48 protein-coding genes and 1 tRNA gene are annotated in these 46,699 nt (G+C 35.5%); 39 read left to right on the top strand and 10 right to left on the bottom strand.

Features of this window, described 5'->3' with window-relative positions:
* From ACJROP_RS08675 to ACJROP_RS08610, 14 genes are all read left to right on the top strand, one after another.
* On the top strand, positions 1-846 hold an 846-nt coding region (locus tag ACJROP_RS08675; RefSeq protein WP_406535074.1), incomplete at its 5' end, for a hypothetical protein.
* A gap of 17 nt (positions 847-863) precedes the next feature.
* Entirely contained in the window at positions 864-2,963 is a 2,100-nt protein-coding gene (locus ACJROP_RS08670) for a hypothetical protein (RefSeq protein ID WP_406535073.1), read from the top strand.
* 52 nt (positions 2,964-3,015) lie between these two features.
* A complete protein-coding gene (locus tag ACJROP_RS08665; RefSeq protein WP_406535072.1) occupies positions 3,016-5,001 on the top strand; it encodes a right-handed parallel beta-helix repeat-containing protein in 1,986 nt (661 codons plus the stop codon).
* Between the two features lie 111 nt (positions 5,002-5,112).
* Positions 5,113-6,027, top strand: a complete 915-nt coding sequence (locus ACJROP_RS08660; RefSeq protein WP_406535071.1) for a toll/interleukin-1 receptor domain-containing protein — start codon at positions 5,113-5,115, stop codon at positions 6,025-6,027.
* Between the two features lie 15 nt (positions 6,028-6,042).
* Complete coding sequence (locus ACJROP_RS08655; protein WP_406535070.1) at positions 6,043-6,918, top strand: toll/interleukin-1 receptor domain-containing protein; 876 nt, start codon at positions 6,043-6,045, stop codon at positions 6,916-6,918.
* A gap of 16 nt (positions 6,919-6,934) precedes the next feature.
* Complete coding sequence (locus tag ACJROP_RS08650) at positions 6,935-7,657, top strand: hypothetical protein (RefSeq protein WP_406535069.1); 723 nt, start codon at positions 6,935-6,937, stop codon at positions 7,655-7,657.
* A 225-nt stretch (positions 7,658-7,882) separates the two neighbouring features.
* The gene (locus tag ACJROP_RS08645; protein ID WP_067042653.1) at positions 7,883-8,029 is read left to right on the top strand and encodes a 50S ribosomal protein L40e; all 147 of its coding nucleotides are present in this window, start codon (positions 7,883-7,885) and stop codon (positions 8,027-8,029) included.
* 79 nt (positions 8,030-8,108) lie between these two features.
* The gene (locus ACJROP_RS08640; RefSeq protein WP_406535068.1) at positions 8,109-8,861 is read left to right on the top strand and encodes a geranylgeranylglyceryl/heptaprenylglyceryl phosphate synthase; all 753 of its coding nucleotides are present in this window, start codon (positions 8,109-8,111) and stop codon (positions 8,859-8,861) included.
* A 54-nt stretch (positions 8,862-8,915) separates the two neighbouring features.
* Positions 8,916-9,989, top strand: coding sequence for a DNA double-strand break repair nuclease NurA (locus tag ACJROP_RS08635; protein ID WP_406535067.1), 1,074 nt, complete (start codon positions 8,916-8,918; stop codon positions 9,987-9,989).
* Positions 9,983-11,497 (top strand): helicase HerA-like domain-containing protein, encoded by a 1,515-nt coding sequence (locus tag ACJROP_RS08630; protein WP_406535066.1) that lies wholly within the window; start codon positions 9,983-9,985, stop codon positions 11,495-11,497. The genes ACJROP_RS08635 and ACJROP_RS08630 overlap by 7 nt, the downstream gene beginning before the upstream one ends.
* A gap of 200 nt (positions 11,498-11,697) precedes the next feature.
* Entirely contained in the window at positions 11,698-12,093 is a 396-nt protein-coding gene (locus ACJROP_RS08625) for a hypothetical protein (protein WP_406535065.1), read from the top strand.
* Positions 12,094-12,101: 8 nt separating this feature from the next.
* Entirely contained in the window at positions 12,102-12,509 is a 408-nt protein-coding gene (locus tag ACJROP_RS08620) for a hypothetical protein (RefSeq protein WP_406535064.1), read from the top strand.
* 177 nt (positions 12,510-12,686) lie between these two features.
* Complete coding sequence (locus tag ACJROP_RS08615; RefSeq protein ID WP_406535063.1) at positions 12,687-13,928, top strand: exonuclease SbcCD subunit D; 1,242 nt, start codon at positions 12,687-12,689, stop codon at positions 13,926-13,928.
* Positions 13,925-16,672 carry an AAA family ATPase gene (locus ACJROP_RS08610; RefSeq protein ID WP_406535062.1) on the top strand — a complete coding sequence of 916 codons (2,748 nt, stop codon included), beginning with the start codon at positions 13,925-13,927 and terminating at the stop codon, positions 16,670-16,672. The genes ACJROP_RS08615 and ACJROP_RS08610 overlap by 4 nt, the downstream gene beginning before the upstream one ends.
* Positions 16,673-16,701: 29 nt before the next feature.
* On the opposite strand, the gene ACJROP_RS08605 is transcribed toward ACJROP_RS08610, so the two are convergent.
* Positions 16,702-17,097: a nuclease gene (locus ACJROP_RS08605; protein WP_406535061.1), complete on the bottom strand. Its 396-nt coding sequence runs from the start codon at positions 17,095-17,097 to the stop codon at positions 16,702-16,704.
* Positions 17,098-17,214: 117 nt separating this feature from the next.
* Between ACJROP_RS08605 and ACJROP_RS08600 the strand changes: the two genes are divergently transcribed.
* The 3 genes from ACJROP_RS08600 to ACJROP_RS08590 all read left to right on the top strand — a co-directional run bounded on the left by ACJROP_RS08600 (position 17,215) and on the right by ACJROP_RS08590 (position 20,434).
* On the top strand, positions 17,215-18,495 hold the full coding sequence (locus ACJROP_RS08600) for a Mur ligase family protein (RefSeq protein ID WP_406535060.1): 1,281 nt from the start codon (positions 17,215-17,217) through the stop codon (positions 18,493-18,495).
* Positions 18,496-18,566: 71 nt separating this feature from the next.
* Positions 18,567-19,757, top strand: coding sequence for a hypothetical protein (locus ACJROP_RS08595; RefSeq protein ID WP_406535059.1), 1,191 nt, complete (start codon positions 18,567-18,569; stop codon positions 19,755-19,757).
* Positions 19,758-19,780: 23 nt separating this feature from the next.
* Positions 19,781-20,434, top strand: coding sequence for an NTP transferase domain-containing protein (locus ACJROP_RS08590; protein WP_406535058.1), 654 nt, complete (start codon positions 19,781-19,783; stop codon positions 20,432-20,434).
* On the opposite strand, the gene ACJROP_RS08585 is transcribed toward ACJROP_RS08590, so the two are convergent.
* The 3 genes from ACJROP_RS08585 to ACJROP_RS08575 are packed head-to-tail and all read right to left on the bottom strand — an operon-like array spanning position 20,426 to position 24,816.
* On the bottom strand, positions 20,426-21,100 hold the full coding sequence (locus ACJROP_RS08585) for a DUF169 domain-containing protein (protein WP_406535057.1): 675 nt from the start codon (positions 21,098-21,100) through the stop codon (positions 20,426-20,428). The genes ACJROP_RS08590 and ACJROP_RS08585 overlap by 9 nt on opposite strands.
* 24 nt (positions 21,101-21,124) lie before the next feature.
* Complete coding sequence (locus ACJROP_RS08580; RefSeq protein ID WP_406535056.1) at positions 21,125-22,360, bottom strand: hypothetical protein; 1,236 nt, start codon at positions 22,358-22,360, stop codon at positions 21,125-21,127.
* An 11-nt stretch (positions 22,361-22,371) separates the two neighbouring features.
* Positions 22,372-24,816, bottom strand: coding sequence for a UvrD-helicase domain-containing protein (locus ACJROP_RS08575; RefSeq protein WP_406535055.1), 2,445 nt, complete (start codon positions 24,814-24,816; stop codon positions 22,372-22,374).
* Between the two features lie 296 nt (positions 24,817-25,112).
* On the opposite strand from ACJROP_RS08575, the gene ACJROP_RS08570 reads away from it, so the two are divergent.
* On the top strand, positions 25,113-27,962 hold the full coding sequence (locus tag ACJROP_RS08570; protein ID WP_406535054.1) for a DEAD/DEAH box helicase: 2,850 nt from the start codon (positions 25,113-25,115) through the stop codon (positions 27,960-27,962).
* Between the two features lie 5 nt (positions 27,963-27,967).
* On the opposite strand, the gene ACJROP_RS08565 is transcribed toward ACJROP_RS08570, so the two are convergent.
* Positions 27,968-29,107, bottom strand: coding sequence for an aldo/keto reductase (locus tag ACJROP_RS08565; protein ID WP_406535053.1), 1,140 nt, complete (start codon positions 29,105-29,107; stop codon positions 27,968-27,970).
* A 179-nt stretch (positions 29,108-29,286) separates the two neighbouring features.
* Between ACJROP_RS08565 and hypA the strand changes: the two genes are divergently transcribed.
* The 11 genes from hypA to ACJROP_RS08510 all read left to right on the top strand — a co-directional run bounded on the left by hypA (position 29,287) and on the right by ACJROP_RS08510 (position 36,093).
* Complete coding sequence (gene hypA, locus ACJROP_RS08560) at positions 29,287-29,664, top strand: hydrogenase maturation nickel metallochaperone HypA (protein ID WP_406535052.1); 378 nt, start codon at positions 29,287-29,289, stop codon at positions 29,662-29,664.
* 18 nt (positions 29,665-29,682) lie between these two features.
* Positions 29,683-30,336 carry a hydrogenase nickel incorporation protein HypB gene (hypB, locus tag ACJROP_RS08555; protein ID WP_406535051.1) on the top strand — a complete coding sequence of 218 codons (654 nt, stop codon included), beginning with the start codon at positions 29,683-29,685 and terminating at the stop codon, positions 30,334-30,336.
* 20 nt (positions 30,337-30,356) lie between these two features.
* A complete protein-coding gene (locus ACJROP_RS08550; protein ID WP_406535050.1) occupies positions 30,357-31,388 on the top strand; it encodes a DUF354 domain-containing protein in 1,032 nt (343 codons plus the stop codon).
* A gap of 50 nt (positions 31,389-31,438) precedes the next feature.
* Positions 31,439-31,511, top strand: a tRNA-Ala gene (locus ACJROP_RS08545).
* Positions 31,512-31,552: 41 nt separating this feature from the next.
* Complete coding sequence (locus ACJROP_RS08540) at positions 31,553-32,635, top strand: hypothetical protein (protein WP_406535049.1); 1,083 nt, start codon at positions 31,553-31,555, stop codon at positions 32,633-32,635.
* A gap of 11 nt (positions 32,636-32,646) precedes the next feature.
* Positions 32,647-33,105 carry a DUF1890 family protein gene (locus ACJROP_RS08535; protein ID WP_406535048.1) on the top strand — a complete coding sequence of 153 codons (459 nt, stop codon included), beginning with the start codon at positions 32,647-32,649 and terminating at the stop codon, positions 33,103-33,105.
* A gap of 1 nt (position 33,106) precedes the next feature.
* Positions 33,107-33,421 carry a DUF1894 domain-containing protein gene (locus tag ACJROP_RS08530; RefSeq protein ID WP_406535047.1) on the top strand — a complete coding sequence of 105 codons (315 nt, stop codon included), beginning with the start codon at positions 33,107-33,109 and terminating at the stop codon, positions 33,419-33,421.
* A complete protein-coding gene (locus ACJROP_RS08525) occupies positions 33,418-34,362 on the top strand; it encodes a methionine synthase (protein WP_406535046.1) in 945 nt (314 codons plus the stop codon). The genes ACJROP_RS08530 and ACJROP_RS08525 overlap by 4 nt, the downstream gene beginning before the upstream one ends.
* A gap of 6 nt (positions 34,363-34,368) precedes the next feature.
* Entirely contained in the window at positions 34,369-34,809 is a 441-nt protein-coding gene (locus tag ACJROP_RS08520; RefSeq protein WP_406535045.1) for a hypothetical protein, read from the top strand.
* A 163-nt stretch (positions 34,810-34,972) separates the two neighbouring features.
* Positions 34,973-35,755 (top strand): class I SAM-dependent methyltransferase, encoded by a 783-nt coding sequence (locus ACJROP_RS08515; RefSeq protein ID WP_406535044.1) that lies wholly within the window; start codon positions 34,973-34,975, stop codon positions 35,753-35,755.
* A 74-nt stretch (positions 35,756-35,829) separates the two neighbouring features.
* Positions 35,830-36,093 carry a zinc ribbon domain-containing protein gene (locus ACJROP_RS08510; RefSeq protein ID WP_406535043.1) on the top strand — a complete coding sequence of 88 codons (264 nt, stop codon included), beginning with the start codon at positions 35,830-35,832 and terminating at the stop codon, positions 36,091-36,093.
* A gap of 28 nt (positions 36,094-36,121) precedes the next feature.
* Here ACJROP_RS08510 and cobM read toward each other — a convergent pair whose 3' ends face one another.
* Complete coding sequence (gene cobM / locus ACJROP_RS08505; RefSeq protein ID WP_406535042.1) at positions 36,122-36,874, bottom strand: precorrin-4 C(11)-methyltransferase; 753 nt, start codon at positions 36,872-36,874, stop codon at positions 36,122-36,124.
* Positions 36,875-36,972: 98 nt separating this feature from the next.
* Between cobM and ACJROP_RS08500 the strand changes: the two genes are divergently transcribed.
* Genes ACJROP_RS08500 through ACJROP_RS08480 form a run of 5 tightly spaced genes read left to right on the top strand, consistent with a single transcriptional unit; the run spans position 36,973 to position 38,947 of the window.
* On the top strand, positions 36,973-37,368 hold the full coding sequence (locus tag ACJROP_RS08500; RefSeq protein ID WP_406535041.1) for a hypothetical protein: 396 nt from the start codon (positions 36,973-36,975) through the stop codon (positions 37,366-37,368).
* Entirely contained in the window at positions 37,365-37,862 is a 498-nt protein-coding gene (locus tag ACJROP_RS08495) for a hypothetical protein (RefSeq protein ID WP_406535040.1), read from the top strand. Before ACJROP_RS08500 ends, ACJROP_RS08495 begins: the two co-directional genes overlap by 4 nt.
* Positions 37,863-37,878: 16 nt before the next feature.
* On the top strand, positions 37,879-38,262 hold the full coding sequence (locus tag ACJROP_RS08490; protein WP_406535039.1) for a carboxymuconolactone decarboxylase family protein: 384 nt from the start codon (positions 37,879-37,881) through the stop codon (positions 38,260-38,262).
* A 31-nt stretch (positions 38,263-38,293) separates the two neighbouring features.
* Complete coding sequence (locus tag ACJROP_RS08485) at positions 38,294-38,578, top strand: hypothetical protein (RefSeq protein ID WP_406535038.1); 285 nt, start codon at positions 38,294-38,296, stop codon at positions 38,576-38,578.
* Positions 38,579-38,947, top strand: a complete 369-nt coding sequence (locus tag ACJROP_RS08480; RefSeq protein ID WP_406535037.1) for a hypothetical protein — start codon at positions 38,579-38,581, stop codon at positions 38,945-38,947.
* Here ACJROP_RS08480 and ACJROP_RS08475 read toward each other — a convergent pair.
* The 4 genes from ACJROP_RS08475 to ACJROP_RS08460 form a co-directional block, all read right to left on the bottom strand.
* Entirely contained in the window at positions 38,944-39,705 is a 762-nt protein-coding gene (locus ACJROP_RS08475) for a TatD family hydrolase (protein ID WP_406535036.1), read from the bottom strand. The genes ACJROP_RS08480 and ACJROP_RS08475 overlap by 4 nt on opposite strands.
* The gene (uppS, locus tag ACJROP_RS08470) at positions 39,706-40,470 is read right to left on the bottom strand and encodes a polyprenyl diphosphate synthase (protein ID WP_406535035.1); all 765 of its coding nucleotides are present in this window, start codon (positions 40,468-40,470) and stop codon (positions 39,706-39,708) included.
* Between the two features lie 11 nt (positions 40,471-40,481).
* Positions 40,482-41,201 carry a methanogenesis marker protein Mmp4/MtxX gene (gene mtxX / locus ACJROP_RS08465; protein ID WP_406535034.1) on the bottom strand — a complete coding sequence of 240 codons (720 nt, stop codon included), beginning with the start codon at positions 41,199-41,201 and terminating at the stop codon, positions 40,482-40,484.
* Between the two features lie 64 nt (positions 41,202-41,265).
* Positions 41,266-42,642 (bottom strand): 2,3-diphosphoglycerate synthetase, encoded by a 1,377-nt coding sequence (locus ACJROP_RS08460; RefSeq protein ID WP_406535033.1) that lies wholly within the window; start codon positions 42,640-42,642, stop codon positions 41,266-41,268.
* A 36-nt stretch (positions 42,643-42,678) separates the two neighbouring features.
* Here ACJROP_RS08460 and ACJROP_RS08455 point away from each other — a divergent pair, with 36 nt between their 5' ends.
* From ACJROP_RS08455 to hdrC, 5 genes are all read left to right on the top strand, one after another.
* Positions 42,679-43,401, top strand: a complete 723-nt coding sequence (locus ACJROP_RS08455) for a UPF0280 family protein (RefSeq protein ID WP_406535032.1) — start codon at positions 42,679-42,681, stop codon at positions 43,399-43,401.
* 331 nt (positions 43,402-43,732) lie between these two features.
* On the top strand, positions 43,733-44,020 hold the full coding sequence (locus ACJROP_RS08450) for a UPF0058 family protein (protein WP_406535031.1): 288 nt from the start codon (positions 43,733-43,735) through the stop codon (positions 44,018-44,020).
* A gap of 139 nt (positions 44,021-44,159) precedes the next feature.
* On the top strand, positions 44,160-44,930 hold the full coding sequence (gene comA / locus ACJROP_RS08445) for a phosphosulfolactate synthase (RefSeq protein WP_406535030.1): 771 nt from the start codon (positions 44,160-44,162) through the stop codon (positions 44,928-44,930).
* Between the two features lie 12 nt (positions 44,931-44,942).
* A complete protein-coding gene (locus tag ACJROP_RS08440) occupies positions 44,943-46,196 on the top strand; it encodes a methanogenesis marker 16 metalloprotein (protein WP_406535029.1) in 1,254 nt (417 codons plus the stop codon).
* A gap of 8 nt (positions 46,197-46,204) precedes the next feature.
* Positions 46,205-46,699, top strand: a 495-nt coding sequence (gene hdrC, locus ACJROP_RS08435) for a ferredoxin:CoB-CoM heterodisulfide reductase subunit HdrC (RefSeq protein WP_406535028.1), incomplete at its 3' end; no start/stop codon positions are given.

The following is a 46,699-nucleotide window of genomic DNA, read 5'->3' as shown; positions in this document are numbered from 1 at the left end:
GGTAAAACTCCTGTGAAATATGCTTTGAATATCTTGCCTAAGGAAACCACTTCTAATGCTCAGTCTGATGACGATAATTATTTGGTGGTATATATCTATGATGATGAAGGAAATATTGCCTACGATGCTCATGGTAGCATAACATTCTTTATTGATGGTGTTAAAGGGCCTGTTATTGATATTGTCAATGGTATTGCGAGATTAGACTTATCTCAATTTAAGAATGGAGCATATCTGATTTCTTGGACTTACTCTGGAGATGCAAAATATGGTTCATCTTCCAATAGGTTGGCTTTAACCATTAATCATAAGACTGCCAGAATCAGTGCAAGTGATCTGACTGTTTTGTATAGTGCAGGCAAGAAGTATTCCGTTACTGTTTATAAGGCGGACGGCAGTCCTGCAAGCGGTGAAAAAGTAAGCTTCTCATTAAACAACAAGGCATATGCTACTGCAACTACTAACTCTAAAGGTGTTGCAAGCATTGTGATAAAAAGCGTTCCGGGAACTTATAAAATCACATCAAGTGCATTGGGCGTAAGCATTACCAAGAATTTGAAAGTAAAACATGTGGTTTCACTTAAGAAGGTTAAAGTTAAAAAATCAGCCAAAAAATTGGTATTGACTGCAACCCTCAAGAAAGTCAACGGCAAATACCTTAAAAAGAAAAAAGTCACATTCAAGTTCAACGGCAAAAAATACAAAGCCAAAACCAATAAGAAAGGTGTGGCAAAAGTTACCATCAAATCAAGCGTACTCAAAAAGCTTAAGGTAGGTAAAAAGGTCAAATATCAAGTAACATACTTAAAAGACACAGTCAAAAGAACTGTTAAAGTTAAAAAATAGGGATTTAGGGAGATAACATGAATAAAAAAATAATATTGTTTTTACTTATTATAATAGGTATTTGTGCAATATCGCATGTAAGTGCAGTAGATGATGTTTCATTTGATAATTCAACAGATACTCAAATTTTAGGTGAAAGTGATGATGCAGAATATTCTGCAATATCTTTGGATGAGCAGGATTGTCAGGTTAGCGAGTCTGATAGTGACAAGCTTGAATCCGTAAATTCGGATTATAGAAATATTCAAGATCAAATTGACAATGCAGAAGAAGGAAGCACAATTAATCTTACTAATAAATCATATGTTTGTGATTATTTAATTACTGTAGATAAATCGGTTAATATTGTTGGTCCTGATGAGGGCGTTGTTATAGAATACAATGGTTCTAATGGATATTTTACTCCGTTTTTCAATATTAATGCTCCCAATGTCTCTTTAAAAAATATAAAATTCGTTGGAGCTACATTCTTATGGGCAGGTGCTGTTTGGTGGTCTGGTGATAATGGTAATTTAGTCAATTGCGAATTCACTGATAATTATGCTAGAGGTAACGCTTCTATTGGTGGTGCTTTAGTAATTAATGGTGATAACTGTAATGTAACTAATTGTATTTTTAGCAATAATTATGCAGATTTAGATGCTGGTGCTGTCCTTTGTTATGGTGATGGAAGTTTAATAAGAAATTGCGAATTTAGTGATAATTATGCCCTTGGTGAAAAAAACGAGAATCCTGAGGGTCTATCTGGTGTTGGTGGCGCATTGCTATTATATGGAAATAATTACACTGTCGAAAATTGTAACTTCACAAAAAATTATTGTGCTAATAATGGAGGTGCAATATTTTCATATGGGGACCATACAACCATTATTAACTGTGGATTTTATGGCAATTATGTTTTAAACGGTCCTAATGCTTATGAAGGTGGAGGTGCAATTTGCAGCGCTGGTGATGCTTTAATTATAGATAATTGTACTTTCATTGGAAATCATGCCGCTAATGGATTTGGTGGTGCTCTAAGTTTATGTGAAAATGACACAGTTAAAAATTCTTTCTTTAATGCTAATGATGCCGATACAGGAAATGATATCTTTCGTGGAAGCAATATAATTTCAAACATATTTGTTCTTGATTATGGCGAAAGTGAAAAAGACGCTATTGTTCCGGAGATTACTGTAAATCCTGATGATTTGATATTAAATAATATATTTAACAGAACTAAAATTAATTCTACTGTGGAATTTAGTGCAGGTATGATTTTTGAGTATGGTTCTTCAGGTTCTATTCATGTAACTGTAGAGGGCGGAACAATTGAAATTGAAAACATTACAGTTTTAAACCATCCTGAGGCAAAAATTTCTTTTTCCAATAATGTATTGGGTGTTTCTAATTTAGCTGTTGGAAAATATACATTAATAGTAATTACAACTCCGGATGAAAATCACACTTCTGTTGAGAGCAATTTAAGTATTACTGTTAATAAGGCAACTGCTGTTATTAAGGCTTCTAAAATAACCGTTGCTTTAAAAAAGAGCACTAAATGGACAATAACCATTGTTGACTCAAGAACAGGCAAAGGCATTGCTAATATGAAAATTACTTTGAAGGTTTATACAGGATCAAAATATAAAACTGTATATGTCACTACTAACTCTAAAGGTGTGGCATCTTATCAGACTAAAGGATTGACAAAAGGAACCCATAAGATTGTTGCAAGCGCAACCCATGCAGGTTATAATTTTAACACTTTAACATCTTCAATTAAGGTCATTAAACAAACAACTTTGAAAATTAAAGTTAAAAAGAAAACTATGGCCAATGGGGCATCATTATCCATTACAGTTACAAATAAAAAGACTAAAAAACCTGTAAATGGTGTTAAATTAACTTTATTAATCTACACTGGCAAAACCTACAAGAAGATTACTTTAAAGACAATGAAAAAAGGCAAATTTAAAGGTGTTTGTGGTTATGCTACAAATAAGTTTAGTGTAGGAACCCATAAGGTTAAAATCACACCTACGGATATTAAGTATGCAGGTTCTGCAGCTTCCAGCATGAAAATTACTAAAAAAGCTAAAAAGGTTCCTTCATGGGAGACTAAAGATACAAAATAGGGAAATAAAACTCATTATTTAATTCTCTATTTTTTTTAAGATGAGGGGTAAAATGAAAAAAAAGATTATATTCTTATTGGTTATCTTAGTGAGCATTTGTGCAATGTCTCATGCAAGTGCTGCAGATGCATTTGACAATGTGACAGATACCCAAATTATAGCCGAAAGTGATATTATTGATGAATCTACATTAAATTTGGAAGGGGATAGTGACGAAGTTACAATCTTGGCTGATGCAAATAGCATTACTTATATTAATCCTGGAGATGATGTTCAACAGAAAATCGATTCAGCAAATGAGGGAGATAAAATTGTATTTAATGGGTCGTTTAGTTTAGAAAATACAATTACCCTTAATAAAAAGATGGATATTGATGGAATAAATGATGCTACAATTAAGTATGGTGGTCCTGAATATATCACAAAAAGATGTTTTGTTATTGATTCTTCAGCGTCCAGTGTTACTTTAAGTAATTTAAAAATAACCCATTGGACATGTAATGATGATGGTGGCGTTATTCTCTGGAAAGGAGAAGGAGGAACTATAAGTAATTGTGAATTTGACAATAATATGAATCAAGGAGGGTCTTGTGGTGCTATAATGATTAGTGCAGATAATTGTAAAATAATTAACTGTACTTTTAAAGATAATATAGTAAGGAAGCAGAGTGGAGGAGCTGTTGCGTTAGAAGGAAATAACTGCATTGTAACAAATTGTACTTTTAATAACAATTATGCATCGATTAATGGTGGTGCAATTGTTGTAAATGGTAAAAATAATAAAATTTGCAACTCTACATTTAATGGCAATTATCTTAAATCATCAGATAATTCTTCTACAAGTTCTGGTGGAGCAATTTACAGTAATGGTGAAAGTTTAAAAATCGATAATTGTACTTTTAATGATAATCATGTTTATAATGGACATGGTGGTGCTATTACTTTAAACAAGCCTAATACTATTGTGAATTCATCTTTTAATGGTAACACTGCTTTGACAGGTAATGATATTTATGCAAATGAATATTCATCTATACTAGATAGTTATTTTGTAATTGATGAAAATAAAACTAAATCAAATGCAATTTATGGTGTTGATCAAAGAATTTTAGATATGTTTAATATTTTCAATGTAATTAAGGTAAATTCAAAAGTAACATTCAGTGCGGGCATGATTTTTACATATGGATTATCCGGTTCCATTTATATGACTGTCAACGGGGGTAATGTTACTCGGGAGAATATTAAAGTCTTAAACCATCCTGAAGCCAAAATCACTTACTCAAAAAATATTGTAACAGTTTCCAATTTGGCTGTCGGAACTTATACGTTAAGGGTTACTACAACTCCAGATGAATACCACTATTCCACTGATGCCGATTTGAGTATTACCGTCAAAAAGGCAACCGCTACCATCAAGGCTTCAAAAGTCACTGTCGCTTTAAAAAAGAGCGCCAAATGGACAATAACAGTCATTGATTCAGGAACTAAAAAGGGTATAGCTAACATGAAACTTACTCTTAAAGTTTATACAGGTTCCAAATATAAGACTGCATATGCCACCACCAATTCCAAGGGTGTTGCATCCTATCAAACTAAAGGATTGTCAAAAGGAGCCCATAAGATTGTTGTCAGTGCAAAGTCTGCAAGTTATACATTCAAAACCTTTACATCTTCCATTAAGGTTGTCAAGCAGTCTCCTTTAAAATTCAAGGTTACCAAGGCAACAGGTAAGGATGGAGCAACAGTATCCATAACCGTTAAGAATAAGAAGACCAATAAGGCACTTAATGGCGTTAAGGTTAAGGTATTGATTTATACAGGCAAAAAGTATACTGTTGTAACATTGAAGACTAAAACAATCGGCAAGTTTAAAGGCATTTGCGGTTACGGTACCAATAAGTTAAGTGTGGGAACACATAAGGTCAAGGTCATGCCGGCGAATATTAAATATAGTGGATATGCGTATTCCAGCATGAAAATTACCAAATCTGCTAAAAAAATCCCTGGTTGGGAGACAAAAGATACCGCAAAATAGGGATAAACTCAAACATTTTATTCCTTTTTTCCTTTTTTAAATATTAATCATTCAATTTATATATTAAAAAGGCACAACATTTAATTATAAACATGTTTAAATGGTGAAGTCATGGCGCATGATGTTTTTATTAGCTATTCAACAAAAAATATGGATTATGCCGATGCGGTTTGCGAAAACCTGGAAAGCAATGGCGTTGAATGTTGGATAGCTCCTAGAAATATTAAAACTGGAACTAATTATGCAAAAGAAATCATGGACGGTTTGGAAGCCGCCAAAATCGTTGTTTTGGTATTTTCCAAAGACGCTCAGGAATCCGAATATGTTAACAATGAAATAGACACTGCCTTTTCTTCCGGCAAACACATAGTTTCCTTAAAGGCTGATGATTCATTTCCTGAAAAGAAAATGGAATTCTTTTTGAAAAATACCCAATGGCTGGATGCATCCCCTACTGCCCTTAAAGAGCAGAATAAAACACTTGATGACTGTTATGCGCAGTTGGTAGAGGATGTCAAACGTGTTCTCAGTGAGATTGAATCTACCGGGCGAGTCGTCACAACTCCTGCTCCTGACGTAGTGATTGCCAAAAAGCAAAAGGGCTTTTTTGACAAATACAAATTGCCGATTATTGCGGCACTGCTTGTTTTGATTGCTGTGGCAGGATTTGCCTTTTATAGTTCAATGGGTTCAGATTCAAGCACTGTCGAATCAAACGAAACCGGAATCAGCATAGGATATATCGGTTTGGAGGACTATGGCGATGGCAGTTATGCATATTACGTATTTGGAACAATCGCCGACGATTTAAGCAATTCTTCCGATGATGTGGTTCACATTGACTATCTTGATGATGCAGGCAATGTTGTGGATTCAAGCGATTCGAAAATCGGCGAGATTGAGGGCAATATCTTAGGTTCCATTGATGTGTCCAAAAAGGACGTTTCTAAAGTTTCAGTTGAGCTGCAGGATAAGAAAGGCAATGTTTTAGATAAAATAGAAAGTGACAATATTATAGAACAATAAGTTGGTGGGTTATTAATGGCTCATGATGTGTATATCTGTTATGATGAAAGGGATTTGGAAACGGCAAAAGATGTCTGTGAAGTTTTGGAAAACAGCGGATTGGAATGCTGGCTGAAAAATCGTGACGCTGGTGTCAAGCACATGGTTGATGAAATCATGAATGCGATTAAAAAATCCAAAGTAATGGTTTTGCTTTATTCAAAAAACTCAAAGGATTCCAATTTCGTTAACAATGAAGTCGATGTCGCTTTTGGTGATAAAAGGTCTATTTTGGTTTTCCAGATTGATGATTCAAAATTGGAGGGAGGTTTGCAATTCTTCTTAAGAAACAAGCCTTGGCTCAAGGCCTACCCTAATCCCGAAGATGAATTCGATACTTTGGTTAATGACACCTCAAGATTGGTGAAGGAACAAAAGGCAAAGGACAGAAATATCTCTAATGTTATTAAACAGCATAAGATTCCGGTGATTGTCGGCATAGCTGCATTATTGCTTATCGTCGGCGCTTTGGGGTACATGATGTTTAATGAGGGAAGTGATGCTTCAGGTTCATCACAGATCAAAGCGGGTGATGTAAAGATTAAGATTACTGATTTTCATGTTGATGACGTCAGAAAGGAAAATACAGACTGGAATTATTCATACTTTGTAGGAGGGACAATCTCTCCAACACCGGACAATCCGGAAGGTTGCACTATTGTTGTAGATTTCTATGATAAGACAGGCAGTTTGGTCGATTCAGTTGAAACTCCTCTTAAAGATGCTCAAAAGGTCAGTTCCGGATTTTTACTTGGTTCCACAGTTTCAGATAAGAATACAATTAAACTGGCGGATGTTCAATTAATCAATTCTGATGACATTATCATCGCTCAGGATGATTCTCAGATTTAGTTAGCGGGGAATGATTATGGATAAAAAATATATTTTAATGCTGATTGTAATAATTGCAGCGATTGCAGCTGTTGCTGGTTATTTCCTATTGGCGGATAATCAATTGGATACAATATCTGAACATAAGACAATCGTTTTAAGCAAGTCAGCTTATATGGAGGTTCCTGAAAATCCTAACGCTACGGATAAAGTGGATAAGAAAGGAATTTTCTATTATAAAGATAAGGATGATGACATAAACATAACAAGTTGTTCTAATCTGTCCACTTCATCAAGTGCTAAGGAATTGAAAAAGCTTAAGAATTCGGTTGCAACAGGCTCCAAAAAATTAAAAGAGGGTAATGTTGTAATATATGAGAAAGATGGAATATATTCTGTTTTCGTTAAGAATACTCAATATAATGATACCTTATTGATACAATCCTCAAATAAGGATTTGCTCTTGCAATGTTGGAATACCGTTAAGTATCACGATCCGACTCAGAAAATCAAATTTGATAATGATACAAGTTCATCCAGTTCCGGATCTGTAATCAATGCTGCTGAAAAAACAGAAACAGTCGTTAAGGCATCTGCTCCTTCAACTAGTTCATCCAGCTCATCTAGTTCATCTGACTCTAGCTGGGGTTATGAATGGAGATCAAGCAGTTCCAGCGGCTATAGCGGTTCAAGCGGTTCCCGCAGTTCCGGAAGTGTAGGCGGTTCAGCAAGCAGTTCCGATCTTTTCGACTATGGTTAAATATTAAAGAAGGGATTTAAATCAATTTCAAATCCCTTATATTTTAATTTTTTTAGGCATGCTGATTTATCCGAACGATATTTTTTTAACAATCCAATTTTTCTTTATTATACCTTAAATTACTAAACATTTAAATACTATTAAATTAAAATACTTAATTAATAGTTATGTATTCATAACAAATTTATTTTAATTAATTTTTCATGATTATAGGAGGAGTTATTAATGGCAAGATTCGAAGAAGCAGAAAACAGAATGTTTAATGTAAAAATCTGCTTAAAATGTAACGCTCGTAACCCTGCTGGAGCTACAACTTGTAGGAAATGCGGTTACAAAGGTTTAAGATACAAAGCAAAAGAACCAAGAGGATAGATTTATTCTCTTAACTTTTTTTATTTATTTTTTTATAGAACAATTAATTTAATATATCATTTTTTACAAATCTTATTTTATGAAAGACGTTGAAAAATACATTCGCGATATATTGGAAGAGAGAAAGATTCATTTTACTTTAATTGATCCTGATGAACAGACACCTGAAGAAGCATTGGAAATTGCTACTGCAGCTATTGAAGGTGGAACTGATGGAATCATGATTGGCGGGTCTACCGTTAACGGTGATGATGTTGACAACACCTGTAAAATATTGTCTGAAAACATCGCAGTTCCGATTATCATTTTCCCGGGAAATACAAGCAGCGTAAGCAAATATGCCGATGCAATCTTTTACATGAGTTATGTCAATTCAAGAAATCCTCACTGGATTAACGGAGCTCAAGCTATTGCAGCACCTGCCGTAAAGGCATCAGGTATGGAAATTTTACCAATGCATTATATGGTAGTTGCTCCTGGAGGAACCGTCGGTTGGGTAGGGGACGCCAATTTGGTGCCTAGAAACAAGCCAAAGATACCTGCCGTTTATGCAATGTCAGCAGAATTGTTCGGAATCAAATTCTTCTATCTTGAAGCAGGTTCCGGTGCTGAAGAACCGATTCCAGTGGAAATGGTAGCTTACTCAAAAAGGGCTGCTCCTAAAAACATTTTAGTCGTTGGAGGAGGAATCCGTGACGGCAAGGCAGCTTATATGGCTGCAAAAGCTGGTGGGGACATTATCGTAACCGGTACTGTTGTTGAAGAGGTTGATGATGTTAAAGCTAAAATTCAAGAATTGACTGGAGCTATCCTAAAAGCTTCCATGGAGTAGTTTTCAACTGCTCTCACCATACTTTTTTAATAATCTATTAACATAGGAAATATTATGTTAAATTCACTATATGAAAAGGCCATCGCTAAAAGAGGATTCATCCATGATATAGATTCGGACAGCAATGTCGAATCCCAATTGGAGTACAACTGGTTTGACCGGCACATTGATGAAAGCTCTGATGATTTTGTTATTGCCGCAGGAGACGGAAGCTTCAACAAGAAGAAGTTTCTGACAAGCAATTTCTGTGCGGTAGGTGCCGAATCCATAATTTACGATGGTGAAATCAAAAAAATCGATGACTCAGACATTTTCGAAATAGCGAATGTTTCTTTTTTGGATGAACTTCTGGGAAATTACATGGCCATCTATGAGCTGAAATGCGCTTTAAGGGCCATCAGGGAATATGACGTTGACTATTATATGTTTGACGGATCCATTTTGGGAGATTTGCAGAATGCATTTCCAAGAGGTTCCAAACTGCCTTCCAAATTGAGGGACAATCTGGATGACAGCGTCTTGAATGAATTTGAAAGAAGACTGGAAATAAGGAATTTTGGTCTGGTGTTTCCGGAAATCAGAGATTCTTTGAAGTTAGTGGAATTGCCTAAAAAAGAAAATTTAAATAAAATTGAAGAGTATAACCTTCATTTGGCTTCAATAGAAAAGATTATTCTTTTAAAGGAGATTTTAGAGTACCGGAAAAAGATTATTTCAATTTCAAAAACTTCATCCGACAATGACCTGTTCCATTGGAACATACCGGATATTGCATTTCTGGACAAGTTCACCAAAAAGCAGGGGATGTCCATTATCAAATATAGGCAGGTTCACCCTAAAGCGGCTTTTCCATATTTCAACGACTTCTTTAAGAAATTGACATTTACGGTGTTCTATTTGCGATTGCAGGACAACAAAAATGTACTGAAAGTTGAATTGCCTTATAAAGCTTCTAAGGAAGAAGTGTTTGAGATTATCAAAAAGATAAATGTATTGTCAGTTCAGGGTTATCCTTATCTTTTGAATAGGGCACATAACGATGTGGTGATTACTGATAGAAACATTAAGGAATTATTGAAGATAGCCAAGATTTATGAAACAACAAACAGGGAAGTGATGTCATGGTAGTTGGAATTTGCGTTGGAGAAACAAGCTTGTCTGAAGTCACATTCATTTCTGATAAGATGCCAAAAGTTGGCGAATACGTTACAATAGAATATGACGGGAAAAAGGTTTTGGGAATGATTGAAAATCTGATTCGAGGAAATGATGCTTTAAATGTAGATATTAATGACTTTAAAGCCATTCAAAAGATTTCCAAAATCGGTGTTGAAGATAATTATATCAGAGGCAAAGTAAAAATCTTAGGTGATGTTAACGACAATTTAAAGTTGCCAAGAACACCAGTGCTTCCCGGAACTGAAATCCATCTTGCCGATAAGGATGTTCTGGAAGAGATATTCAAGGTCAGAAATCCTATAAAGCTAGGAACATTGGTAAATCAAAGCGATGTTGATGTCAATGTGGAAGCAAACCCAATTCTTTCAAGGCATTTGGCGATTCTGGCTATGACAGGTGCAGGTAAATCAAATACTGTTTCCGTATTGATAGATCAGTTGCTTTCCTATAGTGTTCCAATATTCGTATTTGACATGCATGGAGAATATGTGGGGGCGGAATTCCCGAATGGTGATGTTAATGTAATCAAACCTAAAATCAATCCAAAATATATGGAATTCTATGAAATCAAGAAATTGATGAATATTCCAAGCAATGCAGTTATCCAGGAAAGGCACTTCAGGGAAGCCTTCAATTATGCAACTGATGAGCTCAGCAGCGGAACTGAAAGAACAGTTGATTTCTTAGACTTGATGCATGATTACTTGAAAGCCAAATCAGGGCTGGATGATGAGGAGTCAAAAATCGACAAGGCCGTTGTGGATGTGATGAACAAAATAAATGATGCTAAGCTAAAATATGCTAAACTTTTCTTCCCATCCGCTCCAAATATCATATCCAATATCAAACATTCACATGTTAATGTCTTGGATTTGAGTCAGGTTGATGAATATGTTGCAAGCGTATTGGTAAGTCATATTTTAAGAAATTCACTTCAAAGAAGTAAAGAAGCAGCACGCAGTGGCAATAAAGAGGATTTACTTAAAAATTCAGTATTCTTCATTCTTGAAGAGGCCCATATCCTTGCTCCTAAAAAACGCGATTCAGATTCAAAGCGTTGGATTCAAAGGGTTGCAAGGGAAGGCCGTAAATTTGGTTTAGGTTTATGTTTGGTAAGCCAATCACCAAAAACCGTTGACCATGATGCATTGTCTCAAATGAACAACATGATTATTTTAAGACTTGTTGAACCGGAAGATCAAAGGCATGTCCAATCAGCTAGTGAAAGCCTGTCACAGGATTTGGTTAATCAACTTCCTTCTTTAAACGTTGGTGAAGCGGTTGTTTTGGGTTTAATGAGTAAAGTGCCTACTCTTGTTAAAATCGATGAGTTTAAGGGTCGCAGTCATGGTGATGACATGGACATTGCTTCTTATTTTGCAAGCATCAAACAAAAGGAAGCCGAAGAATTGGAACGCATGGAACAAGAAACTTTAGATATGGGATATGATTATTAATCCCATTTTTTTTACTTATTTTTCTAATTCAACATTGATTTTTCATTAAAATATTGTATAGGGTTATATAGTAACTTATTTATACTTGATAACTCATAATATTATTTAAAATTTGAATTGAAGAATTTTACTTTGCTTTTAATACAATTTTACAAAGTGAAATCAATTTTTCAATATAATAACAATTATGAGGTAAAAGAATGTTTCAATGGGAAGATTTTCGTGATGTTGCGGAGGAGTTATTGGCTCATTCTGGTGAAGCTTATACGCGGTGTGCTATAAGTAGGCAGTATTATTCTCTTTTTGGTTCAATTAGAGAATATTTAATAAATGTTATGCATAAATATCAATTTAAAGAACGCAATGATATTCATGAAAGGATTTATAAAGAGCTGATTGCTTCTAATAATTCTAATGAATATGAAATAGGTGAAATTATTGGGTTTTTGAGAAAAATGAGAAATCATGCAGATTATGATTCTGATTTAGAATGCCAAATGTATTTTGAAGAAAATTTGGATAAAATGTTGGAAGATTTAGAAATAGCTTTTAATTCACTTAATTTTTTAAAGGAAAATCCTCCATATAATTTGTAGGTGTGAATATGGATTATTTAAATTATGTTAAACAATTAGAGGATGATGATAATTTGTTTGATAAGAAATTCAATGAGTTGCAGAGTTATTATGAAATAAAATCAGAAAATGAGGTTTATAATTTCATATCTGCTCATCGCGGATTAATTGTCTTGTTAAATGAACTGAAACCATATTTAAGTCAAAACTTTCCAAATGGTGAATTTTCTTTAAGGTATAGTATTGACCCGGAATTTGATTCCTTGTCAAATATAATTTTAAATGTTAAAGTTGATCGTTATACATTCGATAATGGTATCATGAAGTCTTTAAGAAATATATTTTTTGAATTAAGGCCTTTAAGGAAAGAATTGGATTTGTTGGTTGAATTAATGTTAATGCCTGCATTACTAGATAGTGAAAAATTGAATAAATAATTCATTCTTATTTTTTTTTAAAAATTTCTATTTTAACATATTAAAAACAATTTTGATTAGTTTTCAAATGCTCTCTGGGAAAACTATTAAATATGCAATATAATATAATATTATTCAGTTAAATACTGTTATAGTGTTTAAATTGGTTATATACAAAAAATTTAAAAAGGTAATATAATGAAATTTGCACATTTAGCAGATACTCATTTAGGTTATCGCCAATTCGGTTTAATTGAGCGAGAAAAAGACTTTTATGAAGTATTTGAAAAGGTTATAGACAAGATAATTGAAGAAAATGTAGATTTTGTAATACATAGTGGAGACTTGTTTGAAACAGCAAGGCCGTCTCCGAATGCACTTTTGGTATTTCAAAAAGGATTGTTAAAACTAAAAGGTGCAGGTATTCCTATGTATGCAATAGCCGGAAACCATGATATGGTTATGCACAAGGGAGCTATTCCGCCTCAAGTCATATTTAAAAAATTAGGCTTGAAGGTAATTAGTCCCATCAACACTAATTATACCCATGGTGATGTCTTTATTGCAGGGTTACCTTATTATCCATCATCACAAAGCAAAGTTTTAAAATCCAAATTGGCAGAAATATCCAAAAAGGCAGCCAATTATGATAAAGCCATTCTGGTCTTGCACCAAGGAATTGACAAATACTTTGGCTATAAATATGAGCTGGAGATTGGGGAAATTCCGGATAATTTTGATTATTATGCATTAGGCCATATCCACAATTATGTTAATGATTCTTTTGGAAGGGGCAGACTAGTCTATCCTGGGTCTGGTGAAATCTGGAAAACTAATGAATTGCAGGACTATAATCAAAATGGAAAAGGATTTGTTGTAGTTGATTTTGATGGTCAAAAGCCACTTGTCAAAAGAGTTAAAGTAGATTTGCCTCGCGAATTCATTAAAAGGTCTCTTGATTACAAAAATTTGGAAAGCGGTATTGCAGGCATAAAGGAAATAATTAAGAACTTTGACAAGAAGCCTATTTTGGATTTAACTGTTAATGATGTTGAAAATGATACCGGTGTCGTTTATGAGATTATCAAAGAGGAATTAGGTGAATTGTCTTTAATGATTAGGCCAAAATTCAATATGGCCGGTGAACTGCCTGTCGATGACCTGCGTGATAAGGATAATGCTTTAGGACCTAAAGAACTTCTTTTGGAACAGCTTACAAAGTATTATGACAGTGATGATGTCAATCAATTGGCTGTTGATTTATATGATTATCTCTCAAAGGACAAGTTAGAAGAATCAAGAGCCTTAGTCGATCAGTTCTTCGATGATTTTTATGATACTGTTAAGGGTGATGCAGAAAGCAGTGAAGTTGAAGATGAGAATATGTTTCAAGATGAATCCGAGGATGTTCAGGTAACATTTAAGGAGGTTTTAAAATGATCTTCAGAAAATTAAGGTTACATAATTTCAAATCTCATGAGAATACAGTTATCAGATTTGAAAATGGCATTAGCGTAATCGTTGGAGAAAACGGTGCTGGAAAATCAACAATACTCGAGGCCATTAGCTTTGCCCTATTCAAACAGCACACAGGTAAGAAAATTGATGATTTGGTCAGAAATACTGCTAATTCAATGTCAGTTGAATTGGAGTTTGAATCTAAGGGAAGACACTATAAGGTAATTCGCGAAAAGAAATCCAACCTTAAATCTTCCATATACAAGAAAACCTCTTCAGATGGAGATTATGTCCATATCTGTACTGGAGATAAAGAAGTAGCCAATGAAATCAAGCAAATCCTGGACATCGATTCCGATTTGTTCTTGAATGCAATCTATATCAGGCAAGGAGAAATCGCACAGCTTGTCGATAAGACTCCTGCTGAGAAAAAACTGTTAATAGCCAAGTTATTGGGCATCGATTCACTTGAAAAGTCATGGAAAAACCTATTGCCGATAATCAATGATTATGAAAATGAACTTGCAGTGCTTAAAGGGAAACTATACAATTCCGATGAAATGGTTGAAGACCTTGATAAAAAACTGAACGAACTGAATTCCTTAAAGGACAGGGGTCATGAACTTGAAAAGCAAATCGATGAGGTAAACGAGTTGCGTGATGAGATTGCCGAAAACAAAAGGAACATGGAGAGGGAAAAAGAGATTTATGAAACTAATGTCAATAATTTAAATGCTGAAGAAAAAACCTTGTCCAAACTGGAAAATGACAAACATGTAATCCAAGACAATCTGGACAAAATCAGAGAGGCTGAAGATAAGATTTCAAGATTGGAGAAGTTCATATCCAAATTGGATGTTTATCTTGAATTTGAAAAGGCCATGAACAGCATTCTAAGTTTAAAAGAGAAAGAATCTGAAATCAATGATAAATTAGATTCAATCGCTCAACAAAAGGAAATCGTTGAAGAAAATAAGGAAGGCTACAATAGCTTTTTGGCTTCAGATGAGGAGATTTCCAAGTTGAACGCCAAAAAGGTTGATTTTGAAAAGGAATTGGCTGCTTTGGCCAAACTTGAAAAGGATAAAAAAGAGCTATTAAAGCAAATTGAATCTGAAAGAAACGATATTGAAAACTTTTTCTCAAGAGCAAAAGACAAATTGGATGATGAGGGTCTCGACCAGGATATCTTGGCGAAGGTTGATGACATTGACCATATTGAAGAGGCCACAGGCAACTTCCTTGATGAGGTTTCAGCAAAAATCAAGGATTTGGCCAATGAAATCATATCCAAAAATGAGGATATTGTTGTATTCAAACAGAACATCAAGTCTAATGAGAAGCCTCTTGAGGAATTATACGACGTGGATAACAAATGTCCGATTTGTCAGTCAGATATTGATGAAAAACAAAAGGCTCATTTAATCAGACAATACACTGATGAAATCAATGAGAACAATCAATTAATCTCAGATTATGAAGAGGATGTTCGTTTGCTTACCAAAAATAAGGAAAGCTTTGAAGAGAAACATGAAAGGCTGCTTGACCTTTCCAAGAACATCATCGAGTATAAGCAAAAGTTCTATCATTTGCAAAGCGAACTGATTAAACTGAACAAGATTGATGAAGGCCTTGAATCTAAAGAGTACATCAGCAATAAACTGGGCGAGATTATTCTAGTCATCGCAAATAAGAGAACAGAGCGTGAATCTTACAAGGAATCTTATGACAAATATAACCAAGCAAAAGGCGCTTTGGATGTTTTAGGCAGTGAAACTGAAGCTCAATATAAATTAAAACAAATTAAAAACGAAATCGATGTTCAGGTGGCTAACATCAAACTGGCCATTGAACAGGATCCTCATTTGAGCAGCGACATTAATAATGTTGAACTGCAAAATCGTATTTCTGATTTGAAACAGAAAAATGAGGAATATAACCAACTCAAAGGGTTTGTTCAAAACAAAAACTCTTACTTATCCCAGCTTGACAGCATTAAGGAGGATATCGGCATGTCAATCAATCAGATTGACATTACTAAAAATAAGATTGAAGCTTCCATTTATGATAAGGAAAAATATGAACAAATCATTTATCGTTCAGAGCTTTATGAAAGAAGGTTCACCACTTTTAACACCGAACTTTCCGAAATTAAGGGCAGGGCACGTGAGGCAATTGTCCAAGTTAAAGAATTGAGGGGAAAAATCGAAACTGCAAACATATTCCAACAGCAATATAACGATATTTCAGATTATATTAATCTCTTAAACCATATCAGAAGCTTATATAGCAAGAACGGTATTCAAAGAGATTTGAGGAATATTTCAAGACCTTTAATTCAAAAATATACTAAGGAATTCTTCAACGAGTTCAACTTCGACTACTCTGATTTGACTCTTGATGACGAATACGACGTGACCGTTTATGGTCCTGAAGGCGAATCATCAATGAGCATGGTCAGTGGTGGTGAAAAAATAGCCATTGCATTAGCCTTAAGACTTGGTATTACTCAAGCCATGGCCAATGGAGAATTGGATACAATCTTATTGGATGAGCCTACAATTCATTTGGACACTTCAAGGAAACATGAACTGATCAATTTATTGAAGGACATGTCTCTATTGCCGCAAATGATTATTGTAACTCACGAAGCGCAGCTTGAAAACGCTGCGGATAATCTGATAAAAGTAGAAAAGGAAAATGGTATTTCAAAAGTAATAATGTAGAATACATTATTATCTTTTTACTTTTTTTTTCACATGGTTTCTGGTGCATCTTTAATTGAATCGATTATGCAGTTGGCATTCCAGCCGACAATGGTGGCGGCCTTTTCTTCCAATATTTCCGGAACTTCTTCAAGTCCCATAGGCCTTACCAAAACAATTGGAATTTCATATTCTTCTGCAGCTTTTAACAGATCTTCGAATAATTCTTTATTGTCATTATAAAGGCCGGCGAGAAAGATGATTCTGTCTACCTTTTGATAAAATGCTTCTCCGGCATTAGCATATGAACCGGATATGGATTCTTTCCATAAAAATTCAACTTTTGAAAATAATTTTTCAATAAATTGCCTATATTCATTATTTTTATCGATTCCATTAGTAATAATCAGGTTATAAATTTTGTCATCTCGTTCATCTTCAAACATTTTCTCACCTTGCTTTTATTTTAAATATTATCATATTAAAATTATTTGTTTACAAAATATTTATTAATTTTAAAGAAGTAACTTTAATATAGTGATTATTTTAAGGAATTATTTTTTATGAAGGCAGCAGTAATTGGATTAGGTGTGGAAGGAAAAAAAGCAGTAAACTCTCTTTTAAGACATGGATGGGAAGTTTATGCCACTGATTTGAACATTAATGTTGATTTGTCTGGTTTGGACTTGCCAATGTTATCCATGAACATGATGGATGAAAAGCAGACCATTTCGATTGTAGGTGAAGATATTACTGTTGATTTGGGTTTTACTAATCCTTATGCTATTGAACAGTGTGATGCAATTGCCATCAGCCCCAGCATGTATGGGGGAGCCTTTGCAACAAGGTTATTGGAAGATGGGCAATTGTTAAGTGATGTCGTATCCAAACATAAAGACATTTTTACAATTGGGATCACAGGAACCAATGGAAAAACCACTACCGTGCACATGATAAAGGAAATCTTGGAGAATGCCGGCAAAAAGGTTTTAGTCGGTGGCAACGGTGGCGGAGGATTTTCTGGTTATTATGATTTGATTCTTGAAGCGGATGGCGGGGATTATGATATCTTGCTTGTTGAAGTATGTGACATGACTTTAGATTTCTGTAGGTATTGCTTTGATTTTGATATGATTGGCCTTACCAATATAGGAAATGACCACATGGATGTTCACAAAACCATAGCCAATTATAAGGATTCTTTAGTCAGGTTTTTTGCAGATAAAACAATATTCACTGCATTCAATCAAGATTTCAATGCTGATTTTAAGGAATCTGCAGCTAAAACAATTCCTTACTTTGAATATCAGGATGAGCTGAAATTGTTCGGTAAATTCAATTTGCTTAATGCAGGTTTGGCTACAGCCATTACAAGAGAGCTTAAGGTGCCTAAGGATATCATTCGCTCAACACTCAGTGAGTTCAATGCTGTTCAAGGCCGTCTGGATGTCTATAAGATTAATGATGCTTTGGTCTATGTGGGAAAAACAGATAATTCTGATGCATTAGCTTCTGTTTTATCTGAAAGGGATTTTTATGCAATATTTATAGGAACTCCACGTCATAATGAGATACACAGGCTGGATATTCTGGATGTTGCAGTCAAATACAATCCTGAGGTCATTGTGTTATTCCCTGGATTGGATGACACATTAGATATTGCAATTTATAGGCTGAATTCCTTAGGGTATATGGGAAATATTATAACCGTAAACACTCTTGACCAAATAATTGAACTGGTTGCAGAGTATTCTCATGAAGAGGCTATTTTAATTGGTGGTAACGGTCAAGATGTTATTATTGATATTCAAGAGCGAATTAAATTAATTTCAAAAAATTTGTAATGTTATAACAATGTTTTTATAGTATTATTACATATTTATATATGATTATTGTATTTAATTGGGTGTATTACATGAGTAAAAGTTGGAGAAAAATTTCTATTACAATATTTTTGGCTTTAATATTTTTATGCATATTATTTGCAGTATTTGGCTCAGTTAATAGTGCTCCATACACAGCTCAATCTGTTACTGAGGATTATGACCTTCCAATTGGCCAGTCCATGTTTGAAAATCAATCAATTTTGGGACAAAGGGATCCAATTGAAGTTCCATTAATGTCTGATTTAGGGTTTTTACCGCATCAATTATTGGCATTGGATCTTCATGGAATTTTAATGTCTATCTCTACAGGTGTTGTTCCTTTTGATTTTACAACTATTTCAAGTGAAGGTATCGATTCATATGGTAATGTTGTTGATGTGGATGGACCGGGTTATTTAACTTTTGAGGGGGACAAATTAGCTGTTAAGGAACCGGATAACTATGTATGGGGATACAGCGCTCCATATAAATGGTTAGTGAAAACAGAAAATGGTGTTGATGTTGTTGAAAATGGCACTGTAGTTAAGTCTGTACCTGTTGACGAAATTAAAGACTTGCCATACAGTAATGATTATTATAATAATGCAACAATCAGAAGTTGGTATAATTATGATGCTGCTATTGGGTCTACATTTACTTTAGAGAAAGGTATGGTTGGGTTTTCTGATGGAAGGAATAATATTAGTTCATCTGATGTGCCTGTAATATTTGGTCAGGATGTTGTTGACTATGCTGCTGAATATCCAACTGGTTCTCCGATTCTTTTATACTCTGGAAACTATACTGAAGAAAATGGTGAAGTTTATGGAACTTCTTTAGGTTCTCACCCTGAATATGGTGATTCAATCAGAGAAGTAAATGCAAGACAATTCGTTGAAGCATGGAACGGAACTATTATCCCGCCTAATTCAACCAGTAGTGGTAAAGATTATGTTTACTTCGAATCAGCAAATGATGCATCAGCTCCTGGTGGAAGTGCAGCTCATGGTGTGTGCCCATCCGCTAGAGCTTTAAGAGCAGCTGTTACTTCAGAAGGATTTTCCCTGCCTACAGGTATGACTTGGGATGAAAACGCTGTGTTATTTGGATTTAACCCTGCACAGGATATTACCGTAACAAATACCCATGACTATCCGGTAAGGATTAATATGTGGACTGAAGGTTCAGGTACCGGAATGGGTGTCTATGCTCAAGTAACAAGATATATTCCTAACGAGTGAATATATCATTTCTTTCTTTTTTTATGTCAATTTCAACTATTATTACTGCAGCTGGAAAGAATTCCAGAATGAGAAAGGATCAAATTTCTCGAAATATGGAATTGAAGAATAAGCTCATTTTACCATTTAAAGATAAGACAGTTATAGAGACAACTATTGACAATGCATTATCTGCGAATGTAGATGAATGTATTGTGGTACTTGGTCATTATGCTAGTGAAATAATGGATGCTATATTTGATAATTACAATGATTCTGTTAAATTTGTCATTAATGATCCAGTTGATGTAGGTTTATCAGTATCACTTTACAATGGTCTTTCAAATATTGAATCTGATTTCGCACTGTGCATCACGGCAGACCAGCCAACGGTGTCAACCGAAACCTTCAATAATATGATTGATGTTATTGAAAATGCTGATGACCCCTACAGAACAATATCGATTTTAAGAAGAAGAAAAACAGGTCTATTGGATACTGCTGAAGGATTGGGAATGCCTTTTGTAGCACCCCGCGAAAACTTGATGAAGTATTTGGAAAACGAGAACGATAATTTAAATCCGATTTTAAGAAAAATTTTCGCTGATGGATATACTTTTTATGGTGTAAAAGAAAAAAATGAAAAAGAGTTATTAAATATCAATCATTATGATGATTATCTACAACTCTTAGATTGATTCTAAACCTGAAATGACTTCTTCTATTTTGGCTTTGCTGATACCGACTGTCATTTCGTTGTCTTTAATGTCAGCTGCTTTTCTAGAACCGTCACAGCCTAAAGTAAAGTTAACGCCCTCTGAGAGGTATGGGTTTGCGAATGCATCTCCGCATAATGATTGAATACCTGCAAAGGATGGTGTAATCTTTTCTCCAGTTTTGTAAACGATACTTTGAGCAAGTTTCATTCCGCCAACTGGTTCTGTGATGATTTGAATAACATCGGCTTCGAAATCAGCTTCGTCTAATGGAGCATAGATAATTCCCCAGCTAATGTCTTTAATGATGGAAAGTTTAGCTGTAAGATTTTTAGCGGTTTCCAAATCTTGGAATCTTCCAAGTGAGAAGTATTTTTCACCATTTGCTAATTTTTCAGGCATATCTCTAAGTCCAATAGCTCCTGCTCCACCTAAGCACATTTGTTCTTCAATGGTGGAGTAGAATTTGCTGCCTAAAGATGCTTTTCTAACCATTTCGCAATGTCTGATTTTTTCTTCAATTAAATCATAACCTTCAGGAAGGTCATCTTCAGTTTTGATTAATTTCATTGCAACAGGTTTTGCATCAAGTTTGATTTTACTTTCGATTACTTCACAGTATTTTTTGTTTGTTTCTAAATTAGTCATACAATCCCCTGATAATATATTGTTTTACGGAATTTTAAAGTCTTTTGTTTTAACACTGTTATTTTTACAAAAAGTCCTAAAGTCGCAAGCACTGCAAGTTCTTTCATCTGAATCTGCTTTCCAGGCATCCTGAATTTTACACCCTTTCATCTCCTTGATGAGAGAGTCTTCAATATTGGCAACAACGCTGTCGAACTTTAAAAGTGCATTGACCTGTTCTTCTTCATCAACATTGATGATTCTAATTGACCTGTCAATTTTAAACTCATTGCTAAGCTCAGGGGCCTTGTCTTCCTCTTCCCAGTTATTGATTAAGTCAATGTCATCTTGATATTTCTGGCCGACATCGGTCAAATCATTGTTAATCTCATCCTTTATCAAAACCAAGTCCTCTTTTGAAGGAACCAGTTCATTTAGATAAAAGATGATGCCTGCAACAATTGGTTTTGCATCTTCCTGTTTGGACCTGAGCCAGGAATAGGTCAGGATTTGCTGTTTATGGTTTTCCCATTTGTCTTCGGCTTTTGAATCAATCATTTTAACTGGAGGTCTTTTCATGCCCTTATAATCGATGATGATTTCATAATCATCCCCTTCGCTGTAGTTTGATATTCTTTCTTGAAAATCAGGGTCTTTTTTAAGGAATTCAATAATCATATTGTTGTAGTTATCCAAAGTGCTCTGCTCAAGGTTTTTGTTAATCTTCATTGATGTCAACACATCGACGACACCATTAATCCCATAATAGTTGGATCTACTTATGTTTTCATCATAATTGGGCATTTGGCGAACACCTTTGATTAGAAGTTCGGATGAATCAATTAGAGGAAACAGGTATTTTCCCCAAATATTGATTGCCTTTTCAGCCCTTGCGCTGGCCAATTTCTTATGGTCATGCTCATTTAGGTCATCAATTGTCAAATTGCTGTCCGGTTGATTTAAAATGCTGAAGAACAAGTCTTCATCGTGTGGATAAAGGCCCCTCACCTGAAGCCTTAAGTCAATCAGCTCTTCGATTGGCCTGATGTCCTCTTTCCAGTCCCATGGGAATTGTGTGTTTTCCTGTTTCCATTGGATATAGGCTTCTTCAAGAACGCCGTGAATAAACTCTCCAAACCATCTTTGGACAGGTTTTGAAGGGGGCAGCGTTCCCTTGTTTTGATATCTATATTGCAAATTGCATGTTAAAAATGACAGCAAATCTCCAGTTAAGCTGTATTCCGGAATCATGTATGATTTTGATCTTGAGGGTAATTTCACATTAACACTTCCTAAATTAGATATATCTCATTGAATCCAACATATTTCTCATCCCTGCTCCATCCAAGCGCAACGTTTGGAATGTCAAAGTGGTCATTTTTCTTATTGTAACCTTCAATAGCTGAGTTAAGGCCAATTAAGAGCAAAACGCTTTCGGCTCTTGAAAATGCAACAAAGTAAAGCCTAGTCAAATCGTCAAACGACCGGTCTTTTTCACTCCTGTCACTTTTTCCAAGGCAGCTGTATTGCCTTACGCTATCTTCAATGGTGATTTTGTCATCGAGAGCTTTTGGAAATCTCAATCTTTGGGTTCTAATGTCATTTGTTTTGAATCTGGAACCAACATCAACAATGACAAGCGGAAATTCCAATCCTTTTGACTGGTGAATCGACAAGACATTCACCCTGTTGTCAGGCAGTGTTTCAAGCAGTGTTTCATCAATGCTCACCCCTCCTGTTGATAGAGGTATGAAAATATTCCAAATCGCTTCAAGAACAGATGCCCTTTCCTGTTTCGGATCAATAAATGAAATGTTTGAATGATAGTCATTGAAAAATCCGGTTTGAGTAATTGATTTGGTAATGGCTTCCAGATATACGATTCCCTCAACGTCATCCTGCAGCTTTTCAATCCAAGTTGTTATCTTATATGCGAGTTCCATTAGGCTTGCTGTTTTAGGCCATTCCTCATAACCAAGCGGCCTTCTGAGTTGCCAGTGAGTTACGAATTGGGATAATGTAATCGGCTCATGAGGTTCGGGGTTTAGCTTGATGTATTCCTTGGCATTGATCCTCCAACGCATCATATTTCTTTTTGCAAGATTAGGAATTGTCTTATCGGATTTTTGAAAGCTGGCTTCGGGGTCAATGCATTCAAGAATCAAACCGCAAAATATTCCGACAACATCAATTTCCTGAAGATCAAGCCCTCTTGGATTAAATACTTCAATCGGATTTTTAAGTCCTTTGAGATGCTTTCTTAAGAAATATAAAAATGAACGTTTTCCATGTCTGATTTCTTTTGGCGAATATGAAAGAAGTGCAATGTCTGATGCTGAGCCATAATCGCTGTCTAACTTCAGTGTTATCTTATCAATTTCCTTTCCAGCTTTCAGATTTTCGCTTTTTATCTGCTGCAGTCTTGCAATGTCAATTGCCCCATTGACCTTTTCGTAATATTCCTTATCCAAAACCTGCAGGACTTTCAATTCGCATTCCCCTTTATTGATTAGCTTGTTTATTAATAGGGACAAGTCTCTTGCAAGCATTTCGGGATTGTTTCTGAACATGCCCAATATTGGCATCTTGTCCTTTTCAAAGTCAGGTGCGATGATTTTAGGCTTGTTTTCAACACGGGCATTCTGGTATTCCTTGTCCAACTCTGCAAATTGGTTGCAGTGCTGGATGATGTTTTCTGTTGAACGATAGTTGGTTCTTAAATTGATTTCTTCAACATCAATACCAAGCCTTTCCTTGATGCGTTTTTGATAATTGGTAAACAAATCCACTGTTGCTCCCCTAAAACGATATAGGGACTGGTCGTCATCTCCGACGACGGTAATGTTTCCGTCATTTTCAAGTGCAGATTCGGCTATTGTAAAGTAGATGTCTTCCTGGATTAAGTTAGTGTCTTGGTATTCATCGATTAAGACGATTTTGATTTCATCTAAAAAGGAGTCCAGTTCTCCGCTTTTTAATTTATTCAGGAATTGAGATTCAAGCATTGCAAAATCAATCGTATTCCTGTTTTTAAGTGTCTCTTCATATTCCTTAATGCAATCAAGGGCAAGGCGGACTCCGCTTCCCTTTTGGGTTTTATCATACAATTCCCTGAAGTTTACTTGATCATAATAGATTCTGTTTTTGATTTCAATCAGGATCTCACTCATTTTTGAAGGCTCTTCGAGTTTAGCCCTTCCGCTTAACTCCTTAAGGTATTCCACTAGTTCCTTATTGAGATACTTTTCATCTTCGATAATGATTTTTATCATTGCAGAGTTTGCAACAAAATCTTCAATAACAATGGCTTGGTTTTCTCCAGGTTTTTTGTAATCTCTAAGCAGCTCTTCAGCAATGCTGTCGGTTGTTCCGATTTTAATTTGGTTAAAGTCTACTCTGTCGATTTTCAATATGTTGTCGAAGTTATCATCGTCAATGTTGTCAAGCAGATGGTTTTTGATTTCATCTCCCCAACCCAATATTCTTGAGTATAGCTCGTCGGCTGCTTTTCTTGTAAATGTTGTAGCGAGTATTTCTCCAGGCTCTATATCATCGACAAAAATGTATTTGAGGATTTTTAGAACCATTACGGTTGTTTTTCCGGAGCCTGGTCCGGCTACGATAAAAAGGGATTTGTCACTTGGAGACAGTATGGCATTCTTTTGGTCTTTATTTGAAGAGATATCTCTGTTAAGTATATTCACTACGATGTCTTCAAATTCTTCATATGAAATCATTTTTTCCCCTCAAATATAATTTATGTATATAAGTTATTTATAAAGTGATTGAGAGAGCATTTGTAAAGTATTCTTTAATCCATTTAGTTTGATTATTTTTAAAGATTTTTAGGTATACCAAAACTTTTTAATTGATTGGAGTTAAAATATTCTCTATGGAAGAACATTCTTCCATAATATGCATAAAATAAGTTAGGGACATTATTGTTTCTAACTTACTCTTTTTAGAAACTGCGAATAATTTAAATATTATTTAACCCAAAGTATAATTATTAATTTTAATTTTAGCTGATATTATGTCTGATGTGAACAATATTGATATGTTTAAAAATGATGTGAGATTTAGGGAAAACATCGCCCATATTGAAACAATACCAGCTAAAAAGGCAAGCTTTAAAAAAGTCGATAACTTGAATGATAGGATTATTGACTATTTGGATTCAAAGAATGTAAAGCTATACAAACATCAGGCAGATACATATGAAGCCATCAAGAATGGTGAAAATGTAATCATCACGACCCCTACGGCATCAGGAAAGACTTTGGCATTTAACCTGCCGATTATGGAGACAATGATTGAAGATAAGGATGCAACAGCCCTTTACATTTATCCGGCAAAGGCATTGTCAAATGATCAGTTGCACGTTTTGGAAAACCTTGAAGAGCAGCTTGGCATTTCTATAAGCCCCAAAACCTATGATGGAGACACTCCAAGAGGGGATAAAAAGGGAATTCGTGAAAATTCAAGGATTGTCTTAACAAACCCTTATCAGCTGCATTTAATATTGTCATGGCATCATCAATGGGAAAGGTTTTACAAGAACCTGCGATATATTGTCATTGATGAGGCGCATTACTATAAGGGAGTATTCGGATCAAATGTGTCTTTTTTGATTAAAAGGCTTAAGAGGATAGCTAATTTTTATGGTTCATATCCTCAGTTCATCTTGTCCTCGGCAACACTGGCAAATCCTCTTGAATTAGCCAACAGGCTAACTGGTGAAGATTTTGTTTTGGTTGATGATGACACATCCCCTAGCGGAGAAAAGGACTTTATTCTATATAACCCCTTTCAAAATTATGTAAGGAACAATCCATATGCCCAAAATTCACCATCTGTGCATATGGAAACAGAAAATATTTTCATGTACATGATGCTTAAGGGAATTCAAACTTTATGCTTCACTGTTTCAAGAAAAACCACGGAACTTATTGCAATGTGGGCTAAAAAGGACATGACCCAGGTCAAGGGAAAATTGGCCCATAGGATTGCAGCATATAGGGCTGGTTATCAGCCCCAAGAGAGGCGTGAAATAGAAAACGGACTTAAAAGTGGCAAATATCTTGGAGTTACCTGTACAAATGCACTTGAGCTCGGAATCAACATAGGCTCTCTTGATGCGGTCATCATTTCAGGTTATCCCGGAACAATGATATCAACTTGGCAGCAATCCGGAAGGGCTGGAAGGAGCAATCAAAAATCCTTAGCTATTTTAATCGCTTTTGAAAACCAGCTGGACCAGTATTTCATGAACAACCCAAAGTTTTTCTTTGACAAGCCTCATGAAAATGCAATCATTGATTTGTCAAATCCTATTCTGCAGGAAGCTCACTTGTTGTGCGCTGCAAAGGAACTCCCCTTAAAAAGAGGTGAAGCGGAAAAATACTTCGGCATTTCACAAAACTTCGTAGATGAGCTAGTTTCCAAAAAGGATTTGTTCGAAAATCATCGAGGAGACTTTATGTATCCATATGATGACAATCCTGCAATGGACCATTCCTTGGATCAGATTTCATCAGAAGAGTTCAAGGTAATGAATAATGGAATGCTCCTGGAGACCATGGAGCGCTCACAGGTATATAGGGAAGCTCATGAAGGTGCAATCCTGATTAACAAGGGAGACACTTATGTAGTCAATAGCGTTAATCTGGCTCGCGGATATGTCAATGTTTCCCAGAAAACCGTGGATTACCACACAATGGTCTTGAATAAAACAGAAATCAACATCAAAAAGAAATTGTCCAAAACGAAATATGGTGATTTGACAATTCATTTTGGAGAACTGACAGTAACCGAGGATTATTTCAAATATAAGAAAATGCACTTTTCAAAGCCGATTGGAACATATCCTCTGGATTTGCCTCCCCTTAAATTCAATACAAAAGGATTGTGGTTTACAATTCCGATGGATGTAAAAGACACTTTGGAAGAAATGTTTCCGAATGAAGAGGAAGTCTTTGCCGGAGGTCTTCATGGTGCAGAACATGCATTGATTGGACTGTTCCCACTCCATACGATGTGTGATAGATTTGATATTGGTGGAGTGTCAACAAACTATCATGAAGACACTCAGGAAGCCACAATATTTATTTATGATGGTTATGAGGGTGGAATTGGAATCTGTGAAAAGGCAGTGGACGTATTTGTCGATCTGCTGGATTCCACTATTGACCTGTTAAACAATTGCCAATGCAAGGACGGTTGTCCTGCTTGCATTTACTCACCGAAATGTGGTAATGATAACAAACCGCTTCACAAAGGAGCTACAAAGTATATTTTGGAATATATGAAAAGATCAATTTCCAATGATGCCACAAGCGATAAAGAAGAGATAATCGTTGAAGTGGTCGAAAGGGATGAATTTGATGAAGCTTTGGAATTGTATGAACAGGGTGATTTTTCAGCGTCTAAGGATATCCTGAATTCTATTTTAGCAAATGACAAAAAGCATGTTGGAGCTCTTGCCTTAATGGCCCAAATATTATATAATCAAGATCAAAAGGATATTTCATTATTGTTTGTCAAAAAGGCGCTGGCGATAGATAAATCAAATAAGATTGCAAATGAACTGGAAGTTTTGTTGACAAATAAACCTCAAGAAGAAGAGTTTGATGCCATTGGTGATGTTGAAGCGTTGTATGAAGAGGCTTATGATTTGTATGAGCAGGGTGATTTGGATACCTCTTCTGAAATTTTAGAAAAGATTCTGGATTTTGATGATAAGCATGCAGAAGCATTAGCATTGATGGGATTAATTTATTATCACTCAGGACTTTTCCCGAAAGCGGTCATATATTACAAAAAAGCCAGTAAAATAAATAAGAATGGTGAGATGGTCAGGCAGTTGAAGATGAGAATTTCTTAGGGAGTTCATCCATAAGGACTGAAGCCTTCCTCAAAATGCTCGCAGACTTTTTCAAGTTCTTCAGGAATATCTATTTTTTGTGTACAATAGTCTAGACAAGTTCCACAGTATGTACATTCGCTAGCTGGAACTTTTTCATCGGCCAATTTGTCAAAGTATAATCTGTAAATATTTGATTCCGGCTGATTTTTGCTTGTATTATACAAATTGAAGTATTCCGGAATTGGAATCATTTCAGGGCATGCATCGACACAGTATCCGCATTCGCTGCAAGGCACTGCAAGATTTTCTGCAAGCTTTAATGCCATATTCTCTAAAAATTCACGTTCTTCAGTGCTCAAGACTTCAAAATTCTCATATGTATTGCAGTTATCAATCAAATTGTCCATGTTGCTCATTCCACTTAAGACAATTTTAACATGTTCAAGGGATGCGCAAAATCTTATTGCCAAACTAGCTATTGATTTATCTGGATTGAACTCTTTGAATTCATTTTTAAGGTCATCTGATAAATTCACGATAACTCCGCCTTTGAGTGGCTCCATCACATAGACGTCAAGGCCATGTTCTACGCATAAGTCATAGCATTTGTGTGCTTCGATTGACGGATCTTCCCAATCGAGAAAGTTAAGTTCCAGTAGGGCAACATCAAAGATTTCTCCATATTCATCAAGAACTTCTTTTAATAAATCCGCTTTTTCATGGAAGCTTATTCCTATTTTCCGCGCAATACCATTTTCTTTCATTTTTTTGACATATTCAAATGTATTGGCATTTTTTGCATTTTTAAGCCAGGGGCCATTGACATTATGGACTAAAAACACATCAAAATAATCGATTCCAAGCCTTTCAAGCATTTCGTTCACGAATTTATCGTTGTCTTCTTCAGAGGTTAATGCCCATGTAGGCATTTTATCGCATATTTTGTATGATTCGCGAGGATACCTTTCAACTACGGCTTTTCTAATGGCAATTTCACTGGTACCTTGGTGATAGGCATAGGAAGTATCAAAGTAGTTGAAACCTTTTTCCATATAGATGTCAACCATTCTGTTAAATAGGTTCTGGTCGATTGATGTAGGGTCATTCGCGTCAGTTTGTGGAAGTCTCATGCATCCAAAACCGAATTTTGATTTGTAAGTCATAATACTATCTCCTATGAATATTTTTAGAAAATAGCCTATTTAAATGTTGTTGATTGCAACATTATTTTTCCAAAAACAAAAATTGCAAGTATTACTTAATTTTATTCAATTATTAAATACTTTTATTAATAAACAAATCTAAATTTAAAATATTAAATATTTATATAAGGAGTCCAAAAATGCATGAATTATCAATGGCTCAGGGTATTATTAATGCAGTATTAGATACTGCCGAAGCAAATAATGCAACTGAGGTTACTGAGGTTACTGTCGAAGTGGGTAGGCTTGCCATGATAAATCCAGAACAGTTACAATTCATTTTAGGCGTTTTGATTGAAAATACCATAATGGAAGATGCAAAAATTAATTTTGAGGAGATACCTGCAGAAATCAAATGCTATGATTGTAATTTTCAGGGTAATGCCATACTCGATGATAGTGATCATTATGCACCACTCGTTAAATGTCCAAAATGCGACAGTTTGAGTGTAGAAACCTTAGATGGAAAGGATATTGTTGTTAAAAACATTGTTATCGAAAAACCAGATAATATTTAAGTAGACGGAGGAAGAAATATGCACCAAGTTGCTGATGTAGAAGTAGCAAAAAACATTATGGATGCTAATAAGAAATTAGCTCATAAAAATTTACATAAACTAGAAGATAATGGAATCTTTTGTGTTGATTTTGTCGGAGCGATTGGTTCTGGTAAAACAACTTTAGTTGAAGAAATCATTGACAACACTGATTACAAAATTGGTGTTTTGGCAGGAGATGTAATCTCAAAATTCGATGCAGGACGTATTGAAAAGCATAATGTTCCTGTTGTGGGATTGAATACTGGTAAGGAATGTCATTTGGATGCACACTTAGTGGGCCATGGTCTTGAAGATTTACCATTGGATGACCTTGATATGGTAATCATTGAAAATGTAGGTAACCTGATTTGCCCAGTTGACTTCGAACTAGGTTCTCACTTAAGAATCGTAGTTGTAAGCGTGACTGAAGGTGACGACACTGTTGAAAAACATCCAATTATTTTCCAGACTTCAGATGTTGTTGTAATCAATAAAGTAGACTTAGCAGATGCTGTCGGTGCTGATGCTGATAAGATGGTCGCTGATGCTCAAAAATTAAACCCTAATGTTAAAGTTATTAAATCCAGTTTAAAACAAGGTTGCGGTTTAGATGAAATTATTGCTGCAATTGAAGAAGCAATGAATAAATAAATTCGCGATTCGGTGATTTCATGAAGGTATGGATAGACATTTCAAATGCACCTCATGTGAGGTTTTTTAAAGATGTAATTAAGTATTTAGAAGCCGAAGGTGAGGATGTAATTGTCACAGCAAGACAATTTGGTGATATCCATAAACTATTGGAAATGTATGAGATTGACTTCATATCAGTTGGAAAGCATGGTGTAAGTCTATATGATAAGTTGAGGGAAAGCACATCGAGAGTTTATAATCTTGTAGATGTGATACATGATGAAAAGGTGGATGTTGCCCTTAGCAAGCATTCTATCGAACTTCCTAGAATCAGTTTTGGTTTAGGAATTCCGAGTTTGTACGTTTTAGACAACGAACACGCACTTGCTGCTAACAAATTGACCCTTCCTTTATGTGATAGGATTATTACACCAAAAATCATTGACATGTGGAAATTAATGAAATTTGGAGCGGATCCTAACACAATCATATCTTATGACGGAACCTCTGAATTGATGCATTTTAAAAGCTTTGTATATAATGATAATGTTTTCGATGACTTAAATCTAGAGTTAAATCATCCAAAAACAATCTTAATGAGGCCTGAACCTTCACTCGCATCCTATCTTGATGCGGATTGCAGGAAATCAGTCTTATCTCCGATTGTTGATGAGTTAAAAAATGTTGCCAACATTTTAATTCTTCCAAGATTTAAGGAACAAGCAGAGATATTTGAAGGCATTGATAATGTTTCAATCTTAAAACCGCCTGTTGACACATCCAGTCTAATTAAAAAATGTGATCTTGTAATAGGCGCTGGCGGAACAATGAACAGGGAAGCCGCAATCTTGCAGACTCCTGTAATTTCATGTTATCCCGGTGAAACATTATCTGTTGATCAGTACTACATCAATCATGGATTAATGTATAGGTCCCATGACAATGATGAAATTATCCATAAGGCTTTGGAGTTGATTGTTAATCCTCCTCAAAAGATTGATGTCAAAACTGATGATTTATTCCAGGTCATTATTGATAATTTATATGACCTTGCAAAAAATGGTAAATAGTTTTTTATAGTATTAATTTTAAATAATTAATATAACATTTAATTTTTTTTGGGCTGGTAGCTCAGATGGTAGATCGTCGCCTTGGCATGGCGGAGGCCCCGGGTTCAAATCCCGGTCAGTCCATTTTATATTTTTTTAAAATAAATGAAATTTGTGATTGAAATATGTTGTTGATTGCTCAAAACCATTTACAATTAATCGTTGAAGTAGGAGTAATGCTATTTGTTACATTAGTATTTTGTCTTAACTTGATTCCATTGTCCCTTAGTGTAGTGACCTTTTTGTCTTTGTTTTTAATGGGAGGTTTTACTCTTCTCTTCGGAGCAGATATTGCACTTCTTGTATTGTCTTCAAGTCAAGCGGAATTTACTCACCCATTCGGGCCGCTGGCATTGCTTGGAGCTGTAACTGCTCTTGCTGCCCTGAAGGTGATGAAGGAATCGGGAGTCGATATAAGGCCGCTTAGAAGATTTGTCATTTTGTTCTTGATTGGTATCACAGTCTTCGGTGGTTTAATGCACAGGTCCTTCTTATTGTTATGGTTATTAGGATTGTTCTTAGGTTATTTGATAATCTCAAAATCTTTCAGAGAAAAATCCATATTCACAATGAGAAGAATCATGATGTTTTTAGGAGCTGCTGCTGTTGGTTTTGTTCTTCTTGAAGCCATCTCTCGTATAAGTGGCATGACAATTTTTTCCCCGCTTTTAAGATTTGGTAGGATTGAGCAATACTCATTATCAAGTATTAAGACAGTATTAAACAATATTCAGCTAATTGGGCATAATGCTAACGCTTCCTATTGGGGTGCTGAAGGAACGGCATTTGCTGAAGGTTACATTACTCTTCCAATGCAGTTTATACTCTTCTTTGGTTTACCATTCCCAATGTTTTTCGGAGTATTGGTTAATCAAAAGGACACAATCGATTATATGCTTCCAGGTATCTTCGGTTGGGGATTCGACTTTGGTATTTTAGGTTTAGTTGGATTAATGGTATTTGTGCTTGGAACAGTCCTGATAGGATTGAAAATATTAAACATCTACAGAGAAAAAAGAGAGAAAAACAACAAGAAATACCTTGGAAGAGAAGTTTTATTAACCGGTGCTTTGGCAGCATTCAGCGCTCAGGCAATAATTGGAATGTTCTTATTTAACAGGTCCATCAACGGTATGGCGTTATTGACGTTCATCTTTGTAGGTGCATTGATTTTGGCTAATGTAGTTACACTCAAATCAAGATCATAAGAGGTAGTCATATGAAAGCTTTAGTATTACTGGGATGTCCCGAAACCCCGTCACAAACTCCGATGGCAGTTTATGTATTCAATAAATTGACTAAAATGGGTTATGATACTACAATTGCAGCTAATCCTGCCGCATCAAAATTAGTAAGAATATCAGACCCTGAAGGATATTACAATCTTAATTTAGTCGATTTGGAAAGAACCTTAGGTGAAATCAATCCAGGCGATTATGATTTGCTCATCGGTTTTGTTCACAAGGATGCGGCAGCATCATTTTTCGTAACATTCGATTCAATATTGCAATGCAAATCTCTGGCATTAGTATTTTCAAGGGATGCGGATGAAATAGAAGAATTTGTCAATATGATTGAAGAAAGCGGAAGCAACGCTAAAATTACAGCAGTTAGGGCTTTCCATAATCCTTCACCGATTAAAGTTAAATTTGACAAAGCAATTAAGGAGTTTGAATAAAATGTCATTCTGTTTGGACACTTACCTTCAACAATCAGATAATTATGAGATTCATGCTTCAAGAGCAGGATTTAAAGATTGTGCAATGATTATCAGATATAAGGCTGATGATATTGTCTATATTAAACCCGGTGATGAAGTTTTAGGCGTTAGAGTTATTGGAATTCCGCCAATCCCAATCGGATTTGACCATAAAAAAGGAACTGTTTTTCTTCCATACACTAAACCTTGTCATGGAACCGCTGTTGTGGAATTGCCGATAACTGAAGAAGAAATAGAAAAAATCAGAAAATTGGATACTGGTAATAAAAAATGAGGTCAACTGTTGTAGGTAGCTTTCCAGCATCAGAAAGCTCTCCATCTAATTTTAAAGATAAATTGCTTAATAGTTTCGGTGCTTATGACTCATTTAAGGAAGCTATTAAAAGCAGCGTCATAGCTCAGCTTGATGCTGGAGTAGACATAATCTCCGATGGTCAAGTTAGGGGAGATATGGTTTCTATTTTTACAAAATATATTCCTGGAATGAAAATTGAGGATGGAAATACGTTCATAGTCGGCAAGATTAGAAATCCAACTCAAGAAATTTCAATCAAGGATTTGATTTATGCAAAAAAGGTCATGAGCGATTATTATGGCGGCAAGATTCCGGAAGGCAAAGGGATTAAGGGAATAATAACAGGTCCAAATACTATCGTTCACTCTTCCAGAATAACTTCATTCTACAAAAACAAAGAGGATGCCATAATCGATTTGGCACACAGTCTGAAGTTTGAAGCTGATGCAATCGCTCGCAAAGTCGAACCCGTTTATATCCAATTGGATGAACCGTTCCTATCAACAGGCATGGTTGATATGAAAACCGCTCGTGAAGCCATTGGAATCATTAAGGACGGTTTGGAGGTTCCTTTAGGAATGCACGTATGCGGCATTCTAAAAGATGCATTTAAGGATATTGCCAAATTTGATGTTGACATACTTGACTTTGAATTTGCAGGAAACAATGTTAATCTTCGCGTTCTGGAGGATAATGCAAGTCTTTTGGAAGGTAAAAAACTGGGATTCGGTTGCGTAGACTCATCAGTCAATACTGTAGACAATATTGAAGATATTGATGAGCTTGTAAGCAAAGCAATTGAGATAGTAGGTAAAGATAATCTGTTGCTTGATCCAGATTGTGGTCTTAGAAGGGCTCCAAAGGATGTTGCTTTTGAAAAACTAAAATTGATGAATGAAATTAAGGACAAATACTCATAGATTACAATGAATTTTGAATTTTCTTTTGTAGGATTAGTCTTTTTAGTCATGTTGTTTGTTCCGAATATAATTTGGAGTAAATATCAACCTATTGATTATTCTTCTAGAACTGAAAATAGGATTTTAGTTATTTTTGAAAGAATCGGGCAAGTTTTGGTTGTTGTTTTTTCATTGTTTTGTGGAAATGATTTTTCTTGGCTTTTATGGATTGCAGTTATTTTGATGGTTTTGTATGAGATTTATTGGGTCAGATATTTCAAAAGTGGAAGAACTCTAAAGGATATGTATGGCAATTTTGGTTTTATTCCACTTCCAGGCGCCACACTTCCTGTTGTCGCTTTTTTCTTTTTAGGAATCGCTTCAAAAAATCTGTTTTTAATTGTATCTTCCGTAATTTTAGGAATTGGCCATATCGGTATTCATTTGAATCATAAAAAAGAAATTTAATCAATATTTTTTGGTCTATTCTACTTTTTTTATAAGTTTCCTATCAAATGTTGAATATTCGGCAATTATTTTTCATAGATAAAAAATTTAGGCATACCTAAAAATTTATATAATGCTTTCTCCAATTTTAATATATAACTAAATAACTAATGGAGGATAAGTTATGAATTTAGAAGGTGTAGAAAAAACAATGCTTTTAACATTGTATGCAAAAGCACAGCACTCTCAAGAAAAAAATCCAAAATTTTACGATAAAAAAGCAGTAGAGGTAATATCTAAAATAGACTATGATTTTACACTAGCTGATGAAGATTTATTGATGAAAACAGGCACAATTGCAAGAACAATCGTGCTTGATGAAATGGTTTCAGATTACATTAAAAAACATCCGCACTCAACAATTGTAAATATAGCATCCGGAATGGATACAAGATTTGACAGGCTGGATAACGGTCTAATCAGGTGGTATAATGTTGATTTGGAAAACTCTGCAAACTTCAGACTAAGATACCTTGAAGATGGCGAAAGGGTGACTACCCTTGCATACTCAGCAATGAATCCTGAATGGACTCAAGAGATTAAAATAAGCGGCGGAAATTTATTGTTCATTATTGAAGGATTAACAATGTATCTGAACGAAAAGGACGTTTCAGACATCTTAAAGGTAATTGATGACAATTTCAAACATTGCACACTCTTCGTTGAAATAATGCCTCCGGTTTCCGTAAAGAACACCAAGGAAAAATCTATTGAGGATACAGACGCCAAATTCATTTGGGGCCTTAAGAAAGGCAGCGAGCTATTGAGAATCAATCCAAACTTCAGATGGATTCGTGATGTTAACCTATTTAAGGGGGTGGACGTTTATAAGCCGATTGTCAGGTTATTCTCATGGATTCCGCTAATCCGAAACAGAATGGATTATATTGCTGTGCTTGAAAAATAATGTTTTTTTTCTTTTCAGATGCTCTCGGAAAAAGTATATTATAGCATACATTCAATATAATCTTAGGTGTAAAAATGAATTTTGAAGATATGAAATTTTGCCAATCATGTGCAATGCCGATGAATGATGACGATTTCGGAACCGAAAAGGATGGATCTAAAAGTGAAGACTACTGCAAATACTGCTACCAAGATGGCGAATTTACAAGTGATATCACCATGGAGGAAATGATTGACTTTTGTGTTCCAAAAACAGCTGAAGCCACTGGCATGAGCGAAGAAGAAGCAAGAAAACTGTCTGAAGAAATGTTTCCAAAATTGAAAAGATGGATGAAATAATCATCCAAACTACTTTTTTTTTAAAAAATTATCTATATTCGTGTTTAAAGTTTTTGTCATATAGCTTAGATGCATTAAAGTCGCCTGGGTCTAGGACATCTCCCACGACAATCATTGCAGTCTTTGTAATATTGGCATCTTTGACTTTTTGTGCAATATCCGCAAGGGTTCCTCTAATTATTTGCTGGTCTGGCCAAGTTGCCTTTTTGACAACTGCAACTGGGGTAGTTTCTTCGTAACCCTCAAGCAATTCATCAACCACTTTATCAATCATGCTGATTCCCAAAAAGATGCACATTGTTGCATGGTGTTTGGAAAAGCTGGCTATGCTTTCACCGCGAGGTTTAGGAGTCCTGCCCTCAGGACGTGTAATGATAACGCTCTGTGAGATTTCAGGCAATGTCAATTCGGCTTCAAGAACACTTGCAGTACCGAATAGGGAGCTTACCCCTGGAATGATTTCATATTCGATGTCATGTTTTTTAAGTTCACGAATCTGTTCAGCGATTGCACCATAGATTGAAGGATCTCCGGTATGTACACGGGCAACCAATTTGCCTTCATTGACTGCTTCGGTAATTATTGCATCGGTTTCATCCAAATTCAAGTATGCGCTATTGTGAATTTCACATCCTTCCTTTGCAGGGCATAAAACATTTTTGTTGACAAGTGAACCGGCATAAATGATTACATCAGCATTTTCGATAACTTTTCTTCCTTTGACTGTTATTAAATCAGGGTCTCCAGGACCTGCACCAACGAATATAACTTTTCCTTTCATGATTGTATTTTTTATGTCAAGTCATATTTAATAATTATGTATCAAAATTGACCTTTAAAATGAGAAAACTTTATTAATTTTAAAGATAATTAAGAAATATGGATAATAAAGGTTTAATTTCAGTTGAATACATATTTTCATTATTTATAGTTATAATTATTGCTTCAGGAATGTTATTTTATAGTGAATCAATAATTAATTCAAGTTTCAATATTGAGGATGGCATATCCCATCGCCTGATTTTGGATTATGTTGGGGGCCAAATCAGTCAAGTAAATTCAAATGGTGTTGGATATTCAAAGCATATCAAGCTGCCTTCCGATAAGGGTTATTTTGAAATAACTGTTGAAAAGTCAAAATTGACGATAGAGTATGATGGCAAAAAGGGAGAGAGCATGCTTCCGCTTTTAAACATTGATGGAAGATACAAACTGATTAGTGGGAGAAGCTATTGCATTACAAAAGCAGATGACAGAAAAATCGTGATAACATGATGGACAATAAGGGTCAGATGAGCTCAGAGCTATTGTTTTTGTTTGGAACACTAATAATCGTCCTGATGATTGCAGTTGTCTTTATTGCAGGCGAAAGCGAGCTGAACATGGCGATGAGTGCCGCCAGAAGCGGTGCAATCGAAGGACTTGCAACTTCCTCAAGCGGAATTTATTCAACTGACACTTATTGGGATTATTCCAATTCAAAAGCAGGATTATTGTATCCATATTCAGTTGAAATAGTAAACATAAGCTATTCTGAACAGGGTCATGACATTAACTATGATAAGAAACGAATCCAATTCAAGGTATATGCGAAGACATCCTCCAGATTCAACAATAAGGAACTGGTCTCAATAGGCGACAGGATTAATTATAATCTGAGAAAATCCATTGCGATTACCTTTAACTCAACATCATCAACAAACAAATTATACAATCCGGTGTTTTCACCCCATTATGTCTACACAACAGCTAATGTTAAATGGGTTTAGCCATATAAGTATAATCATGACAAGGTATGAAAAAGGAAAGGAAGTAATTGAAGGCATTCAGGAGAGATCTCTGGATGAGATATTTGGAGCAATCGATGACATCGCACCGGATATGGCAAGGTTTGTTGTTGAATTTCCATACTCAGAAATATACACACGTCCTGAAGTTGACTTGAAGACACGTGAACTGTGCACCGTAGCGGCACTGACAGTTTTGGGAACAATACCTCAACTCAAAGACCATATCGGCGCAGCATTGAATGTCGGAAACAGCCCAACTGAAATAGTTGAAATAATAATGCAGATGAGCGCTTATGCAGGCTTTCCAAAAGCAATTAATGGGATAGTGGCTGCAAAAGAAGTGTTTAATGAAAAAGGATTGCTTCCAGTGAGGGATTGAAATTTCTCAAGAGACTTTTGATTCAATAGCTTTGAAATTGCAGGATGAGTTAGCAGACATCATCAAAAACAATGTTGAGGTCAATGACTATCAGCTGATAATGTACAAATACATTTTCACCAGTGAGCTTAAAATACCTCTGCTTGATGATTTGGGCGTTGAAATTACTGAAAATTCATTTATACTTTATATCATTCCAGATGATTTGGAGTTAAATGTTTTAAGAAAATTGGATGATGTTTTTGATAGATTTAAAGCTAGTTTCATGCCGAATCCGTATAATTTGATTAAACTAAGATTTTCCTTGTGTGATTAGATGTATAGTGATGAAGAAAAGCAGCAGCTTATGGATGATTTAGTGGAAATGGAAACCTTCAAAGCCGATGTTGGCGATGAGGGAAAAATCCTGCAGGAAGACTTGAAGGAGTATTTCATCAATGGTAAAGGAGATAAGGAAGACTTAATTTTCAGATTGGAACTCTATTTTTATGCCTTTAAATTGTTCTGTAGAAAAGATATTGAAATTAATAGAAATCAATTTACATTATTTTTAAACGATTCGCTTTTGGATTGGCATTTAATTAACTTAGTTATGCAGGATCTAACTGATTTCGAATTGGAAATAGAAGCAGTTAAAGAGAATAGGGATGTATTGATCAATTTGAATTTCACTCTTCATTTCTAGATCTTAAAGATTTTACGTGCATTGTTGGTGGTAACTTCATCAACTGTGCTGATGTCAATGTCCTTTATCTTAGCTATTTTATAAACTGCATTGACAACATTGGCAGGCTCATTTCTTTCTTCTTTGGTGATAGCCAGATATGGGCTGTCAGTTTCTGTCAAAATGTAGTCCAAATCTATTTTTTTAATTAAATCCTGATGTTGTTGGGAATAGCATAGCATTGTGGAAAAGCTCATATATGCATTTCCCATGTTCATGATTCTTTTTGCGGTTTTCAAGCTTCCCCCATAACAGTGGAAAACAAAATAGGGAATATCTTCATAGTCTTGGATGATATTGACGGCTTTTTTTTCACAGTCCCTCACATGCATTACAATTGGAGCCTTATATTCATCTGCAAGATTTAAAAAACTGGTAAATATCTCTTGCTGTCTTTCACGCAATGCCTTATCGGTAACATAAAAGTAATCCATTCCAACCTCACCAACGGCAACAATGTTGGAAAGATTATCTATCAAATGCTTTTGAGCATCCTTAAGCTCTTCATCAGTTGAATTTTGGGAGCTTACCGGGTGAAAACCAAAAGTAGGATAAATGAAACCTTCATATTCTTTTGAAAGTTCCAAAACGTTTTGATTGCTGGTTTTGTCAAAACCGGATGCAACAATATAGTCAAGCTTGTCCTTTGCTCTTTTGATAACTTCCTCACGGTCACTATCAAAATCCTTAAAATCAATATGGCAATGTGTATCTATCATTTAAGTCCCGAACCTTCTGTCTCTTGCTTGATATGATCTGATTGCCCTTATAAAATCAACTTTTCTGAGTTCGGGCCATAATGTTTCGCAGAAGTACAATTCAGAGTAGGAAGATTGCCAAAGCAAGAATCCGCTTAAACGTTCTTCTCCGCTTGTTCTGATGATTAGATTCGGGTCGTCAAGCCCTCCGGTATAAAGATTTTTGCTTACAAGTTCTTCATCTACATCATCGATTGTGATTTTGCCGTCTTGCACATCTTGAATAATCTTTTTAAATGAATCAATAATCTCTAAACGCCCGTCATATCCGATAGCCAAGTTTAAAAATCTTTTATTGTAATGGGCAGTTGCATCTTCTGCTTCTTTAATAGCTTCCCTAACGTTATCAGGGAGCAATTCTGTTCTTCCAACAACTTGCACTTTAACTTCGTTTTTATGAATCTTTTCATTGTCTACAAGTTTTTTGAAGTTAATGACGAATAGTTTCATCAATCCTTCCACTTCATGTTTTGGCCTATTGAAGTTTTCTGTAGAAAAAGCGTATGCGGTAATAATCTCAATGCCCAGTTCAATACTCCAATCTAAAACTTTTTCTAAGGTGTCCACTCCCATTTCATGACCTTTTAAAACATCAGCGTTTCCTTGGAGTTTGGAATATCTTCTGTTTCCATCCATAATTATGGCTACATGTTTTGGCATTTTTTCAGGTACCAATCCTCTTGTGATATACCATTCATAAATTCTATAAAGTATGTTTTCTGCCATTAAAATCACTTTTAAAGTTGATCTAAGTCATTAGCTAGGGTTAGGCTTCTAACATAACCTTCGATACTTTGGTCTCGGCTGGTATCAATGTATATTTTATTATCCATACCAAAGGTTACTGCACCATAACTTGGCCAGGAATTAAGTAAAACTAAAGTTCTAAAAATAATGTTTCCAACTCTTCCATTTGGTGCGATTATAATGTTACAGTTGTCATTCATTGCTTTTTCAACTAAAATATAATAATTTTTGACTTCTTCAGAGGTTTTTTCTTCAATAAGTTTAGTTAATTTTTCACTTTCAGTTATTGATTTGGAAACTTCATCACCTCTTCCAAAATCGTCTTTACGTCCTTCTGCAAGTATTGCTATTTTTGGTTTTTTTCCGAGTCTTTTTAAAAAGTCTATGCAGTGTTCGACGATTTCAAATCTGTCTTCAACAGTTTCACCTTCATCAATACCGACTGGGGTTAATAAAAACTCATATTTTTCTCCATTGACGTAGGTTGCTCTTGATATATTGGGATAGTTTTCTTTTAGTTCCCTCATGATATTTGAAGCTGGAAGGGAACCACGAACGACACCATTGATTTTATCATCTAATACTGCCTTGACTAAGTCTTCATCGCGATATATAAGTTTTAAATTTGTTTTTGGGTGTTTTTCTTTAAAAATATGACAAGCTTGTATAATATTTTCGTTTTCACCAACACCAATAGCTATTGTCTTCATTAGATTATACTTTGTATTTTCATATATAAATTAATTTTTGTATTTGATTGTTAATTCTAAAATCCTATTTCTGATTAAAGTTGTCAATTGCTGAGTCAACCAATTTTATTACGGAGTCTGCTAAATCAGGATATGTGTCATTGATTGCAACGGGGATGTTGTCGCAGTAGACCACTTCCAGGCCTGCAGCTATTGCATCCTTTGTTGCAACGTCAACCGCTGCCGCTTTAAGTTCTGTCAGCATAACGTCGGCCTTATCCAGGTATTTTTTCATGTCTTCACGTAAAAGTGGCCTGTTGGATAGATGGGCTGTTGTTCCAATGACCTTGCATTTGAAGTTGCTTTCAAGATAATCAACCAGTTTGTCTTTCACATCTTCAGGTGCGGTTGTTGCAAACAGTACGTTTTTGCCGGAAATGTCATCCAATGGCTTTGGTCTGAATACTGTTGATATGACGGTTGCATCAGGATTTACTTCAGCTACAAACTCTTCGATTTGAGCAATCTTTTCATCTGAACACATTGGCTCTTCGCACATTGTCAGGATAACAAGGTCGCCAAGTCCAACCCTATATGGTCCGAAGTAGGTAGTCAGGTTTTCGATTGGCTGGTTTGCTCCGATAAGTGTTATTTTTTTATCTGTTTTGATTGGAGGTATTGCAGCTCCGCTGCCTTCAAATATGGCAAATTTGGAATCTACTTCATTAGCCAATCTTGCTCCTTTCTTCATGTTTGTCAGGAATACTTCGCCGGCCATTCCCCCGCCGCAGCGTCTGCAGCCGATGGTCAGAATTCTGCTCATTAATGCATCTTCCCAGTGATCGCTGGCGGCATGAACTCCCTTCTCGGACTGTTCAAGCAAGAATTCAGCATTGATTTCAAGCTCTTCTCCATGAACTATTTCAGGTTCTTCGGGTCCTCCTCTGCCCATAGCTATTACGCATGGCTCATAACCGTTTTTATCAATTAATCGTGATACGAAACCGGAAACTGCAGTTTTTCCAATACGTTTTCCTGTTCCAAGGATTGTGATGGATGGTTTTTCCATTATGTCGTATTGTGATGTTGGTTCGAATTTAAAGTCAGGACCTTCATAACTTATCCCTTCGTTCAATACTTTGCATGCGATTTTAAATCTTTTGGGATAATCGAGTATCGGTTCATCACTTAGATCCATCACTGTATCTGCATCGTATTTCCTAATCATTTCTACAATGATGTCATATGGAATGTCCTTGTCTTTTGCAAACTGCACAGGAATTCCTAATTTTTCGGAGTAGGAATCTTGTGATTCATCCCTGAGTTTTTCGGTTCCTCCGATAAAAACGGCGCCGATGATATCGATGTGTTCTAAATTGTTTAATGTGTCTATTGCTTCTTGAGTGACTGGCAGATAGTGTTCACCATCAACTAAACAGAGCATTTTGTTTAGGGCTTTCATGATAATTAATATAGTTCTAATGGTATATATTAACATATGAATTTTTCAGAAATTGACCTGGACCAAACACACATCCGCCTGACAACCGATTTGGAAAATCATGAGTTGAAAATGTATATTTTTTCAATTAGGAGGGATTTGAAAAACTATATTTTAAAAAATGAGGACTTTTTATTGTCAATTGATCCCATTAAAACTGATGATGATTTGCCTTTGATTGTCAAGACAATGGTCACTTCTTCTTCTATTGCTGATGTCGGGCCAATGGCATGTGTTGCGGGTACAATTTCCGAGCTGTCCTTGAATTATCTGATTGGCAATGATTCCAAGTATTCCATAGTTGAAAATGGAGGGGATATTGCATTAATCAATGATGAAGATGTTTTATGTGGAATCTATTCAAATAATCATGTTTTGGGAAATGATATCGCATTTAAGATTAATGCTCGAAAGAAACCTCTGGGAATCTGCACTTCATCCGGCAAGATAGGCCATTCCATCAGCTTCGGCGAGGCGGATAGCGTAACTGTAATTTCAAATTCCTCTTCAATAGCTGACGGTCTAGCAACAAGAATTGCAAATGAGGTTAAAGGTGAAACCAGTGAAGACAAGCTTTCAAACGCTTTGGAGTGCTGTGAAAACTATAGGGAATTTTTCGAAGGGGTATTGATTATTTCGCAGGATTATGTGGGAACTGTCGGAAGGTTGCCGAAAATTGTCGAGACAGATGAGTTCGATGTCAAGGTATCGAATGGTTAAAGTAATGATTAATAAAAATATATTTCAATATCACTTTCCGCATTTTAATTAATCTCATTTTTCAGATTCTTTCATCAACGAGTAAAATCTTTAATTGTATTTTGTTAAATCTATCTGCACTTGTTAATTAATGTCAAAATTGAACTGCAATTATAAAAAATCTCCATTTTACCAATCTAAAATTTAAAAATTCAGAATTTTGTTAGAAAAATATAACAAGTAATCTATTTCGAATGCAAAATTTAAATATGATTAGTTATTAAATATTAGTTTATAGAAAAAAGAGTTATTTGTTTAACTAACATGAAATTAGTTAATGGGTTAGATATCTATGTATAAGGACGAAATGATACAATTACACCAATTCTTAGTATATGTTTTAAAATATTTGGCTGAAGATGACCAAATCAGGAATGATTGCAGTGAATATATTACACTAAAGATAAGCCCACACCATATTCATAAGACAAAGGCAGAACATAAGCATGCCATTTTTGTTTTATGTAAAATAATCTCTCAGGTAATAGCCGAAAAAGAGGATAATTGTATTCCTGAAAATGTTCGCAACTCACTTTCTGATTTAGTGGTAAGATCCGTAAATGAAATTAATGCAGATTAATTTCATTACTTTTTTTTATTTTTTTTTCTATTGATATAACGCCCTTTTATTTTTGATTAAAAAGCATTCGTTAATAATATTTAAATACTTTATTTGATTACTTATTATTTGATAAATTAAATTTGCATGAGTGATATTTTTGAAATCATTTGAATTTTTATCCAAAAAAAGAGAAGAAAAACCTAGAAATTGTGGCCTAACAATGGTTTTGGACAAAGGATTAGGTCTTGAAACTGCAGACAGCCTAATGGATATTTCCGGAGAGTATGTCGATTATCTTAAATTCGGTTGGGGAACTTCAATCGTACATGAACAGGATATAATCAAGGCTAAAGTCGAAATGTATAGTAATCATGACATAACTCCATATACCGGAGGAACATTATTTGAATTGGCATATAAAGCGGATAAATTAGAAGAATTCTTTGCCGAAGCCCACAATTTGGGTTTTCCGGCAATTGAAATTTCAGATGGTTCAACCAAAATATCCCATGAAGACAAACTGGAATGCATCAGACTGGCTAAGGATGACGGGTTTGAAGTATTGTCAGAAGTAGGCAAGAAAGACCCGACTTTAGATAAGGAACTAACTATAGATGAGAGGATTTCACAAATGAATGACGAGCTGGATGCAGGTTCATCATTGATTATTGTGGAAGCCCGCGAAGGCGGAAAGAACATCGGAATCTTTGATAGTGCAGGCAAGGCAAAAGAGGATGAAATCGACGTTATCGTTGAGGAAATTGACAATAAAAGAATTCTGTGGGAAGCTCCGAATAAGGACCAGCAAGTATTTTTCATTTTAAAATTTGGCAACACAGTTAATTTAGGAAATATCTCAAGTGATGACATAACTTCTCTTGAAACCTTAAGAAGAGGTTTAAGGGGAGATACATTAGGAAAAATTTAAGGATGTATTCAATTGACTAATAATCGCAGTATCGACGAAATAAATCAGAAAATTAACGACGGTGAAGCTAATATCTATACAGCCGAAGAATTCAAAAAGCTCATTAGAAGCGATAATGCACCAAGTTTTGAGGAAGTTGATGTGGTGACATGCGGTACCTGCGGGGTAATGAGCGGAACGGCCGCCATTTTAAACTTTATAATTTCACCTCCAGGCGAATTCATAAGGGCCAGGGAGGTTTATTTAAATGGGGTTCCGGCTTATGCAGGGCCATGTCCGAATGAGTGGCTGGGATCAGTCGACGTTATAATCTATGGAACTGCACATTCAATCCATGATGAAAGCTATGGTGGTGGATTCTTATTTAAGGACCTGCTTGAAGGAAAAGAAATAGATGTAAGGGTCGAAAGCGCAGACGGAAAGACCATTGAAAACACAATAACAATGGCTGATGTCACAAGAGCGCAAATCATCGGTTCAAGGATGGCATTTAAAAATTATACTGCATTCACAAACCCAAACAAGGAAGAGGTTTCATCAATTTTTGCTGCAACGCCGCTTGAGGGAAACTTGAGAGGCCTTACATTTTCAGGATGTGGAGATTTGAACCCTCTTCAGAATGATATATCTCAAAATGTAATAAAAGAAGGAACAAAAGTCCTTTTAAATGGAACTCAAGGTTATATTTTAGGCAATGGAACAAGGTCAACTGCTGAAAAACCGAACCTGATGCTGTCAGCAGACCTTACAGAAATGGATCCATACTACATTGGAGGATTCAAGACAGGTCAGGGCGGAGAAGTTTACGATACTGTAGCCATTCCAATACCTGTATTGACAGAGGAGATTTACAATAACCTACTTGTAACCGATGATATGGTCGACATTCCAGTGTCTGACATTAAGGGACGTCATTTGCCACTTGATGAAACAGATTATGGCAAGCTATGGGGAAATTATGACTTGAGGCCAAGATATGATGATTCAAACTGCTTGACCTGTGATAAATGTGCAGTGGAAGGCATCTGTCCGACAAATGCATTTTCCAGAGGAAGATTAAACCTCACATATTGTTTCGGCTGTGGGATGTGTGCAAATTACTGCCGCCACCAATCATTCAGGATGAATACCGGAAGCGTTGATTTGAAAATCAATGGAAAAGATGTCAACGTTCCGATAATATGCAGACAATCCGATAGGCTAAGGGCTAATAAATTATCATTGAAATTAAAGAAAATGATTGAAAATCAAGAGTTTAGATTATAGGTGGTTATATGCAAAAGATTACTGATTCACCGATTGACTTTGCAGAACAAATCATTTGTGATGTCAAAAACTCAAAAGAGGAAGGAGTTTTGAAATGTGTACAATGTGGAATGTGCACATCAACCTGTCCTGCAGCACGCCATTCCGATTACAATCCAAGGAATATCATAGAAAGGGTATTAGAAGGAGATATGACAATCCTTGAAGATGAATGTATCTGGAACTGTTTCTATTGCTATACCTGCCACAGCGTATGCCCTGTGGGAAACAGCGTATGCGAAGTCAACCAGATTCTAAAGCAGTTTGCCATAAAAAACGGAATTGGATACGATAAGCTTTACGAATATATGGGTTTTGCAGATTCATATTTTACGGCGGCCATTGGTGCTATTCCGGAAATATTTTTCGCAGATATAGACCGTGACGTTCCTGGATGGTGGGAATTTAGGCAAAATCTGGATGAAATCAGAAAAGAATTGGAATTGGACCCTCCATTGATGCCG

Source organism: Methanobrevibacter sp. (genome assembly GCF_045220775.1).
Classification (GTDB): domain Archaea; phylum Methanobacteriota; class Methanobacteria; order Methanobacteriales; family Methanobacteriaceae; genus Methanocatella.
The sequence above is the reverse complement of the archived record's forward strand: the minus strand, read 5'-3'. Positions and strand labels throughout refer to the sequence as shown.

Bases quoted from the DNA above. Each gene is read 5' to 3' on its own strand.
- ACJROP_RS08670 (WP_406535073.1), top strand. From the start codon at position 864: ATGAATAAAAAAATAATATTGTTTTTACTTATTATAATAGGTATTTGT.
- ACJROP_RS08665 (WP_406535072.1), top strand. From the start codon at position 3,016: ATGAAAAAAAAGATTATATTCTTATTGGTTATCTTAGTGAGCATTTGT.
- ACJROP_RS08660 (WP_406535071.1), top strand. From the start codon at position 5,113: ATGGCGCATGATGTTTTTATTAGCTATTCAACAAAAAATATGGATTAT.
- ACJROP_RS08655 (WP_406535070.1), top strand. From the start codon at position 6,043: ATGGCTCATGATGTGTATATCTGTTATGATGAAAGGGATTTGGAAACG.
- ACJROP_RS08650 (WP_406535069.1), top strand. From the start codon at position 6,935: ATGGATAAAAAATATATTTTAATGCTGATTGTAATAATTGCAGCGATT.
- ACJROP_RS08645 (WP_067042653.1), top strand. From the start codon at position 7,883: ATGGCAAGATTCGAAGAAGCAGAAAACAGAATGTTTAATGTAAAAATC.
- ACJROP_RS08640 (WP_406535068.1), top strand. From the start codon at position 8,109: ATGAAAGACGTTGAAAAATACATTCGCGATATATTGGAAGAGAGAAAG.
- ACJROP_RS08635 (WP_406535067.1), top strand. From the start codon at position 8,916: ATGTTAAATTCACTATATGAAAAGGCCATCGCTAAAAGAGGATTCATC.
- ACJROP_RS08630 (WP_406535066.1), top strand. From the start codon at position 9,983: ATGGTAGTTGGAATTTGCGTTGGAGAAACAAGCTTGTCTGAAGTCACA.
- ACJROP_RS08625 (WP_406535065.1), top strand. From the start codon at position 11,698: ATGTTTCAATGGGAAGATTTTCGTGATGTTGCGGAGGAGTTATTGGCT.
- ACJROP_RS08620 (WP_406535064.1), top strand. From the start codon at position 12,102: ATGGATTATTTAAATTATGTTAAACAATTAGAGGATGATGATAATTTG.
- ACJROP_RS08615 (WP_406535063.1), top strand. From the start codon at position 12,687: ATGAAATTTGCACATTTAGCAGATACTCATTTAGGTTATCGCCAATTC.
- ACJROP_RS08610 (WP_406535062.1), top strand. From the start codon at position 13,925: ATGATCTTCAGAAAATTAAGGTTACATAATTTCAAATCTCATGAGAAT.
- ACJROP_RS08605 (WP_406535061.1), bottom strand. From the start codon at position 17,097: ATGTTTGAAGATGAACGAGATGACAAAATTTATAACCTGATTATTACT.
- ACJROP_RS08600 (WP_406535060.1), top strand. From the start codon at position 17,215: ATGAAGGCAGCAGTAATTGGATTAGGTGTGGAAGGAAAAAAAGCAGTA.
- ACJROP_RS08595 (WP_406535059.1), top strand. From the start codon at position 18,567: ATGAGTAAAAGTTGGAGAAAAATTTCTATTACAATATTTTTGGCTTTA.
- ACJROP_RS08590 (WP_406535058.1), top strand. From the start codon at position 19,781: ATGTCAATTTCAACTATTATTACTGCAGCTGGAAAGAATTCCAGAATG.
- ACJROP_RS08585 (WP_406535057.1), bottom strand. From the start codon at position 21,100: ATGACTAATTTAGAAACAAACAAAAAATACTGTGAAGTAATCGAAAGT.
- ACJROP_RS08575 (WP_406535055.1), bottom strand. From the start codon at position 24,816: ATGATTTCATATGAAGAATTTGAAGACATCGTAGTGAATATACTTAAC.
- ACJROP_RS08570 (WP_406535054.1), top strand. From the start codon at position 25,113: ATGTCTGATGTGAACAATATTGATATGTTTAAAAATGATGTGAGATTT.
- ACJROP_RS08565 (WP_406535053.1), bottom strand. From the start codon at position 29,107: ATGACTTACAAATCAAAATTCGGTTTTGGATGCATGAGACTTCCACAA.
- hypA (WP_406535052.1), top strand. From the start codon at position 29,287: ATGCATGAATTATCAATGGCTCAGGGTATTATTAATGCAGTATTAGAT.
- hypB (WP_406535051.1), top strand. From the start codon at position 29,683: ATGCACCAAGTTGCTGATGTAGAAGTAGCAAAAAACATTATGGATGCT.
- ACJROP_RS08550 (WP_406535050.1), top strand. From the start codon at position 30,357: ATGAAGGTATGGATAGACATTTCAAATGCACCTCATGTGAGGTTTTTT.
- ACJROP_RS08540 (WP_406535049.1), top strand. From the start codon at position 31,553: ATGTTGTTGATTGCTCAAAACCATTTACAATTAATCGTTGAAGTAGGA.
- ACJROP_RS08535 (WP_406535048.1), top strand. From the start codon at position 32,647: ATGAAAGCTTTAGTATTACTGGGATGTCCCGAAACCCCGTCACAAACT.
- ACJROP_RS08530 (WP_406535047.1), top strand. From the start codon at position 33,107: ATGTCATTCTGTTTGGACACTTACCTTCAACAATCAGATAATTATGAG.
- ACJROP_RS08525 (WP_406535046.1), top strand. From the start codon at position 33,418: ATGAGGTCAACTGTTGTAGGTAGCTTTCCAGCATCAGAAAGCTCTCCA.
- ACJROP_RS08520 (WP_406535045.1), top strand. From the start codon at position 34,369: ATGAATTTTGAATTTTCTTTTGTAGGATTAGTCTTTTTAGTCATGTTG.
- ACJROP_RS08515 (WP_406535044.1), top strand. From the start codon at position 34,973: ATGAATTTAGAAGGTGTAGAAAAAACAATGCTTTTAACATTGTATGCA.
- ACJROP_RS08510 (WP_406535043.1), top strand. From the start codon at position 35,830: ATGAATTTTGAAGATATGAAATTTTGCCAATCATGTGCAATGCCGATG.
- cobM (WP_406535042.1), bottom strand. From the start codon at position 36,874: ATGAAAGGAAAAGTTATATTCGTTGGTGCAGGTCCTGGAGACCCTGAT.
- ACJROP_RS08500 (WP_406535041.1), top strand. From the start codon at position 36,973: ATGGATAATAAAGGTTTAATTTCAGTTGAATACATATTTTCATTATTT.
- ACJROP_RS08495 (WP_406535040.1), top strand. From the start codon at position 37,365: ATGATGGACAATAAGGGTCAGATGAGCTCAGAGCTATTGTTTTTGTTT.
- ACJROP_RS08490 (WP_406535039.1), top strand. From the start codon at position 37,879: ATGACAAGGTATGAAAAAGGAAAGGAAGTAATTGAAGGCATTCAGGAG.
- ACJROP_RS08480 (WP_406535037.1), top strand. From the start codon at position 38,579: ATGTATAGTGATGAAGAAAAGCAGCAGCTTATGGATGATTTAGTGGAA.
- ACJROP_RS08475 (WP_406535036.1), bottom strand. From the start codon at position 39,705: ATGATAGATACACATTGCCATATTGATTTTAAGGATTTTGATAGTGAC.
- uppS (WP_406535035.1), bottom strand. From the start codon at position 40,470: ATGGCAGAAAACATACTTTATAGAATTTATGAATGGTATATCACAAGA.
- mtxX (WP_406535034.1), bottom strand. From the start codon at position 41,201: ATGAAGACAATAGCTATTGGTGTTGGTGAAAACGAAAATATTATACAA.
- ACJROP_RS08460 (WP_406535033.1), bottom strand. From the start codon at position 42,642: ATGAAAGCCCTAAACAAAATGCTCTGTTTAGTTGATGGTGAACACTAT.
- ACJROP_RS08455 (WP_406535032.1), top strand. From the start codon at position 42,679: ATGAATTTTTCAGAAATTGACCTGGACCAAACACACATCCGCCTGACA.
- ACJROP_RS08450 (WP_406535031.1), top strand. From the start codon at position 43,733: ATGTATAAGGACGAAATGATACAATTACACCAATTCTTAGTATATGTT.